This is a genomic window from Aquimarina sp. BL5 (assembly GCF_003443675.1).
GTDB lineage: Bacteria > Bacteroidota > Bacteroidia > Flavobacteriales > Flavobacteriaceae > Aquimarina.
The window spans coordinates 5658260-5715930 of the sequence record NZ_CP031963.1 but is presented as its reverse complement, the minus strand read 5'-3'; the positions used below and the strand labels follow the sequence as shown (position 1 = coordinate 5715930).

Below are 57671 nucleotides of genomic sequence, written 5' to 3'. Positions count from 1 at the left end.
AGTGCTTTATCACCAGTAAAACGTTCTTCTCTAAATCCTCTTAGGCTGTTAATTCCACCTAAGGTAGCTGCTTGGTAAAATTCAAAACCATCGCCAATCATAAACTCTGCTTGCACATCCGTCTTTAAAACCAGTTTCCGGTTTTTAGTGATTGCATTATAAAATCCAAGTTTCGGTTTTATATAACCAAAAGTTCTGTCAGTATCATCCAAATTCATTTTAGAACCTCCCTGGAGTTTAAACAGCATACCTCTAGTAGGATTTGCACTGACATCAAAGCTCTTATATTCATAGTCTAAATCTATTCCAGCAAAGAATTTTCTTTCAAAAAACTCAGGGTCAGAAGTAACCAGACCAAGTCCAGAGGTAATAAATCTACCTTGTGAGTCCTGAACCTCTACTCCTTCATACGATCCAGTAATAGACAACCTGTTTCCATATCTACCGTTCTTCACAAAACCAAGGTTTAAGGACCATATTCCAGTTTTTACTCTATTGTAATCTAAACCAAGAATATCATCAAGATTTACTGTATTGTTTCCAAAACCAAAAAAGTTCTGAGCAAAATTCTCACTTGTATACTTACCTCCTACTAACAAGTTCCAATTACCTACTGCATTTGCAAACTCCCCTCTGTATGATATATCATACCCTTCTGTTGCGAAATAATAGGCTGCTTTCATCGTATGCTTACTTTGAAAAGGTTTATTATTAAACCCCCTTACTGTATATACATCTGTAATGTTAATATTGACTCCGTCATCTGGATTAAACCCAACCAATGGTGTTAGTGTATTTGTTTTATCTATATACTTATTATAGTCATAGGTATTGTGATTATAGTTATTACTAAAGATAAACTTGGCTCCACCTTTTTTCTTAATTGTATTTGGTTTTGATTTATGGTCGTAAACTCTAATTTGTCTTCCATTTTCTATAGTGTATATGTCGTTATTTTGTCCACCGACAATTCTTGTACAGATTGGATTTTTTCCTTTTCCTGTAACTATAAATTGATCATCATCATCTAATCCATAGATCCATATTTCTTTAGTTTCCTTAGAAGACATGGTTCTTTCATAAAATGGTTTTTTAGGAGTCCCATCTTTTATTCTGGAAATTCTTACTGTTGTTTGATTATCCTTTCTTATAATTTCAAAAAGATCATCTTTATCTGTTCCTGTAATAATAACCTGTTTAGAAAGGTATTTATAATATCGTCCTGCGATATCTTCTAAATCATCTCTTCTTTTTCTAAGATATTTCTTAATTCTTTCTGCCGTTTCATCCTGTAATTCTGAAGGTAAATTTCTGAATGCTTTATCAATAGATTCATCACTAAGATTTTCTTTTATATACTTAGCCTGAGCTAACCATATCTCCATATCTGAGCTTTGCGTAAATGTTCTATCTAATCGTATTCCTGATTCATTAATCCATCTAATATTCTTTAATTTTTCATCGTATACCTGAAACTTTCGTGTAATAGGAACTATAAATTTTATCACATCAAGTAGTCCTCCATCGTAATTAGAAAACACTTGATCACGATCTTTAGGTATAGGTCTGTACATTTTTCCTTTATCCGTATCAAAACGAGACCATCTCCACTGATCAGAATGCCTATCCCAATCTCCTAAAATCATATCAAATAGTCGAGTACGTATATAATGAGGCTCATCCATCTGATACTCTTCGTCTTTTCTAAGATTCTTAAGCAAATCATCTGTTCCCTCAATATCATCAGGTTTTCCAAAAGAAGCTACATTCTTATGTTCTTTACCAGGACGCTCCTCTAGGAAATACATTTCATCACCAAAGTCTCTGTTATACATTCCGAGAGCTGGATGTTTTGGTATATAATATACTTTAGAATTGGCGTGATACACATCAATCGCATCCGCTAATCCACCTACCACCAAAAACGCATATGGATAGCTAGAGGTGTAGAAATCTGCAAGTAACTCTTCTGTAAATGTATCGTCGAAACCATTTTCTAAATAAGTATCTACAAATACACCTTTTTGTAAAAACTGTGTTACACTCTTTCTCATCGCGCGTAAACTATAGCGTTTTCCATCCTTATCTATAAGACGTAAGGATCTAGTTACCTGACCTCCTCCTCTTCTATCAATAGTAAATCCCCCCATTAAAGTATCTAATGTAGCAACAGGAATTTTAATATCTGTACTATATATATTTCTATAGTGATCTCCCCATAAAGATTGATAGAAATTAGTTTTCGTAGTTTCTTCTTTATTATAAATAGAAGCGGAAATTTCGTTATCGAACGAATTATTCACATCATCAATTTCATTAGCTTCGGATAGTTTATGAACTTCATCCTGATATACTAATTTAGCCTGACCATTTTCATTACCATAAAAACGTACGTTAGAGGACCCATCCTTATAAACGTCAAGTATAGCAAAGCCTTGTTTAGGGTAAGAAAACAGTCCATCTTTACCCAAAGATGCAGGAGAGGTTTTAGAACCTGATCCAGAAACGATCTGCTTCAAACCCTTGTTGTCTATATACTGTAATGAATGTTCGTGTCCCGAAGCAAAAATCACTTTTTCACTATCTCTGGCTATGGTTGATAATCTTCTCATCAGCTTGTTATAACTTTCGTTATATCTATCTTGAGGAGATACACCACCTTGGGATCTAATTTGAGTAACTAAAGAACCTAGAATAGGTAATGGAATATTTTTTCTCGTAGGAAATATGTGTTTTTTAAAGCTATATCTCCCTCCATGGGGTCCATTGGTAAACATCGGATGATGCATTGCAACAAGAACAGTTTTACTATTATGTTTTTTAAGCTCTCCAGCTACTTCATTTAGGAATTTATCTCTAGTTTTAATTTCGCAATTATCATTAATTGTTGGGTTTTTATTCCAATCAGCAAGGTACCATTGTGTATCAAGAATAATTAATTGAATTTGATCACTTACTTCTATACTCTCTATAGGACATCCTTTAGACGGTAAAAATGCTTTTTTACTATCTATTTTTTTTCTTACATATTTTTCTTGTCGGTTTAAACCTTTTACTCCATCATTATACCAATCATGATTTCCCGGAATAAACACTACGTCTCCTTCAAACGAATCCGCTGCATTTACCTGTGCATCTATTCGATGTTCTGACAAGGCTCTTGTTTCAGATTCTTTATTCGGCATTCCTTTTTGATAAATATTATCGCCTAAATAAATCAGGTAATCTTCCTTTGTATCTTCTTTGTCAATAATCTGTTTTAAAGCTTCAAGTCCTAATGTACTCTCATTCATATTAGCATTACCCGCATCACCAATTAAGTAGAAGCTTTTCTCTATCTCCTTATCAGGTAATGTTTCCGAAAAACTTTCGTCTAAATATTGAGGTGTGTATGTGGCGCAGGAGTTTAATAATAAAATGAAGATTATTAAGAAGGTCTGTATATTTTTATTCATAAAAGGGTGCATTCACTTTTTTTTAATTATTTTGGTTACTGAAAAATTATAATATGGGAACCCTAGTTGAAAAAACTGATAATTTCGTTTCTAATCTTTTTGCAAAAAAGCTTCCTGAAACCTGTATATATCATAATTATACTCATACCAAAAGAGTATTTAAAAGTACAAAAGAAATTATTGACAACACTAATATTTCTGAAGAAGATGCGCAAGCATTATTATTGACGGCTTTACTTCATGATACGGGTTACTCAGAAAGTATTGATAATCACGAGGAACATAGTGTTCGCATTTCTACATCTTTTTTAAAAGAACAAAATGTTTCTGAAGAAATTATAAGTAAAATTTCTTCATTAATAATGGCTACCAAAATGGAACACCAGCCAACTAATTTATTAGAACAAGTAATTAGAGATGCCGATGCTTCACATTTAGCAAAGGAATATTTTGAAGAAACTAGTGAATTCTTACGACAGGAATTTGAACTAAATTGTAAAGAAATCTATAGTAATAGTGATTGGTTAAAAATTAATATTGATTTTTTAAAGAATAAACATAAGTTCTATACCGAATATGCTATTGAAAAATGGCAACCCAAAAAAGAAGAGCATCTCTTGAAAATTTTAAATGAACAAGCAGCTTTAAAGAAAAAAAAGAAAAAAGAAAAGCTTAAAAAATTAGTAAAAGAGGAAAGCCCAGAAAAAGGGATCCAGACTTTATTTAGAGTCACTTTGCGAAACCATTTAAAATTAAGTGATATTGCCGATACAAAAGCCAATATACTTTTATCAGTAAATGCTATTATCATATCACTGGCATTATCCAATTTGATTCCTAAACTCGATAATCCTTCTAACCAGTATCTTATTTACCCAACATTGATATTCATTATTTTCAGTATTGCTTCTATGCTATTATCAGTATTGGCGACAAGACCAAATGTAACAGGTGGCGAATTTACTCGTAAAGAAATCGAGGAGAAAAAAGTTAACCTACTATTCTTTGGTAATTTTCATAAAATGCCCCTAGATGAGTATAAATGGGCCATGCACGAGCTTATGGATGATAAAGATTACATCTATGATACGATGATAAAAGATCTATATTTTTTAGGCAAAGTCCTTCATAGAAAATATAAAATACTTCGTATTACTTACACCGTTTTTATGATTGGTTTTATCACCTCTGCTATTTCTTTTGTAATAGCTTTCAATACCTTGCAGTAAGAGATAAAATTATTTATTTATCTCTTTCATCAGATCATCATAGGTATAATATTCTTGATCTTCCTTATTTTTATTATAAAGAATATTTACTCTCAAAGCCTTAAGACCCGTAACCCCTTGAAGATCATCTAATTCAACAACCTCAATTTCATCTTCAAGATATTTTTTAGATTGCAGGAAGTTGATGTACTTTATATACTCTTTTTCATCAGAACGTTGAGAATATACAACTACCAACTTACCTTTCTCTGTAATACGTTGATCAGTCCCTTTTATTTTTGCTTTATCTACTCTTTTCTTTACTACTTCATACCGTGCATTATAGGTCCCATCTACATCAAACCGTTTTTCATCCATCCTAAATCTAACCGATAAGGAAGCATTGAATACCAAAACCATAGAAGCTACATCAAGCGCTACAGGAAGATCTTTTTTTAGTTGATAATACTCATTCTCCATTTCGCACATTACTTGCAATTGCCACAACCTTAGATTATATAAGTATATTTTATTAAAACTATTCTGCTTGGTAATGGATTCGCCTATATATAGATTATGTTCTACACCGTCAGTCTTGAATCTTTCGAAATAGTGAGGATACATTTTCTGGGCTTCTTCTTGTTTTTTATCCAACAAAGCCGCCATCTTCTTATTAATCAACATTACAGATTCATCATAAGCCTTACGATGTTTATACAATGTTTTACTGCTTTTATCTAGTGAATTATTATATTGATTAATTAAACCTTCTAATTCTACGTTAGTACCCTTAAGGTGTTTAAACAGTGGCTTGATTTCATTCTTAATAAAATCCAAAATCCTTTGTTCACTATCCACCTGAAGGCTATCAGTTACTAAATCTATATAATTATTAATTCTAAATTTAATTTCTTCATATATAGGTAAAGAATCTAATTCTCTAACTTTATTAATGACTTTAGCGATTGCTTTTAGTTGCAATACCAAATCCTTCTGTACAGAGCTGTTTCGCGCATCAGAAGATCCTTTGATATCTATTTGTCCAAACAATGGGTATACATCTTCGAATACTACCTCTCTAAAGGATACTGGATTTCCTTCAACTTTAGCGCGTATAAAACGTTTCGCTTCTTGTCTAAACTTCCAATAAACACTAGGATGTATGGACGTGCATTCTTGCTGAATTACCAATTCTAATTCATCTTCAGCTTTTGCCTTAGATCGTAGGACAGAATCCACCAAATACGGCATGATATCCTGAAGTTTATTAGCGTTAATACTATTTAACTCTTGAATATTTGGTGAAACAATTTCCAACACACCTAACAATTTCCCTTCATTTTCTATGGGAGCAATAATCGCACTTTTTATATTTTGCTTCACCAGATTAGTGTACATAAGCTCCTCAGGATACATCTTATGCATTTTGTCAATATTTGAAATTGCAAAAGGTTCAGACTTTTCGAACATCGATTGATAAGTTCCCTTGCATAGAGCTGTCTCACAACAATCTGAATATTCCTTATACAAAATGTAACTACCAATAGTCTTAAAAGGAACTCTTTCTAAAACACCTTCTTCTTCATTATAGTTAGAAAAACCAACTTTGATTTCGGGAAGATTAAATACACCTCTAAATATACTCTGAAAACTCCCTATAAAATCTCCCTGCGTTTTATCATATTTTAAAAGACTTGTTTTAAAATCAGACAAAGAAACGTCTGTTGTTACATCAAACAGATTAGCGATAACGACCCCCTTAAATATCCAGCTATTTGGCGGAAATTTTTCTTTCCAAATATCAACATTATCAAAATTATCAATTAAAACGGCAACATCGTCATCTGTAATATCTTTAGCCTCATCTGTTTTAATTATCTCTATAAAATCACCATTATACAGAATTCTATAATGACGTATAATACCAGCTGCATCCGGAATATCATAAAAGAAAGGTCTTCTGAAATCAATTTTATACCCATAATATTGACTCAAAATAATACTACAGCCCATGATGAAATAATGATCCTCATCCAGGTTTTTAATCTGAGGCTCAAAGTGATAACCAGCCGCATTTATAATATTCTTATATCGCTGAGTAGATTTTACTACTGTATTATTAAAAGGTATCGTAGCTATTTTTATTTCATTCTTCTGCAAAATCTGGGCAAAAGAATCCTCCAGAACTAATTCTATCTGTGGCAATAATTCCTGAACTCTTTCTTCTGTAGTAATTCCTTCTTCTAACTCAGGATATTCTGCCGCTATCTGTAAAATACTTTCGGCACGATCGCGTAGCAATTTATTATCGCTATTCAAAAACTCTCTATATTGATCAAAAAACAAAGAGAAGCTTATCCTAATATCTAACGGAAAATCATGCTCCAATACCTTCATAACGGTTTATTTATGGTAGTTAAACAAAAATAACACAAAACTTCGACACCCAATTGTAGTATTAACAATTAATTAATGTATTACGTTATAGTACTATTTTTTAGGTTACTTATTATTAAGTCGAATATTTGAAAGGAATTAGGACCGAAAAAATCAAAAATATTGCTTCATTCATAATAAATTCAAACAAAACCCCCATTTTGTATTCATAACACTCTTAATTAGACTCAGAAAGTGTAGGTTTTGTTACACAATAGACAAGGTTTAATTCATTGTATTTTCTACAGACAGTAAAAAATTAACATTTACATATATTTAAAAGTTAATTTTTAGTGTTTAAGGTTCTTATTATATATTTTTACGAATCAAAAAAAATTAAGAATGAAAAAAATAGTACTGCTCGCACTTATATTGTTATCAGTAGCATGTGAAAAAGAAGAGAAAGGATATTCAATTTCTGCGGAAACGGAAGGATTTGAAGATGGAATCACTGTATATGTAAATGCCATAAATCAATCTAACCGACCTACTATTATTGATTCTACTACTATAAAGAATGGTGCATTTAAAATATCACTACCCACTGTAGAAAGTAATGATTTCAATTACTTAACTTTCAATGGAGTTCCTCAAAATGTTTTGTTTTTAGCCGAAAACAATCCTATCCAAATGACTATTTATAAAGATAGCCTGCGATCTTCTATTATTAAAGGTGGTTCTGAAAATCAATTATTCTTTACCTATTTAAAGAAAATGAATGCCTATGGAAAAGAAAGGCAAGAACTTAGTAATCAATTTCAGGTAGCTTCTAAATTAAAAGAAACAGATAAAGCTACACAACTATCTACTCAATTACAGGGACTGCGTGCAAACGAAAATAATTTCAGAAAAGAGATTGCAGAAAATAATCCTAATTCGTTAGTGGCTGTAATGGCACTTACAGATCTTTTAAACCTTAAGGCAACTCCCGCGAAACAAATAAAAAAAATATACGCAACTGTAGAAGATACTCTAAAAACATCGCGCTTAGGTAAAAATCTTGATCGACTAATTACCGCATCAATTGGAAAAATAGACATCGGTAGTGAAGCTGAAGATTTTTCTGCTCCTAATCCAGAAGGACAAGTAGTTTCACTAAAAGAATCAATGGGCAAAATTACAATTATCGATTTTTGGGCATCTTGGTGCAAACCGTGTAGAGCAGAAAACCCAAATGTGGTGAGAGTATATAACAAATATCACGATAAAGGTTTAAATATCATAGGTGTTTCTTTAGATAGAAACAAGGATCACTGGACAAAAGCAATCAGTCAAGATAATTTAGAATGGAATCACGTATCGCACTTAAAATTCTGGCAAGATCCAATTGCTAAAGCATATGGTGTAAGATCGATTCCCGCTACATTTATATTAGATGAAAAAGGAAATGTTATCGCAAAGAACTTAAGAGGACCTGCCTTAGAAACTAAAATTTCGGAATTATTAGGAGAGAAATCTTTATAAGTTTTATCTATAAAAAGTTAAAAACGACCTGATAATCAGGTCGTTTTTTTTTATATCTAAAGTTTTCCTAATCGCTGCATCACGAATAAAACAATAATAGGAATTGCGAGCAAACCTATCATCAACAAATTTTCTTTAAACAAAAAAGGTGCAAGAATTAATGTTACAATGTATCCTCCAGCAGCTCCGCCAAAGTGAGCATCGTGACCAATATTGCCTGTTCTGCTTTTCATTCCATAAATAGAATACAACAAATATCCGATACCAAAAATATAAGCCGGAATCGGAATCGGAATAAACATAAGATATAGTTTCATATTTGGTTGAAATAATATCGCCGAAAAAATAATGCCTGATACCGCTCCACTAGCACCTACTGCACTATAGTGGTATTCATCTTTATGAAAAAATAGGGAAAATAGGTTACCCACAAATAGACTACAAAAATATACCACCAAGAATTTTACATTACCTAAAGAATTAAGTACTACTGGTGCAAAGAAGTATAACGTAAACATGTTAAAAAACAAATGCATCATATCTACATGCAAAAAACCCGAAGCAAGCATACGCAACTGCTCTCCTCTTCTGATTCCTCCAATATTAAATTTATAACGTTCAAAAAAAGAAAAATCATTCAACCCTTTTAATGAAACAAGAACATTTGCCAGTATAATTACAATGACAACAACATCTAGATTTAGCATATACAATTTTTTGTCGTTCAAATATAATACATATTTCAACCTAAAAAAGCGCGATTTTAACCTGAAATAAGCTTGCTCTATATTTTCTTTATACTATATGAAAAAATATTACCTTTAGCCGCTTAAATCGAATTCAATGCAATTAGTAATTTATAGCCTTGTATATCCTTTACTTTGGATGATATCTAAACTACCTTGGCGATTATTTTATATGTTCTCAACCTGTACATATATATTGGTTTATCATATTATCAGGTACAGAAGAAAAACAGTGACAGAAAACTTAAACTTAGCTTTCCCTAATAAAGAAGCAAAAGAAATCAATCGTATCCGAAAAGCCTCATATAAGCATATGTGCGATATGTTTCTGGAAATGATAAAGTCTTTATCTATTAGTGAAAAAGATATAATAGAGCGTTTTCACATAACCAACCTAGATGCTTTGGTAACGTTAGAGAACAAAAACAAAAGTTTCATTACTATGATGGGACATTATAATAGTTATGAATGGACCAATTCTATAGATTTGATTAGTAAATTTAAATGTGTAGGAATCTATAAACCTATCAAGAACAAGTATTTTGATAAATTGGTTCACCGTATCCGAGGAAGATTTAATTCTAGATTGATACCGAGCGCTAAAGTTTTTAGAGAAATGACTATGGATCAAAGAAAAGAAAATCCAGAACTTAGTTTATATGGATTAATCTCGGATCAGTCTCCTAAACTTAATAACGCTACATTCTGGACAGATTTTATGGGAATAAAAGTTCCGGCTTTTGTAGGAGGAGAAGTGCTTTCCAGAAGGTTAGGTCTTAGCATATTTTATCTTCACGTGGAAAAGATAAAAAGAGGGTATTACCAAGCTACTTTGGTTCCTATTTCTGAAGATCCAAAAAATGAAGAAGAATATGCAATTACAAAAAAGTTTACACAATTATTAGAAGGGCAAATAAGACAAAAACCTGAAAACTATTTATGGACACATAAGCGGTGGAAACATCGTAATGCGAAACCTCCAAAGGATGCTGTTATCTCCTAATTTTATTACTTTTTTAAGACTACACTAAGATTTTAGGCCATTTAATAATTCTATATTTGTAGGCTTAAATTATTACAATGCAATTATTGATATATTGCTTGGTATATCCAATTTTGTGGATTATATCAAAATTACCCTGGCGTTTATTCTATATATTTTCCACCTGCGTGTACATTTTTGTATACCATGTGATTAGATACCGAAGAAAATCAGTAACAGAAAACCTTGTTCTTGTTTTTCCGCAAAAGTCGCCACAAGACATCAATAGAATCCGAAAAGCATTTTTTAAACATATGTGCGATATGTTTTTAGAAATGATAAAGTCTATTTCTATAAGTGATAAAGACCTTTTAGATCGTTTCAAAATTATTGATATTGAAACGCTTAAACAATTAGAAGCAAAAAATAAGAGCATTGTAGTTTTGATGACTCATTATGCGAGTTATGAATGGTCCACCGTAACACAATTATTAATTGATTTTCCTACAGTTGGTATTTACAAGCAAATTAAAAACAAATACTTTGATCAACTCGTACATCGGATCAGACAACGATATAATGCACGACTTATTCCTAGTTATAAAGCGATGAAAGAGATTACCAGGGATAAAGTTAATGGTAAGCTTTGTTCATATGCCTTTTTATCAGATCAATCTCCTAGTTTGGATAAAGCTACATACTGGACAGATTTTATGGATATAAAAGTTCCAACGCATGTTGGAGGCGCTGTATTGGCGAAAAGACTAGATATGTCTGTTGTTTATTTACAAGTAGAAAAAGTAAAAAGAGGTTATTATCAAGCGAAATTCATTCCCATCACAGAAAATGCTAAAAACTGCGAAGATTTCTATATTGTAAAAACATATCTACGTATGGTAGAAGAACAAATTCGTAAAGCACCTGAATATTATCTATGGACCCATAAACGCTGGAAACATCGTAATGCAGAAATCCCTAAAGATGCCACTATTGATTAACAAAAATACTCCTGTCAAGAAAATTGACAGGAGTATTTTTGTTTTATTAGATTCCAGCTATTTGTTTTAAGGTTGCAATTGTATCATTCGCTAATTGATCAGCTTTTTCCTGACTTAAAGCTTCCGTATAAATACGAATAATAGGTTCTGTATTACTTTTTCTAAGGTGCACCCAACTATCGCTGAAATCAACTTTTACGCCATCTACCGTACTAACTTCTTCTGAGGCATGTTTGTTATGAAATCCTTCTAAAATCCCATCCACATCTAATCCTGGTGTTAGTTGAATTTTATTTTTACTCATAAAATAAGATGGGTAACTATTACGTAATTCGCTAACACTACATTTTTTTTCTGCTAAATGAGTTAAAAATAATGCTATACCCACCAGAGAGTCTCTTCCGTAATGTAATTCAGGATATATAATCCCTCCATTTCCTTCTCCTCCAATCACTGCTTTGTTAGCTTTCATCAAAGAGACTACGTTCACTTCTCCTACTGCACTGGCCTCATATGTACCATTATGTTTTTCTGTAACATCTCTCAATGCTCTACTAGATGACAAATTAGAAACAGTATTGCCAGGCGTTTTACCAAGTACGTAATCTGCACAGGCAACCAATGTATATTCTTCTCCAAACATTTCTCCATCCTCACTCATAAAAGCAAGACGATCCACATCTGGATCCACGGTAAGACCAAAATGAGCTTTTTCCTTTACTACAAGTTCTGATAAATCAGTTAAGTGTTCTTTAAGGGGTTCTGGATTATGCGGAAAATGACCATTCGGTTCACAATAAAGCTCTACTACCTCAACTCCCATTTTTTTAAGTAGTTTTGGAACAGCTATTCCTCCTGTAGAATTAACAGCATCAACAACCACTTTAAAACCTGCTTCTTTAACAATATCTGAGTTTACTAGAGAAAGATTTAACACCTCATCGATATGCTTATCTATATAAGTATCATTGACACTGATCGAGCCCAAATCGTCAACTTCGGCAAAATTATAATCATCGTTATCTGCGATGTCCAAAATCTTCTTACCATTTTCGGCATTCAGAAATTCTCCTTTCCCATCCAATAATTTTAATGCATTCCATTGCTTTGGATTATGACTAGCTGTTAATATAATTCCTCCATCGGCTTTTTCCATAGGAACGGCTACTTCTACAGTTGGTGTAGTAGATAATCCTAAATCGACTACGTGTATTCCCAATCCTACTAATCCATTCATCACTAGCTGCTGAATCATTGCTCCAGAAATACGCGCATCTCTTCCGACTACTACTGTCGGGGCATTTTTACCTGTTTCTGCTTTTAACCAGCTTCCATAAGCAGATGCAAATTTTACAGCATCAATAGGAGTAAGATTGTCCCCTACTTTTCCGCCAATAGTTCCTCGAATACCTGAAATTGATTTGATTAGTGTCATATACTGATTGATTATTTTTTTTGTTTTGACAAATGTACATGCTACAGGTGATTACCACAACTATGAAATTAAAGTTTATATAAAAACAATGACTACTTTCTAAAAAATTGTAAATTCACCTAATGAATTTCTTAGCCCATATTTACCTTTCCGGAGATGACCAGGAGCTTAAAATAGGCAACTTTATTGCCGACTCAGTCAAAGGGAAAAAGTTCAGTCAATTTCCTGATAGAGTCCAAAAAGGAATTACACTACATCGCAAAATTGATTCGTATACCGACAGTCATCCTACAGTTAGAGAGAGCGTTTTAAGGTTATTTCCTAGATATGGGCACTACAGCACGGTAATTGTGGACATATTATACGATCACTATCTTGCCGCCTACTGGAGTGAATACTCTAAAACTCCATTAGAAATTTATGTTTCGAATTTTTACGATTTACTTCAGGAATATTATGAAGTCTTGCCAAAGCGTGTTCAGGATTTTTTACCATATATGCTTCGTGACAATTGGCTACTTAGTTATGCAACTATTCCCGGTATCGGTAGAATACTATACCAAATGAATCATAGAACCAAAAACAGGTCGAAAATGAACTTTGCTGTTGTTGAACTAGAACAGTATTACGATGATTTCGAAAGAGAGTTTCGTTCTTTCTTTGAGGAACTTGAATTGTTTACAAAAAATGAGATGCGAAAACTATGAGAATTTTGTACCTTTTTTTTGTTTTGTACTTTACTTTTTCCTGCAAGAAAACAGAGAATGATTATAATGGAAAGGATATTTGTAAAGAACAAATTTTAACCTCATCAAAAAATGGGTATACTAAAAACTACTATCCTAACTCTATCAATTTAGAAAGCATCGGCCATTATGAGAAGGGAATCTTACAAGGTTTCTGGAAATACTACTATCGAAATGGAAATATAAAAGCTGAAGGACATTATGAAAAAGGACAAAAACAAGGGTATTGGAAAGCATATCATAAAAATGGAAACATAAAATCCGAAGGTCATATTAACAACTGTAAACCCTCTGGTTATTGGAAATTTTATGATAAAAAGAATAACCTTATCAAAGAAATAAATTACTAACAAAGTCTTAAATACAATGAGATCATTTTTTCTATTACTTTTTATTTTAGTTATCGCTTGCAAAACTACTCCTGAGCCTAAAGTTGACATCAAAACTAAACCGGTTTTTGGAGTTATAGAAAAAAATGCAATGGTAGTTTCCGCAAGAGAAGAAGCTTCTAAAATTGGTAAAGAAATTCTCCAGAAAGGTGGAAATGTATTTGATGCTATGGTAGCTACAGAAATGGCATTAGCGGTTTCATATCCTTATGCAGGAAATCTTGGTGGCGGTGGTTTTATGGTATACAGAAAGGCAAATGGAGAAACAGGAGCCATTGATTATCGTGAGAAAGCACCTGGAGCAGCATTTAAGGATATGTATTTAGATGAAAATGGAGATCCTATTCCAGAAAAAAGCCAATTGGGAGCGATGGCTGTTGGAGTTCCAGGAACAATCGCAGGGATATTCGAAGTGCATAAAAAATTTGGAACATTACCCATAAAAGAACTATTAACTCCGGTTGTTGAACTAGCGAATAATGGATATATAATTACTGAAAAGCAACAAAAACGATTAGACCATTATAGAGCGTTGTTTATTGAAACGAATAGAGATACCATCCTGTATGCTAAAACTTACAAAGCACTGGATACAGTAAAAAATCCAATGCTTGCTAAAACTCTTCAGAGAATTATAGAAAATGGAAGAGATGAATTTTATAAGGGAGAAACCGCTAAGGAAATGGTAAACTATATCCAATCTCTGGGAGGTATCATCACTATGGAAGATCTCAGTAAATATGAAGCTAAATGGCGTGAACCGGTTAAATTTACCTACAAAGATCTTAATATTATATCTATGTCTCCACCTTCTAGCGGTGGAGTATGTCTGGCACAAATCATGAAAATGATAGAACCTTATGAGCTTAGTATCTATGGACATAATTCTTTAAAATCAATTCAGGTAATAACCGAAGCAGAACGAAGAGCCTACGCAGATAGGAGTTTTTATCTTGGTGATCCTGATTTTGTGAAAATTCCGATAGATACCTTAATAAGTGAATCCTATCTATCGGAAAGGATGAAAGATTTTAATCCTAAAAAAGCTACTTTATCTTCGGATTTGAATTATGGAAGTATTCCTGGATACGAAAGTAGCGAAACCACACACTACTCTATCATTGATCAATTTGGAAATGCCATTTCGGTTACGACCACTTTAAATGGCGCTTATGGTTCTAAACTTTATGTTCCTGAGTTAGGATTCTTTTTGAATAATGAAATGGACGATTTTAGCGCTAAACCTGGAACGCCTAATATGTTCGGATTACTTGGTGCTGAAGCGAACTCAATTGCTCCAGAGAAAAGAATGCTAAGTTCAATGACACCTACCCTTGTCGAGAAAGATGGAAAACTATGGATGTCGGTTGGGACTCCTGGTGGATCCACCATTATCACCTCTGTGCTGCAAACTATTTTGAATGTAAAAGAATATGGTATGACTATGCAGGATGCGGTAAATGCTCCTCGTTTTCATCATCAATGGTTGCCTGATGTTGTCGTTTTTGAACCTAATTCATTCGACAAAAAGATACTTGATAGTTTAAGAACTAAAGGCTACAAGACAAATGAAGAAGAAAGTAGGGTTATTGGCAAAGTGGATGGTATTTTGGTATTACCAGATGGTAGTTTAGAAGGAGGTGCTGATAAACGTGGAGATGATACGGCAGTTGGGTTTTAAAATAAAATCTTTAGGTAATAAAACAAAAGACCAACACTACAATATTCATAAGTTATTACCACATAAACCCCTATTCTTCCAATAAAAAACGTTAAAAACTTCTTGTTTTCACAAAAAAAATAACGCAAAAGCTCTTTGTTTTAAAACAATGCAACATAATTATTATTAATTGCAACAATTCTTTCATTGTAGATTTATCCTTAAGAATACTTTAGTGGAAACTAATTAACATTGCCAAAACGTAAACATATTTAAAAAAAAGCAATGTTTAAAATTATGTAATTATGATCAAAACATTATTTTCATTTCTACTATGCTTCTGCGGTATTTATAGCATTTCTGCTCAATATTCGATAAGTTACGATTCTACTGATCCTGTTACCGTTGTTGCCGGTCAGTCAATAACACTAAACTATACGTATACCGCTTCAATGCAAGTGGGTGCTCAATTCCAAATTTTTGAAACTGATGTTTCAGGTATTTTTGGAGGAGCAACCGCCATAGGAACAGCAGTAGCGGAGTTTCCTACTCTTGATGCAGGAACTGATGTAATGGGTACAATCACTCTTAATATACCCGCTAATTTTCCATTAAGCTCGTCTCTTTCTGGAACCGAATATCGTATCTTCGGTAAATTAAGTTCTGCTATGAATTCTGATGCTACGGAAGATGCCACCTGGGATACTGCTGGAGCATACCCACTAATTACAGTTACGGCACCACCATATTCTATAACTTATGATTCTGGCAATCCTGTTTCAGTTGCTGCTGGAGAATCTATTACTCTAAACTATACATATTCCGCTTCTATGGACGTAGATACACAATTTCAAATTTTTGAAGCTGATGTACCAGGGATTTTTGGAGGCGCTACGGCAAATGGTACTGGAGTTATCGTTACTCCAACAGTTACTGCAGGAACAGATGTGTCGACTACAATAACACTGGATATACCTTCAGACTTCCCAACTAGCTCCTCTCTTTCGGGTACTAAATATTATATTTTTGGAAAACTATCTTCCGCTGCAAATTCAGACGCTAGTTCTGATGCAGATTGGAGTGTTGCTGGAGCATATCCAGAGATTACTATAAATGAAAACACGCTTAGCATCAATGATTTTACTTCTTTTGATAGAGATAAATTATATTTTAATAGTACTTCAACCTCTTTAGTAATTAACGACACAAACGAAATAAAATCTCTAAACATTTATAATGTAATTGGGAAAAAAGTATTTGAAATTGAGAATATCAAAAACACAACAAATGTGGATTTATCTGCACTCCCAAAAGGATTATATATTGCCAGATCTGATTCGAAATTTTTAAAGTTTGTGAGATAAGACACTAGTAATTTACAGATTAATTATATCAACTTATACTAAACAGAAAGCCAATACTCATATTGGCTTTCTGTTATATTATTGATGTAAGAATTTTGTATTTAATATCAAGGTTTTATAAAAAATATACATTACGATTTAGAATGATACGTGTTCGTTACTTCTCTTCTTTTTCCTGAAGATAGTAAAGGAATTTCATCTACATACTGTATCTCTATATTAGCATCTTGCCCAAAATATTCTTTATACTCCTCCAACATTTTATTTTCATCCACCTTCTTATCAGTATTCAGTTTAATAAGATAATCTTTTTCTCCATACTGGACTAATTGGAATTGCTTATAATCTCCGTACTTACATAATTTATATGAAACATGAGAAGGTATAATCTCTCCTTTTGTATTATATATAAGATCTAACTTCCTTCCTCCTATGGATGATAAATAAGACACACCGTTTGGATCCATTTCTATTATGCCAACATCGCCCGTATCATATCGAATCATAGGCATGGCGTAATTATGCAAATCAGTTACTATAATTCTTCCTAATTTTCCTGGATGCACAGGAACATCTTTATCTATATCAAAAACCTCTATATAGTAGCTCGCAGTATTGATTATAAATTTAGAAGTAACACCTCTATCCTCCTGCGCTATAATACCATTTTCATTATTAGAATATCGTGAGACTGGAACGACCCCAAAATATTTTTGCATACTGGTCCTTACATAATCATTGAGCGCCTCTGACATTGTGATTATGGAAACTATATTATCAATTGAGCCTGAATTGTTTTTATCTAAGTACTTACAAATCTTTTCGAATCCCGATGTATACCCAAGGAAACTCTTCTTACCAGGATTTTCTTCTAGTCTTTTTATAAGATTAGCGATATTGTTATTATCAAGCCTAAAAACGCTCTGAGGGACTATATTCTGCCACCAAAACTTCGAAAGTATAGTAGTATGTTTATAGTTATCGGGCCAAATTTTTATGTATATCAGTTTTTGACCTATTTCATAACCGGATCTATTAGAGAAATATAAATTATCTCCAGTATTTCTGCATCGTTTGCTCTTGTTTTGCAAAACAGAAAAAGGTGCACCAGTAGAACCGCTAGTGGATATCAAAGTACATTTATTTGCCTTATATTTTGAAGACTTGAATTCTTCAAAACTATCCCGGATCATATTTTTATTAATTACAGGAAAATCTGAGATAGAGTTATAACCAGTATATTTTTGATAGAACCAGGTAGTACTTACGGCATGTTGTAGTATTTTTTCAAGATAATTATCCTTTCTATCTTTGGCAGACTGAGAACTTGGAGTTTCGATCAACTCTTTAATATCCGCATAGTGCTTCCTAATATCGTTTCTGTTTAAGATATCAAAAAACCAAAAGACTTTTCTTCGAAAAACTTGTGACAAATTCATTAGTACATTCCATTATTTAGACCAAACGCAATTAGATCTGATAGTGGTTACCCATATTAAGAATAATGTGTGTGAAATGAGATACAATAATCAGGGGATATTTTAAGCCAAGATAAAAGTAAACTATTTTTATTTAGTTACCTATAATAACAAAAAAAATGCACAGCTTTCACTGTGCATTTTTCATATAGAATAACAATTCTTATTTCACTTCTTCAAAATCTACATCTTCTACATCACTAGCTTCAGAATCTCCTCCTTCAGGTTGTGCTCCAGCTTCTGGTCCAGCTGCACCGCCTTGTGCTTCTGCCTGTGCCTTATACATTTCCTCACTAGCTGCTTTCCAAGCTTCGTTAATCTTATCAAGTGCAGGTTGTATGATAGCAAGATCTTTAGTTTCATAAGCCTTCTTTAATTCTTCTAAAGCTTCTTCTACAGGTTTCTTATTATCATCAGAAATTTTATCTCCAAATTCTTTAAGTTGTTTTTCTGTTTGGAAAATCATTCCATCAGCTTCATTTAACTTATCTGCAGTTTCTTTTGCTGCTTTATCCGCTTCTGCATTTGCTTCAGCTTCTTGCTTCATTTTCGCGATTTCTTCTTCTGTTAATCCAGAAGATGCTTCGATACGAATATCCTGAGACTTATTAGTCGCCTTATCTGTTGCAGAAACTTTGATAATACCATTAGCATCTATATCAAAAGTAACTTCGATCTGAGGTGTTCCTCTTTGTGCTGGAGGAATTCCATCTAGGTGAAAACGACCAATAGTTTTATTATCAGCTGCCATAGGACGTTCTCCTTGCAATACGTGAATCTCTACAGAAGGTTGATTATCCGCTGCAGTAGAAAACACTTGTGATTTCTTAGTAGGAATCGTAGTATTTGCTTCAATCAGCTTCGTCATAACATTACCCATTGTTTCAATACCTAAAGAAAGTGGTGTAACATCTAATAACAATACATCTTTTACATCTCCTGTAAGTACTCCTCCTTGGATGGCAGCTCCAACAGCTACTACCTCATCAGGGTTTACTCCTTTACTTGGTGCTTTCCCAAAGAACTTCTCTACTGCTTCCTGAACTGCAGGAATACGAGTGGATCCTCCTACTAAAATAATTTCATCGATATCACTTGTAGATAATCCTGCTGCTTTAAGAGCAGTACGACAAGGTTCTACAGTACGCTTTACCAAATCATCAATTAATTGATCGAATTTAGCTTTTGTTAATGATCTTACTAAGTGCTTAGGACCACTTGCAGTAGCCGTTACATATGGTAAATTGATCTCTGTCTGAGAAGAAGAAGATAATTCTATCTTTGCTTTCTCTGCTGCTTCTTTAAGACGTTGTAAAGCCATTGGATCTTTACGTAGATCCATATTCTCCTCACTCTTAAACTCTTCTGCTAACCAATCAATAATTTTTTGATCTACATCATCTCCTCCTAAATGTGTATCTCCATCGGTTGATAATACTTCGAATACACCATCTCCTAATTCTAGGATAGATACATCGTGAGTACCTCCACCAAAATCGAATACTACAATCTTCTGATCAGTACCCTTTTTATCAAGACCATATGCTAATGCAGCCGCTGTAGGCTCATTAATAATTCTTTCTACTTTAAGACCTGCAATTTCTCCAGCTTCTTTAGTAGCCTGACGTTGTGCATCATTAAAGTATGCTGGTACAGTAATTACTGCTCTAGTCACATCTTGTCCTAAGTAGTCTTCTGCCGTTTTCTTCATCTTCTGAAGTGTCATAGCAGATAATTCTTGTGGTGTATATAAACGTCCATCGATATCAACTCGAGGTGTATCGTTATCACCTTTTACTACTTTGTAAGCAGCTCTTTCTGCTTCTTTTGCTGATTCAGAGAATTTATTTCCCATAAATCTTTTAATAGAAGAGATTGTTTTAGTTGGGTTTGTAACGGCCTGACGTTTTGCAGGGTCACCAACTTTAATCTCTCCTCCTTCTACAAATGCAATTACAGATGGAGTAGTTCTCTTCCCTTCCGCATTAGGTATAACAACGGGCTCATTACCTTCCATCACAGAAACACAAGAGTTTGTTGTCCCTAAATCTATTCCTATTATCTTACTCATATTAGTATATAAATGTTTTAGTGTTGTTCTAAATTATTTATTCCTCATAAGTCAATGATTATGCCATGACAATTTATCTGACAGGATGTCATTAACACTTATTAATAAATAGAACATTAGTAAAGCTCAATACAAAAGAAAATTTTACTTAAGATTAAGTATTTCCCAAAAAAAAGTGTTCTTTTTTATCAATACCCTATATTTACCCCTACAACTTTACAATGAATTAAGAATTATGGAATGTATCAGTATTTTTGATATGTTAAAGATAGGTGTAGGCCCTTCTAGTTCTCATACTTTTGGGCCCTGGAGAGCAGGAAGAAGATGGATTGCCGAGTTAAAAGAAAATAACCTGTTTAATTCTGTGGAAACAGTTAAAGTGGACCTATTCGGATCCTTATCATTAACAGGAAAAGGGCATGCTACGGATATAGCTTCTATTTTGGGTTTATGTGGATATGACCCTCAAACTATTGATGTAACATCTATTGCTACTATTGTCGAAAATATTAAATCAAATAAGACCCTATTGTTTAATAAGGAGTTCCAAATCAATTTTGATCCAGAAGCTCAAATTATATTTAATAAAGAGTTCAAAGAATTTCATCCAAATGCTATCACTTTTACTGCTGTTCTAAATAACAAAGAAACTATTGCTTCTACATTTTATTCTATAGGAGGTGGTTTCGTTGTGCAAGAAGAGCGAAAAAGAGAACGAAAAAAAATGGAAGCTTTTAGGGAATTTCCGCTTCCTATTCAAAAAGCAACGGACCTCCTAACATATTGCAAAAAAAAGAATAAAAAAATATCCGAAATTGTATTAGAAAATGAGCGTTCTCTTCAGACTGATAACGAAATAGATACAAGAATAGCGGACATCTGGAATGTTATGCTAGAATCCATGTATCTTGGCTGTCATACAGAGGGCAAACTACCTGGAGGATTAAATGTACGAAGACGTGCTTACGATACTCACAAAAAACTAATTGGAACTAAAGAATATGCTAATCCAAACGAGTGGATAGAGTCTATAAGAGATACTGAGGTGAAATTTCGCCAAATACTAAAATGGGTATCTTGTTTTGCACTAGCTGTTAATGAGGTAAACGCTTCTTTAGGAAGAGTTGTTACGGCACCAACAAACGGAAGTGCTGGTGTTATTCCAGCCGTTATGATGTATTATATGGTCATCGAAAATCATGATGCAAACTTCGATGATATCAAACAATTCATGTTGGTTGCGGGAGAAATTGGCAGTTTATTCAAAAAAGGTGCCACTATATCTGCTGCTATGGGCGGTTGTCAAGCAGAAATTGGAGTTTCTTCGGCTATGGCAGCTGGAGCATTAACGGAGTTAATGGGTGGTACACCTGAACAAGTAGTGATGGCAAGTGAAATTGCTATGGAACATCATTTAGGCTTAACTTGTGATCCTATTGGTGGTTTAGTACAGATCCCTTGTATAGAGCGTAATGCTATGGGAGCCATAAAAGCTATAAATGCGTGCGAAATGGCTCTAGATTCTGATGCAGCTAATGCCAAAGTTCCTTTAGATAAAGTAATAGAAACTATGTGGGAAACAGCAAAAGACATGAATACTAAGTATAAAGAGACTAGTGAAGGTGGGTTAGCTATCAAAGTAAGTTTAAGCGATTGTTAAAACATATTAATGGTTAGAGATGTTTTATTAAGTAAAATCAAAAATCTACTTATCTCTTACTTTCGATTATTCGGATTGTACATACTCTTTTTTATTTGTGTAGCATTACTCCAAAGTATATTTCCTTATTTAGATCTACAAAAGTATTCTCAGGATAGCATTTTCGAGATTTTGAAAGATAATAAACTTAAAGCTTTTATAGCTATGGTGGTATTTGCTCCTGTTATAGAAGAATTTATGTTTAGAACCTTATTAAAACCAAAAGTAAAGGGTATTTTATTATTCTTAAGTTCATGGACACTTTTTATTATTGGGCTATTTATTACTTTAGAATTAGAATGGTATGTTCGCTACTTAATTTTGATAGTTTCCATTGGCGGTATATTCTTTATATACGAACAATTAATCTCAAAAAAACAACTTCAAAAACTTAAGAGTTTTCTAGATAACCATCAATTAATAACACTTCAAATTACATCAATAATCTTCGGTTTCCTTCATATTTTTAATTACGTAGATTCTTTTAAGATTGATAGTGTTTTATTCCTTCTTATTGTTCCCAGAATCATTGCAGGTCATATGTTTGGAAAACTCAAAATTGAAAATAGCCATATTATCTGGCCCATCTTACTTCATGCGATTAACAACGGAGTCATTTTTTTAATAATCAGCACTAGACCTTAAATTACTTACAACCTTCTCTTTTTCTAGTATCTGCTATTGCGATAATTTTCCAAGTAGTCCCATCATTAAATAGTTGGAAAATATTAACACCACAATGGCTAAATTGATCATTGACATAAAATTCATAAGGAGTCCATATCTGAGCGATACGATCATCTGCATCAATCCTAAAATCTAATAATTTCTCTAACCATTTTTGATCCTTAGGTCTGTTATGGATTACTCCCAAAAAATTTCCAATATCGGCCTGATCTGTTTTTATTTTACCGTCTTTTCCTTTAGAAATTATTTGCATAGCCATATTAGGGTCTATAGTCTTTCTCATTAAAACAGTATCTCCTTTATGAAAACCCTCAAAGAAATCTAATATCGCTTGTTTTGCATTTTTTTGGTTTACATCCAATTCTTTTTGGGAAAAAACAACATTGCATGAAATAAATAAAAAGAATGCTACCAGGAATTTACACATAACTTCTGAACTTTAATTTACCTAAAATTAAGGTTTTAATTGTTTTATCAAAAATATAAGCATTACTTCTCTTAAATAAATTTAAAGCAAAAATAATATCCTCTTGTTACGATCTTACTAATTGATTACTTTTACGACACTAAATTAACACACAAAATGTCTACAGCAAAAAAAGATTACAAGCGCGTTACGGTAAAATCTCTGGTAGAGATGAAAGCTAATAAGGAAAAGATATCTATGCTTACTGCATATGATTATACAATGGCAAAAATTGTGGATGGCGCGGGAGTTGATGTTATTCTCGTTGGCGACTCTGCATCCAATGTGATGGCAGGTCATGAAACAACTTTACCTATCACCTTGGATCAAATGATATATCACGCATCTTCTGTAATCAGAGCTATTGAGAGAGCATTAATAGTTGTAGATTTACCTTTTGGTAGTTATCAAAGTGATCCTAAAGAGGCGCTACGCTCTGCTATTAGAATCATGAAAGAATCGGGAGGACATGCTGTAAAACTCGAAGGAGGAAAAGAAGTTAAAGAATCCATTAAAAGAATCTTAAATGCGGGAATTCCTGTAATGGGACATTTAGGGTTAACTCCACAATCCATCTATAAATTTGGGACTTACACAGTACGTGCTAAAGAAGAAGCAGAAGCTAAACAACTTAAAGAAGATGCTTTAATGTTACAGAAAGCTGGATGTTTTGCAATCGTTCTAGAAAAAGTTCCTGCCAAACTAGCTAAAGAAGTAGCAGAAAGTTTAACGATCCCTATTATTGGAATTGGAGCTGGAAATGGTGTTGATGGACAGGTATTAGTAACTCACGATATGCTTGGTATGACACACGAATTTAATCCTCGTTTTTTAAGACGTTATTTAGATTTATATACCGAAATGACCAACGCATTCCAACAATATGTCTCTGATGTAAAATCGGTAGACTTTCCTAATGATAATGAACAATACTAATTGTTAGATCATTGGAATAGTTAGATTAGCTGATATAGGAATATGCATCGATTTAAAGATTTGGAAATATAGATTAATCTATACATAGGAAATAAGCTCTTTATTATCTGATTTAAATACTATTGTCAAAATGACTTCAAAATTTAAATGTACATTTAAATAGTTCTAAGAATCTAGCAATCCAATATGCCTCAAAAAATTATCTCGAACAAATCTAACCTTCAGGTTCTTTATGAAGATAATCATCTGATTATTGTTAATAAACGAGCCGGAGATATCGTACAAGGTGATAAGACAGGAGATAAACCACTTAGTGAAATCGTAAAGGAATATATTGCAGAAAAGTACGATAAACCGGGAGCTGTTTATCTAGGTGTTGTACATCGACTAGATCGACCCACAAGCGGAATTGTTGTTTTTGCAAGAACTAGTAAAGCGCTTCCTCGGCTTAATAAACTATTCGCTAATAAAGAAGCTAAAAAAACATATTGGGCTGTTGTAAAAAACACGCCACCAAAAGAAAATGATACACTCATCCATTGGTTAAAACGTAATCCAAAACAAAATAAATCATACGCTCATAAAAACGAAGTTCCAGATAGTAAAAAGGCTATTTTGGATTATCAAATTATAAAAAAACTAGATAATTATTGCATTTTAGAGGTCGATCTGCATACCGGTAGACATCATCAAATAAGATCTCAACTGTCGAGTATTGGATCTGTAATTAAAGGGGATTTAAAATATGGCGCCGACCGAAGTAATAAAGATGGTAGTATTCACTTACATGCTAGAAAACTTAGCTTTATACACCCTGTAAAAAAAGAACCTTTAACCGTCATTGCTCCTCCTCCATCCGATCCTATCTGGAACTGTATTTAAACATTTTTTTCTATTTAAATAAAAGACAAGTTCGGAATTACACTTTTTCATAAGTAACGTTTTACCTCATCAGTATACTAATACATAGGGAAACTCATTTTTTTATTTCATAACAGATTAATAATAAATGGATTATATATCATACTCGTCAGAATTATTTAAAAATATTGATTGGGATTTTATCTGGAGTATTCTTAGAGACATCGTACTTCCTAACTCTGGTGCGCTAATTTTTAATATCATCATATTTCTATTTTTAGGTTTTATAATAGGTATCATATATTGCATTGTACTCTGGCGTAAAGGTATTTTTAAAAGAGCCCCTAAATATTATAACTGGGCAGTAAAATTATACATCCCATTGCTGATTGTAGGAATTCTTTATGTTTTTGGTCAGTGGGGTTTTATAAGAGGTATCTATAAAATACTCGATAATGAAAAAACAATAATTGTTAAAGGCATCTACAATGGTTCTGTGCAGCAAATTTTTGAATCTGAATATGCTAAAAATAAATTTGTTCTTTCTGCTCAAATGTTAGCAATAAAAGCAAAATCAGATTCTCAAGATTATGCCGTATTTTTCAAAAAACATCTTAAAAATTATGACACAGGCAGTTCTTTCCTAAATAAAACTAAAAATAAACTATCAAAATTTATTGTCAACAATTATAGTGATGATCTGTACAAATTAACAATGTATGCACTTATAACTTCTGCTGGTAAAGGTCATATCGATTTTTCCGAAGCGCTACCTTATGAAGAATTTAACGCCGCTATGGATTTATTATTAGAAGTAGGATATCAGGATATAGAAAAAGTAGTTTTAGAGAAATTAAGCCAATGGTTTTCGATGGGTATTACCGCTCAATATCATGGAATGGTAAAATCACTACTAATTTTGTTGTTTCTAATTCTAATTGTTCCTCTATTAGAGTATTTTATATACAAAAAATGGATTGCTCCAAAATACATTCCTAAAACCACGTAGCAATAGATAGTCAACTACCTCAGGGTAAGCTCACTATATATTAAAACGAACTGATTTTTAATTTCGAGGCAAGCCTCAGAGTATTAAACCCTTTGGCGGTGCCAATAAAAAATTATACAATTCTTAAATACCTCATAAGTTGGGTTATTAATTATCACATTACTTATAAGATCTTACACTTTCTATTACTACAGATGTTAAGATGAGTGTTCCTCCGATAACCGTAGTTAGAAGAGGTATTTCTTTTAAAAAGATGATTCCGATAATAATTCCATAAACCGGTTGTACACTACTTATGATACTTGCTGTAGTTGCAGAAAACCGTTTTAAACTAAATAAAAACAATGTATGTCCAATTGCCGTAGTCAATATTGCTAATACTAAAGTCCAAGGCCATTGACTTACAAACCCAGAGCTATCCATTATAAATAGTGTTGGTAAAAGCATCATACTAATGACAACAAGTTGATACCACATTAGCATAGAGCCATGATAATTACTCACTTTAGTCTTCATAATCAAATTACGAAGTGCATAACATAATGCTGAAACAACTCCAAAACCAACAGCTTTTGCATAAGAGTTTTCTAAACTAAAATCAGGTACCAAAAAATAGATTCCTAATAAAACCAGGGCTCCTAAAACCAAATGCATTTTCTGAAATTTTGTTTTCAGAAGTATGGGTTCTAAAAAAGAAGTAATTACCGGATACGTAAACAAGGACAGCACTCCTATCGCTACATTAGACATCTTTAGTGCGTAGAAATAGGTAATCCAATGTAATCCCATTAATATTCCTCCAACAATGATCGTAAATCGATCTTTGGACGCTATTCTAAAAGATATTTTTTTCCATTTACAAAATAAGAACAATATAATTCCTGCTAAAATAGCTCTAAAAGCAATCGTTACAGGCACCGGCATATCAATATATCTACCTAATGCTCCAGAAGTACTAATGAAAAGCATGGCTAAATTTAATTCAAGAATATTACGCAGGTGCTGGGTACTTTTTGGCATATAATAGAATGGTTATCGAACCAGTTTTTTTGATTTTTCTTTAATAATATCTGCTACCGGTCTACCTTCTATATTACTTTCTAACCAAGAGAGAATATCAAGATATAAAAATGCTCTTTTTTCATATGGATGATCCTCGTACTGTTTCAAGGTTTTATGTAGTTTTCTAAACTCATCTTTAATCTGATGAGGAAATATGTCTCCTAGGTTTTTAAGAAACTTAATCATTTCTTTCTGCACCGCATGCAAGTCATCCATTTTTATCAAAAATCGATACGTCTCCTTCAATTGAGTTTCTAAATGATAATCCATTCCAGCTTCATAATGCGCTACTAAACTAAGCACTCTGGCAAAACACATTAAATCTTCTCGCATTTTCAGCGATTTATTATTGATAATCTTACTTAGATATTCTATACATTTACGATGATTGGACATACCGAAATACAAACAACCAATCTTATAATACAATACCATGATATGATGATCATCTAAACGGTTTTTATACTCAGTAATTCCCTTTAAAATTTCGGTAACCAAATATTCTCCTTCATCAAAAGTTCCCTCTAAAAAATGAACATTTAGTCTATTATTGTATATAAACTGAAACGAAAGTACCTCGATATTATCATCAACAGGAAAATCATCGGATTTAATAGTCTTTTCGAACTTGTTCAGTGTTAACTTAAGCTGTGTTTTACCTTGAATCAAATATAACGACTCTAATAAATAATGATTTCCTCTTAGGAAAAATACTGGATTAAGAATGATCATTTTAGGGGTTGAATAAAACAGATCTACCCATTTTTTAGAATACTTATAGCAGGATAAAAAATCCTGAACCATAAAGCTATACCATAAATGTGCTTTGTATAACCATAATTTCTCTCTAAACCCAAGGATGCTCCAATCATACTTCGGTAATTTACTTTCGAAATAGTTAGTGATTATCTTATGTTCCTTATCATTTCTAACATACCCACTTTTTATCATCAACCCATATAACTGAAGCGAAAGGTTAGACAATCGACTGGTCAACACATTTTTCATGCTCAGCATTTTAGCTTCAATCGTCAATTCATCCGCTCGACTATTAATACTTCTAGTTATATATTGGGTTTCAATGACCTTTTCTAATTCTACAATTTCATAAGCAATATTATTTTCTTCATTTTCTTTGGCTACAGTCTTTGCCTTATCAAGAATCTTAAGACTTTGTTTATACAGTCCTTTATGATATAAAATGGTAGCAAAATCCAGTTGTTCTCTTATCTGCGATCTAACGTTTTGATGTAATGGACTTAGTCTAAGACTAATCAAAATTTGTTTGTATAAATGTGCCTTAAGATTAGAAAGTTGTTGCTTTTTGACAATTCCTTTAGATACAATAAGCTCTTCATCAAGAGATTCGCTTTTATCTAAATGGTTAAAAAGTGCTAAGAATTTGGAATCAGTATTTACACCTAATCTCCCAACGTACACCTTAAATTGTCGTTTTTCAGACTTAGAAAGTGACTTCACTAAGACAAACAAAGGATCTTTTTGATCATTAGTCATTGTAAGAAAATATATTGTAATTAATTGATTAAAAGAAAGTTAAACCGTAATCAAAACACTTCAACATTGTAAAACACGTAGCTAAATCCCTTCTTTTTGAATAACCAAAATATAAATTCGTAAGAGAATACTAAAACATCTTAGAATAATATTTTAAAAAAGATATCATTTAAAGAGATTATCAAAAATACTAATTCACATAATTCCTATGAGCGATAATAAAGTCCAAATTTTTGACACCACCTTAAGAGATGGAGAACAGGTCCCTGGTTGTAAGTTAAATACAAAACAAAAATTAGTGATTGCTGAGCGACTAGACCTTCTAGGGGTTGATGTAATAGAAGCTGGATTCCCAGTATCGAGTCCTGGAGATTTTGCTTCAGTTAGTGAAATTGCAAAAATTGTAAAAAATGCAACGGTTTGTGGATTAACCAGAGCTGTCGAAAATGATATTAAAGTTGCTGCAGAAGCTCTTAAATATGCTAGAAAACCAAGAATCCACACAGGAATAGGAACATCAGAATCTCATATAAAATATAAGTTTAACTCTACCCAAGAGAAAGTAATCGAACGTGGAATTGCCGCTGTAAAATACGCAAAATCTTTTGTAGAGGATGTAGAGTTTTATGCTGAAGATGCCGGGCGTACAGATAATGAGTTTTTAGCACGAGTTTGTGAAGCAATGATCAAAGCGGGAGCAACTGTTCTAAATATACCTGATACTACAGGGTACTGTTTACCAGAAGAATATGGAGCTAAAATAAAATATTTAAAGGAAAACGTAAAAGGCATTGATAACGTTATCATCTCGTGTCACTGTCATAACGATTTAGGATTAGCAACTGCTAATTCTATTGTGGGAGCCATAAACGGAGCAAGACAGATAGAATGTACTATTAACGGAATAGGAGAACGTGCCGGAAATACTGCCTTAGAAGAAGTAGTTATGATTATGAAACAACATCCGTATCTAAACCTTAATACAGACATCAATTCTAAGTTATTATATGATACCAGTCTTATGGTTTCTGAAAGTATGGGTATGATGGTACAACCAAACAAAGCGATTGTTGGTGCTAATGCCTTTGCACATAGCTCAGGAATACACCAGGATGGAGTTATCAAAAATAGAGAGACATACGAAATTATAGATCCAGCTGAAGTTGGAGTAACAGAATCAGCCATCGTACTCACAGCAAGAAGTGGTAGAGCTGCTCTGGCTTATAGAGCCAAAAAAATTGGGTATGAATTAACTAAACTTCAGCTGGATGAAGTATATAAAGAATTCTTAAACTACGCTGACAGAAAGAAAGAAGTAGTTAATGAGGATATCCACCAGATTATGAAAACTGTTGAGGTCGAAATGGCAGTAGTTGCTTAAACACTTTATCATTTCTTTTTTATTAAAGAATACGTAGGAATTTACAAAACATATGAAGAAGACATTATTTGATAAAGTTTGGGACGCGCACGTCGTCAAAGAGGTAGAAAATGGTCCTCAGGTACTTTATATAGATCAACATTTAATCCACGAAGTGACAAGTCCGCAAGCATTTAATGAACTTGAACAACGTGGAATTCCTATTTTTAGACCGAATCGAATAGTAGCCACGGCCGATCATAATACGCCAACGATTGATCAGCATCTACCGGTAAAAGATCTTTTATCTAGAAATCAATTAGCTCAGTTAACAGAGAACTGTAATAAAAATAACATCACTTTATATGGATTGGGTCATAAGTACAATGGTATTGTACACGTAATGGCTCCAGAATTAGGTATTACTCAACCCGGAATGACAATGGTTTGTGGGGATAGTCATACTTCTACTCATGGTGCATTCGGTTCTATTGCTTTTGGTATTGGAACCAGTCAGGTTGCACAAGTTTTTGCAAGTCAATGTTTATTACTTCAGAAACCTAAAAGTCTTCGTGTAAATGTAAACGGTAAATTAAAACCAGGCGTTTTACCTAAAGATGTAATTCTTTATGTGATCGCTAAACTTGGAACCAATGCCGGTACAGGATATTTTTGTGAATATGCAGGTAATGTATTCGAAGAAATGTCTATGGAGGGTCGCATGACTGTCTGTAATATGAGTATTGAAATGGGAGCTCGCGGAGGTATGATTGCTCCTGATGAAACTACTTTCGAATATGTAAAAGGACGAGAGTTTGCTCCAAAAGGAGAGATTTTTGACAAAAAAGTAGCCTATTGGAAAACCTTGCCAACTGATGAAGATGCTGTTTTTGATAAAGAATATCACTTTGACGCAGCAGATATCTCACCTATGATAACCTATGGAACTAATCCAGGTATGGGAATCAAAGTCACAGAAAACATACCAACGGAAAACAATACTTCTTTCGAAAAATCATTAGCCTATATGAATTTCGAAAAAGGACAATCCTTAATCGATCAGAAAATTAATTATGTCTTTATTGGAAGTTGTACCAATAGTAGAATTGAAGATTTTAGAGTTGCAGCAAGTTATATCAAAGGAAAGAGAAAAGCAGATAGCGTTACAGCCTGGCTAGTACCCGGATCACAGCAAGTAGCGTCGCAAATAGTTAATGAAGGACTGAATGAAATTTTTGAAGAAGCTGGGTTTCAACTAAGACAACCAGGATGTTCTGCTTGTCTGGCTATGAATGATGATAAAATTCCGGAAAGAGAATACTGCGTTTCTACTTCTAATAGAAATTTTGAAGGTCGACAAGGACAGGGCTCTAGAACGATTCTTGCAAGTCCACTTGTAGCAGCAGCTACTGCAATTGAAGGGAAAATTGTAGATATCACTAAACATTTGAATTAAAAAATTATGGATAAGTTTGTTAAACTCACCTCCACCGCTATACCCTTACCTATAGAAAATGTAGATACGGATCAGATTATTCCAGCTCGTTTTCTAAAAGCTACGGATCGCGAAGGTTTTGGAGAAAATTTGTTTAGAGATTGGCGTTTCGATAAAGATGGAAGTGCAAACAAAGATTTTTCTTTAAACAATCCCGATTACTCAGGAAGTATTTTAGTAGCAGGAGACAATTTTGGCTGTGGTTCTAGTAGAGAACACGCTGCTTGGGCGATTCATGATTATGGATTTAAAGTAGTGGTTTCGAGCTTTTTTGCAGACATTTTTAAAGGAAATTCACTGAATAATGGGTTACTACCTGTGCAAGTATCACCAGAATATCTTCAAGAGCTATTTACAGAAATCGAAAAAGATCCTAAAACTACAATTGAAGTTGATCTAGAAGCACAGAAAATCACAATTAAATCAACCGGATCTGAAGCTCATTTTGAAATAAACAATTACAAAAAGATGTGTATGATAAATGGATATGATGATATTGATTTCCTTCTAAGCAGTAAAGAAGAAATTGAAGCATATGAAAACGCAAGAGTATAAAAATAAGAAAAACAAAATACAGAGCTAAGAAAACACTTCTACCAGCTCAGTGTGACATAATAAACTATTTATGAAACTAGAAATCGCTGTATTATCAGGAGACGGAATAGGACCAGAAGTAACTACTCAAGCCATAAAAGCACTGGATGCAATTGCTCATGCTTTTGATCATACTTTTATTTTTAAAGAAGCATTGGTAGGTGCTATCGCTATTGACAAAACTGGTAACCCACTACCCGACGATACTTTACAACTTTGTGCAAATACAGATGCTGTTCTTTTTGGTGCCATCGGTGATCCCAAATATGATAATGATCCAAGTGCAAAAGTACGTCCAGAACAAGGATTACTGCGTTTACGTAAAGAGTTAGGATTATATGCTAACATAAGGCCTGTAAAAGCTTATGAAACTTTATTGGATAAATCTCCACTAAAAAGAGAAATCATAACAGGAACTGATATCTCAATATATCGCGAACTTACTGGTGGTATCTATTTTGGAAAAAAACATCTAAACGAGGAAGGAACTATAGCCTCTGACTTATGTGAATATTCTAAAGAAGAAATTGAGCGCATATCACATCTTGCTTTTAAAGCGGCACAAAACCGAAGAAAAAAGCTAACCTTAATAGACAAAGCGAACGTTTTAGAATCTTCTCGTTTATGGAGAAAAGTGGTTACTGAAATTGCTAAAGCGTATGAAGATGTAGAATTGGACTTCTTATTTGTTGATAATGCTGCTATGCAAATGATTCTTAATCCAAGCCAGTTTGATGTGATCCTCACAGAAAACATGTTTGGAGATATTATTTCTGATGAAGCCAGTGTTATTGGTGGATCCATAGGATTATTAGCTTCCGCTTCTGTTGGAGATACCTGCTGTATGTTCGAACCTATTCACGGTTCCTATCCACAAGCAACTGGAAAGGGAATTGCCAATCCAATTGCTGCTATTTTATCTGCAGCGATGTTATTAGAACATTTTGATCTTATTGATGAAGCAAATGCTATAAAAAATGCTGTAGAAAAGGCATTAGAATTAAATCTTACAACACCAGATCTTAATATTACAAATCCATTAACTACAGAAAAAGTAGGAGATTTCATTTATGATTATATCCTTAATCCAGAAGATTCTAACATGAATTTTGAAAACATACACGTAGGACAATCTACGATTATATAGTATTACAAAGTATTAGTTATATATTTTTTATCAAAAAGCAATCAGGTTTTATAATCTGGTTGCTTTTTTGTTGTCAGTTGTTTTAGGTTATTTCAACTTAGTAAATCTACGAAGGGTGAGGCTCTCGAACTCTGAGTTTATCGGACTTCGAGAACCTCAGCCCTCGCTTGGTATTACGGTATAGCTATTATATGTTTCCGAAAGGTGAGGCTCTCGAACCTAGAGTTTACGGTGTTTCGCTTACGCCCAACCCTCTTCATGTTTCAACTCCTGAATGCAGTCAAAGGGTGAATTCTCAAATTATTTTAAAAAAATTGATTTTTGATAGTAACATAAGTAGATCTTATGACACTATCTAGTATAAAATAGAACGTAATAGAAATATTAGAAGCGTTTTATTACAACTTTTAATTATATGAATTTTACAATTATGAGAAAAGTATTGTTATTTCTATGTGTTTTAGTGTCTGGTTTTAGTGTTTTTGGTCAAACAACAACTTTTGACAACCTTAACGCCAATCCATTTACGGGAAAATCCATTTCTTGGACATCATCTAATTACGGTTCAGGATTTGGCCATAGAATAATAAATTCAGATCCTGGAGGGCAAACTTTATTAAACTTTCAAGGTAGACATAACTCTACTTCTTGGAGTGATATTTTAACGTTAACATCTAATGGTAATGTAGGTATTGGAACAACAAGTCCTACTAAAAAACTTGATGTTAATGGCTCAATAGCGGGTCAAAGTTTTATAAATGTTCAAAAAGGAGGAAGTTATGTAATCTCATTAAATGGTAACGAGCACGGATATATTACGGGAAGAAATTCTTCATTTGAAAATAAATTTCAGATTGCATCTAATGGCAATACTTATTTTAATGGTGGCAATGTTGGAATTGGAACAACAAATCCAGATGCTAAACTCCAAGTAGAAGGACAAGCCAAAGTTGGAAAATGGGGTGTCCTAACTTTAGACTGGACCAATGAGACCAATTGGGGAGGAAGCTCCAATAAATGGGCTGGGTATATAGGGTTCAATTCGTCTAGAAATAATGAAGATCCTAAAGATTATTATAAAGGAACTAATAAATATACTTCTAAAGGTGTTTTTGAAGGTTCTAATTATGGGTTCAGATGGCTATATAGAAATCATATCAATTATGATTCTGATACACAACATCAACTTTCTGAATACATGCGTCTGACAAATGATGGTAATCTGGGAATCGGCACCACAAACCCAGATGCCAAACTAGCCGTAAACGGTAATATCCATACCAAAGAAGTAAAAGTAGACTTAATCGGTTGGGCGGATTATGTGTTTAAAGAAGATTACAACCTCCCTACGCTACAACAAGTAGAAGATCATATCAATCAAAATGGACATCTTATCAACATCCCATCGGCGGCAGAAGTAGCAGAAAATGGTATCCAATTAGGTGAGATGAATGCGAAACTCCTAGAGAAAATTGAGGAATTGACGCTTTACGCAATTTCACAGGAGAAACAATTAAAATATTTTAAAAGTGAAACCAAATCGTCTAAAGAAGTCATTGAAAACTTAAAATTAAAAAATATCAATTTAGAAGATAGACTATCAAAATTAGAAGCTCTGTTGACAACTTTAGAAAGGTAACTTATTTCTTATCTTTTAAAAAAATGCTAAGTATTTCCATTCAATATTATTTCTTAATTAAACTGTTATATCAATGAAAAAATCATCTAGCCTATTAATTACATTAGCACTACTACTAATTAGTAGTCTATTATTTTCACAAGACCCAAACGATATTCCCAAAATTTTTCCTGCTTCTCCCGAAGCATCTAATTTAGGCCGATTCGGTGAAATACCAGTTAATTTATCAGTAGGAATGGCTAACTTTTCTGTTCCCATATATACTATTGAAGAAGTTGGCTTTCAACTGCCCGTTTCTGTAAATTATCAGCATAATGGTTTAGTTGTAGATCAAATACCTGGGCATTTAGGAATGGGATGGAATTTAAATGCTGGAGGAATGATCACTAGACAAATGAAAGGACGTCCAGATGAAGATCCTGCTGGATATATAGGGAGTCAAATGACAGGAAAAAACATAGTAATCCCCTACATTAATAATCAATTAACTCCGCAAAGAAAAAGTGATGTTAATCAGCTAGCATCAGAAAATCTTATTGATTTACAACCTGATAAATTTATTGCAAATGTTGGAAGTATGAGTGTTACCTTTTATTTTGATGAAAATAGAAAACCTGTAATAAAGCCCTATAAACCATATAAAATTGAACTTATAAATAATGATTTTTCATTTAATCAAGGTATAAAAATTACAGATGATAATGGTATTCAATATTTTTTCCAGGAAAAAGAAACCACCACACGTACGCAACCTATTTCTTTAAATGAAATTGCGGGCTCAATGCATAATGGCTATACATCTGGTTGGAAATTATCCAAAGTAATATTGATTAATAATGAAGAGTTAAGATTTAATTACGATGCTACCGTGCATTATCAAAGCACAAAATCACAAAGTTTTAGACAATGGGTTTCTGGAGACACTAATTGTTCGAGTAGCCCATTAACAACTTCAACACGTAATTATCAAATAACTTCTAAAATCATAAAGAACATTCTGTTTCCGAAAGGAAAAATAGAATTTGATAATACAATTATAACCCTTTCAGATAATAATAGTAATAAAAATAAGTATTTATCACATCTTGATATAATACGTGTTCTTAACCAAAACAACGAAGTTATAAATACATACGATTTATATTTTGATAACCTTGATAAAACCAGAAAACTTTTAACTGAGGTTAGAATTAATAACGACAATAAGAATTTTTACAGTTTCGATTATTATACATCTCCTCCAGATGTCATACCTTTTTATGAGCAGGATTTTTGGGGCTATTATAATTCAAACCCTAATAATTTTTTAATTAACTCTTATAATACCTATGATGTATTTGGTGGCAGAAAACCAGACTTTGAGAAAACAAGAATGGGAGCTCTTAAAAAAATCACCTACCCTACAAAAGGCTCTTCAGAAATTGAATATCAGCTTAATTCGGTAGATGCTATTTCTAACCCTATTCCGTATACCTGTCAAAATGCTGAATTACAATTTGTTGGGTCAAGAAATGTTAGTTTAAATTGGCAAGAACAAAATCAAGGCACCAATTATAAGACGGACAAATTGACTTTTACCATAGAGGAAGGCCTTCAACATATTTCAGTTAATTTGAATGTAAGAAAGATTGGTGATGATGGTGGCATATTGGGAAATTCTATACCAGGAATAGCAAGGGCTTCGTTAAGTAAGATTAATGGTTCTAATGTAGGTTGTGCTGATACTGAATGTTATAGCGGTCCGCCTGGTGACGATAGAGGGTGCGATACATTATATCGTTCTATTGGTAGTCCAACACACTTTTCGCCAGGACAAAAAACGTTAAACAGACGATATAAATTAAGACCAGGAACATATGAACTTAAAGTAGAGGTAGAAAATTATGGAGTTGCCTATACAACTGGAGATATTATAATTGCATCTGCTTCGGTGTCTAAGGAAGTAGCTCCCCCCGTAATAACAGAAACTGCCGGAATTAGAATTTCTAAAATTAAGAACTGTCCAAATAATAACAGTTCAGAATGTACAGAAAAGGAATTCATTTATGAAGATACAAATGGCAAGAGTTATGGTAAGTTGTTTAGAAAACGTAACATTACGGAATATAGAATGTCTTCAGTAAATGGTGCGATAGGAAATGGCATTTGCAGTGCTGTTTATGATGTGTATTCTAGCAGTAGTAATGTGCCACTAGGATATTTTATGGGCTCGCATATTTTTTATGATACAGTCGTTGAAAGAATTAAAGGGAATAGCAACAACTATTTAGGATATACTAAAAAAACATTCGTATGCAGTCCTGTCGAGCAAAACTTAACGTTTCCTTTTTTGGATGTAGATAACAAAGAATTTAAAAATGGAAAACCATTAACAGAAGAAGTTTATAATAATTCGTCTTCAAATCCTATTTCTGCAAAAGAATACACCTATGACTTTGATGGTAATGGAACCTCTCTTACTGGAATAAATCAACGTGTCTATGCTCTTAGTATTGGTATTATTGCTGCCAATAATACTTCTGGTCCCAATGGATATACCAGTAACAGTACCGTCTTTAGAAACAATATAGATCGTGAATGGTTAACTACCGAAAAGAACACAGAATTTTTAAACAATTCTAACCTTATCAGTATTAAAAACTATGACTATATGAACCCTCAAGGGCATATAAAAGAAAAAGAAGTAATCGATAGTAGGAATGAATCCTATATAACTAGTTATGAATATCCTTATACATTAAATAGCACTATAAATAATGATTTGATAATTAAAAACAGATTGGCTACACCATTGGAGATAACGGTTACTAAAAGTGATTTTCAGTTATCTAAACAACAAACAACTTATCGTAACTGGAGCAATGATATTATAAGTACAGAATATATAAAATCTTCTAAAAATGAAGATGGATTAGAAGATCGCTTACAGTATTTTAAATACGATTCAAAAGGCAATCCATTAGAAGTCTCAAAATCAAATGGAGTTCATATTAGTTACATCTGGGGGTATGACAAACAATACCCTGTTGCTAAGATAGAAAATGCTACTAGACTACAAATAGAAGCGTTATCTGGATTTGGAGCTGATTTCCACACTGGAGAAGGAGGACTATCTAGCACTCAGGAAAACACCTTGCGAACTAGCTTACCCAATACCATGATTTCCACTTACGAATACAAACCTTTAATCGGAGTTACAAAAATGACAGATCCGCGAGGATATACAATGACCTATCATTATGATGCCTTTAATCGTCTCGAGTATGTAAAAGATGCAGCAGACAACTTGATCTCAGAAAATCAGTATAACTATAAAAACTAAGTAACGGATGAAAAATATTGTAAGACAAATAACTACAGCCTTACTAGTTTTAGTAAGCATAACCGCAACTGCTCAAATAGCAGATACAGTGATTATAGAAAATGAAACCATTAATGTATCTAGCGATCCGGCATTACTTAATGTAAGCGCAGGTCAAAAAATTATCATTAAACCAACTACCTGGATACAACCAGGAACTGTATTTTCTGCAACGATTTCTGGAGATCCATATATCAGTCTCGTGTTAAATACTGATGAAAATTATGTGTTTACCAGATCCTTTCAAGCTCCTATTACCGAAACTGAATTAAACGATCCTACTATTGGAATTAAGAACAACAGCGATGTGATAGAAAGCATTACCTATTTTGATGGACTAGGTCGTGCAAAACAGCAAATTGGAATTAAAGCCTCTCCGGATAAAAGAGATATTGTTAATCATATCGAGTATGATTCTTTAGGAAGATCAGCCAAGCAATACTTGGCCTTTGAAAGGCAAACCGGAGCATTAGGAAGTTATAATGCAGTAGATATAACTAACAACATTAATAGTTATTATAAAAATAAATATGAGGATGACTTTACAGGAATGGCATTAACTGATGTTAACGCATACTCAGAAAGTGTTTTTGAAGCTTCACCTCTAAACCGAGTTCTGGAACAAGGAGCACCAGGAAAAGATTGGAAAGCAAATAAGGATGTAGATACTGATCATACCATTAAGTTCGATTGGGGTACTAATATAGCCGATGAAGTAATGTATTTTAAAGTGAATTTTCACGAAAACAATACCGAAGTACCAATTTTGGTGAAAGACGGATATTATAACCCTAACGAACTTTATGTAACCATTACTAAAGATGAAAACTGGCAACCTGGTCAGACAAATCCAGAGGATCATACTACCAGAGAGTATAAAGATAAATTAGGACGAGTAATCCTAAAAAGAACCTATGCTTCGGCAGGCTCAGCAAACTCTGTGGTACACGATACCTTTTATGTATACGATGATTTTGGGAATCTCACCTATGTGATTCCTCCAAAAGTAACATTAAGCGCTACAGATGGGGTATCTACAGAAGAGCTTGCCGAACTGTGTTATCAATACATCTACGATTATCGTAATAGACTAGTAGAAAAGAAAATACCAGGCAAAGGTTGGGAGTATATTGTATATAACAAATTGGATCAACCTATAATGACTCAGGATGCAAATCAGAAAACAAAAAGTGAATGGTTGTTTACCACGTATGATGCATTTGGTAGAGTAATTTATACCGGAAAAGATAGAAATAATACCAAAACCAGAAGTCAAATACAAATAGAAGCTGATGAAAGAACTTCTCAATTTGTGAATAGGACAACAGTACCCAATATATACGTTGGTACAAACATATATTATAATAAAGGGAGTGTTTATCCTAATAGCTTTGATGAAATATTAACCATTAATTACTATGATGATTATGAAGTTGGAAATCTTGTAACTTTTAATCCAGCTAATGGCTCCGGAACCTGGGAAGGTATGACAGCAACCGCTGAAGTAAAAGGCTTACCAACGGTATCCCAAGTTAGAGTGTTAGGAACTGATCAATGGATTACAACAGCTACTTATTACGATAATAAAGGAAGAGCTTGGGAAACCCATATAAAAAATGATTATCTCGGTACTGAAGATTGGATTTTAAATAAACTTGATTTTGCAGGAAAAGTATTAGAAACTAAAACAACCCATACCAAAGGAAGTAATGCTGCGATAGCGACTGTTGATACCTTTACCTACGATCATATGGGGAGATTGTTAGATCAAAAGCAAACAATCAACAATCAAGCAGAAGAGCGAATTGTAACCAATACCTATGATGCATTAGGGCAATTGGAGTCTAAAGAAGTAGGTGGTGGATTACAAGATGTAGATTATACCTATAATGTGAGAGGTTGGTTAAAAGAAATAAATGAAGGTACTACCGATAATGGAGATTTATTTGGTTTTGCAATTAATTACAATACCACTAGCGAAAACTTAGGTGCTGATCCATTATTTAATGGAAACATTAGTGAAACCATCTGGAAAACTGCCAATGACAATATCAAGCGTGCTTATGGATATCAGTATGATGCATTAAATCGTATCACAGCAGGATTGGACGATACTACAGATAAAAGATACAGTTTAAGTAGTATTGAGTATGATAAAAACGGAAATATAGAAACCTTACTTAGAAACGGTCATACTAATATCAATGCAAATAGTTTTGGTGTGATGGACAACCTTACCTATGTATACGATGATGGTAATAAACTAAACAAAGTAACTGATAGTGGTAATAAAAACGAAGGTTTTATTGACGGAAATAATACAGATAATGATTATCTTTATGATGATAATGGAAATATGATTGCTGACAAAAATAAAGATATAAGCTCGATAACGTATAATCACTTAAACTTACCAGAAAGGATTGAGTTTGTTTCTCTCATACCCAGCCAACAGAAACGTATCGATTATATATATGATGCTACTGGAGTGAAATTGAGAAAAGTAGTCACAAATTATCCTTCTAGTAATACTACCGAATATGCAGGAAATTATATCTACGAAAGTAATTATTCCATAGGATTACCTCCGGGACCTAATAATTCTGATGAAAAAGTATTAAAATTCATGAACCATCCAGAAGGATATATAGAACCTAATGGAACAGGTGGATTTGATTATATCTACCAGTATAAAGATCATCTAGGCAATATACGTCTTAGTTTTTCTGATAAAGACAAGGATGGTAAGATCGATGTACTGAGAAATGATATTGATGTTGATGGAGATGGTGATTATGCTCACGAAATACTAGAAGAAAAGAATTATTATCCTTTTGGACTACAACACAAGGGGTACAATAATACTATCACAGGACGTGAACATCCTTATAAGTTTCAAGGAGTTCAGTTTAATGAAGATTTAGGATTAAATCTCTATGAAATGGATTGGAGACAATACGATCCTGCAATTGCAAGGTTTACTTCCATTGATCCACTAGCAGAAGAAAGAGATTGGTTAAACCCTTACAATTTTGTACAAAATAACCCTATTTCAAGAATAGATCCTCTTGGGTTATTAGATACTTATGGAGTAGATGACAATGGGAATATAACCCATCTGGATAATAAGAAATATTATGATGATGACGGTAATGAAATAGATAGACTTTATAAAGTAGATGGAAAAGGAAATAAAACAGATACTAATAGTGATAAAAAAGTGGATGAGGATGATTCTGTAGCTGTTGATAAGAATACTCTTAATAATGTTGAATCAGATAAGTCAGGAAATAGAAAATATGATTATTTCTATCATAAAGATGGAGATCGAGCGGATAAATTATTTGAATTTTTAGCAGACAATACAGATGTAGAATGGAGTAAGGTAACTGAAGACCGCACTCATAGTTGGATTACTACTAGCCATCATACTGGAGTGGAATGGGGAGGAACACATTTACTTTCGGATTTACTTCAAGATAGTCCAGATGCATTTTTTGAACATATACATAGTCATCCAAAAGAGGGTGGTATCTTAGGTTATTCAGGTCCTTCAGGGTTTATAAAAAAAGACAAAAAATATGGTCAAGGGGATAAAAAAGTAGCACGTAATTTTAGAAAAGAGTATCCAAAATCTATAATAGAATTTTCAGTTTATGACGCAAAAAATCAATCTTACATCAGATATACACCTACAACACGTGGTGTGCCTATTAAGAAAAAGAACTAAATATTATTTAGTTTTATTGTTAACCTTAGTGAGTTGTTCAAAAAAAGTATATACAATTGAACAAGTTAAAAATTTAGATTCAACTCATTTTATAGAAAATAATTTAGTTATTGATATAATAAAAGATTTTGATACCAAGAGTAAGATATACGATGATGATGCTAATTTATATGTTTTATATGTTGATGAAATTAATGCCTCAGAATATAAAATAAGCATCTCTAAGACTGATTTTGATCTTTTTAGAGTGGAAAAATCTAAACATTACTTTAGAAAAGTAAAAGGTTATACAAAGTATAAAGAAACATTAGTTGTTTTATACGGAGATATACACCCCTCGCTTTTTAAAGAGAATCAAAACGAAACAAAACAAATAATGAATTATAGTAAATTAGAAAAAGATAAAAATAAGTTCATTATTTATGAGCCTAATTTTGTTGACTATCGAATTAAAGACAACCTTATTGTTAAATTAGAATAGTTAACTATAACAAAACGATTGTTAATTAAGCCACTCAATATGAGTGGTTTTTTTATGTATATGCTTTTTTAATTTTATAATCTCTCAATATAGTTCAATAAAAAACCACATTTTATTTTGAGTATCGGAGTCAAGTTGCTGTATCCCAGCTCTTCGAAGACTGATGCTCTGCGATAGTTTTTAACTTCGCAGCGGTATGAGTAAGAAAATAAATAGTAAAGACCAGTTACATTAATTTGTAGCTGGTTTTATAAAATTACAATTATGATTAGAATACTATTGATTACATTTTTATATACATCCGTGGTATTTGGACAAAAAGATATTGTATTAGATGCTAATACCATTCAATGGAAAAAGGGAGTGTTTTTAAAGCCAGAAGATTTTAAATTGGTTAAGGAAATAGATTCCTTTAAAGTTGAAAACGCTTTAACTACCTATAGGATAGAGATTTTACCCAAAGAAGTAATTGTAGATGAAAAAGATAATATTGTTAATTATCTAAAAATGAACCTTGCTACCTACTTTTATAAAGATAAGTCTTGGCTAGGAGATAAGAAAGATGCAAAGAGTCTAGCTCACGAACAATTACACTTTGATATTGCAGAATTGTTTGCAAGAAAAATGCGTAAAGCTTTTGAGGAGCTTAAAGAAAAAAAGATTCAAAATTTTGATAGATATCAAGAAGTTTACAGCATCTATTGGAAACAATGTAAAGCATATCAAAAAAGTTATGAAAGAGAAACCTTTAATGGTGCTATGCCTGTACCAAGTAGTGATTGGTTATTAAAAGTGGATGAAGAACTTTATAAATTAGAGCAGTATACTTACATTAAAGTAAAAAGTCGATGGAGAGAGAAACTTAAGAAGTCATAAACCCGATCGCTCGGATATGATAGTGCGGAAATGTTCCTTAAATCCTCACTATCGAGATTACACGTATGATAAACTAAGTCAAACTCAGTTTTGGCTTTCATAAAAAAATAGACTGCGAAGTTACGAACTTCGCAGAATCCAGAATAACCTCAATAATGAAGTTTCAATCTAAGAATAGATTTTTCACCTAAATACTAAATCTATTAGTCGCAAGTTATTTTACATACATATGGACTTACAGATGTTATACCAGCACCAGGACATCCATTTTCTCGTAAAGTGTTCGTATAGTCACCACCTTTAATACCATTGGCAATTTTCGAAAGATTTGAAATTATGTTCTTTTCTAATTTCAAATTTTTAAGACATGCTTTTTTCATAAGATAATTTTAAGAGTTGAAATGATTACCTTAAATTTATGTATTAGAAGGTTTTAACGAAAGGTTTTTAACTTAACTATAACAAAGGATCGCTCGGATATGATAGCGCGGAAATGTTTTCCGTACCACGCAAGAGTAAGCGATAAGAGTAAGAAATAGTATAAAAATAGTTAAGTCAGGTCTTTTAAAAATGATATGGCTGTTTTTTTATAATAATGTTTCATATGTTAATAATGATTTACCGCACAGATTGCAAATCTGCGCTATCGGGTTTTATAATTTTTTGAACGACGATGACAGCGATGATGATAACGACAATTAATACTTATGAAAAATATTATTATTAAAATAACACTATCAGTTTTGCTACTCTCTTTCTTTTCTTGTGCTAAAAAAGTTTATTTTAATGAACAAGAACTTGAAAAGTTTAATGTTTATGAAAGGGGAGATGCACTTGTGTTTAAAAATATAAATACGAAACAAATAGATACAAGTATAATAATTAGTAAGGATATTACTTACGACTGGCAATTGTTTGCTAATAGTAAATACAAGACACCTATTGCAATATTAAAATATAGTAACAAAACATTACCTGGTGTTAGTGTAGAAAATCAAGATGATATGATTGCTATGTCTAAATCTAAACCAACATCTGAAAGGATTTATTCGGTTAGTTATTTAAAATCACATTTTTTATTTAAAGAAGACATTACATTGCAGAGTGAGGATTTGTGTTTGATAGATAAGTCTTTTGATAATGTTTACAAGCTACCATATGACAAAAAAAATACTCGTGGTAGAAATAAATTTAACAATAATCCAGAGTTTTTATATTGGGATGTTGATTACGGTATAATCAAGTATATCACTTTTAATGGAGACATTTGGGAGCGAATAAATTGGTAAACTATTTACTTGTTTTGCCCTAAATCTTTCATAATTATTGTTGCGCGGATTGGAAATCCTAGCAATCCGGCTAAGCGATAAGAGTAAGAAATGGTTCAAAAACAGTTAAGTCAGGTATTTTAAAATGATATGGCTGTTTTTTATATAATAATGTTTCATATGTTAATAATGATTTATCGCACAGATTGCAAATCTGCGCTATCTGGATCAGCTAAGAACATCGGACTTCGAGAGCACTTCGACACTTATCCACCTGCAGCGGAAGCTCAGTGTCACACCTAAGTCCTCGCTTGGTATTACGGTATAGCTATTATATGTTTCCGAAAGGTGAGGCTCTCGAACCTTGAGTTTACGGGGTTTCGACTACGCTCAACCCTCTTCTTATTTCAACCTTCAAATCCTAATTCACTTCGAACCCTGAGCGGGGCCGAAGGGTAAGTATATGAAATTGAAATTCTTAATCACTTGATTTTTTTGTATCTTATTTCAATGAAAATTTGGATATTCTTTTTAATGATTCTCCCGATAGTATCTTTCTCTCAAGATCTTAATCAACACCAATGGAAAGATCGTGTGATTTTGGTATTAGCAGATTCATATAAAAACTCCCAACTAACAAAACAACTCAGTGAATTCAGCACTAAGGTTAATGACTTACAAGAGAGAAAACTAGTCGTATATAGGATAGTACCTAGCTCCTATCAAAAAGGAATTAAAAAAAGTGATATTATTAAAAATAATACGCTTTATACAAAGTACAATTCATCCAACGAAGACTTCAAAATTATTCTTATAGGATTGGATGGAGGTGCCAAATTAGAGTCTAACAAGGTCATATCATCTTCTCAAATTTTTGACCAAATCGATCAAATGCCAATGCGTAGACAAGAATTGAGAACCAAAAATTAAGAAGCCCTAGTATACTATTTTTTGTGGATTCCAGATCAAGTCTGGAATGACATCATACAATACGAAATCTTATCATTTCTAATAGATTCCGGATCAAGTCCGGAATGACATAACTTATTTATATTAAACCATTGTCATTCCAACCCTTCGACTTTCGCTCAGGATAGACTTTGGCTGGAATCCAACAATCTTGAATATTAATTTATAAATAACAAAAGTAATTTTATTTAGCGCTTCAGATACTCCAACACATTCTCATTTATCCTACTATCAATATCAGAAACATCTGCTTTCCCAAAAGAGGTACCAGTAATATTTTCGAATAATTCGATATATCGATCGGATACAGAACTGATATACTCCTCATTCATATCAGGGATTTGCTGCCCTTCTTTACCTTGGAAACCATTACTGATTAGCCACTGTCTTACAAATTCTTTGGATAATTGCTTTTGTGCTTCGCCTTTTTGTTGTCTTTCTTCATAGCCATCTGCATAGAAATAACGAGAAGAATCTGGTGTATGGATTTCATCAATCAGCACAATTTTTCCATCTTTCGTTTTTCCGAATTCGTATTTAGTATCCACCAAAATCAATCCTCGCTCTGCAGCAATCTCTGTTCCTCTATGGAATAGTTTTCTGGTATAATCTTCTAACACTACATAATCAGCTTCAGAAACAATTCCCTTTGCTAAAATTTCTTCTCTAGAGATATCCTCATCGTGTTCTCCATTATCTGCTTTGGTAGAAGGAGTGATAATAGGTTCAGGAAATTTATCGTTTTCCTTCATTCCTTCTGGCATTGGCACACCACATAATATTCTTTTACCAGCTTTATACTCTCTAGCAGCATGACCTGATTGATATCCTCTGATCACCATTTCTACTTTAAAGGGATCACAAAGATGACCAACCGCTACATTAGGATCTGGAGTAGCTATTAACCAATTAGGAACTAAATCTTCGGTGGCTTTCATCATTTGTGTAGCAATCTGATTTAGGATTTGCCCTTTAAACGGAATTCCTTTTGGCATAACCACATCAAAGGCCGATAAACGATCTGTAGCAATCATGACTAATAATTCGTCATTGATATTATATACTTCTCTAACTTTTCCTTTATAAACAGATTTCTGTCCTGGAAAATTGTAATTGGTGTCAACTATGGTACTCATTTTTTTTAAAGTTGCAAAGTATCTAAGAATCTAAGTCGCAAAGAGAAAAGTATATCCTATTTAAACTTAATTCTATTATTCTTAATTCTTAATTAAAATTAATCGTTTCTATTTTCTATTTCTTTATAGGCCGCAATCACCTTTTTCACTAGTTTATGACGGATCACATCCTTATCATCTAGGTGTATGACTCCGATTCCAGAAACTCCTTTTAATACTAATAGCGCTTCTTTTAGACCAGAGGTTACCCTACGTGGTAAATCAATCTGTCCCGGATCACCAGTAATCATAAATTTGGCATTTTTACCCATACGTGTCAGGAACATCTTCATTTGCGCATGCGTTGTATTCTGTGCTTCATCAAGAATTACAAAGGCATTATCTAATGTACGACCACGCATAAAAGCCATAGGCGCAATTTGTATCACTCCTTTTTCTATAAAACTTTCTAGTTTTTCTGCAGGAATCATATCTCGTAATGCATCGTATAATGGTTGCATATACGGATCCAATTTTTCTTTTAAATCTCCTGGTAAAAATCCAAGATTCTCTCCTGCTTCTACAGCGGGACGTGTAAGGATTATTCTTCTTACTTGTTTTTCTTTTAGTGCTTTTACTGCTAATGCTACTCCAGTATATGTTTTACCAGTTCCCGCTGGTCCAATAGCAAAAACCATATCATTTTTGTAGGTCAACTCTACCAGTTTACGCTGATTTGCCGTCTGCGCTTTAATGGCTTTACCTCCTACTCCGTGAACCAAGGTTTCTCCACTAACTGCAGATGTTTCATAATCCGCTTTGCTATCACTGGTAAGTACACGCTCGATCACATTCTCATCCAATTTATTATACTTTCCAAAATGCTCTAAAAGCATATTTAAGCGCATATCAAATTCTTCGAGCATATCTTCATCACCATATACCTTTAGTTTACTTCCTCTGGCTACAATTTTAAGTTTTGGGAAATATTTTTTCAGTAATTGAATATTACTATTCTGAAGTCCGAAAAACTCCCGTGGATTGATTTCTGTCAGTTCAATAATAAGTTCGTTCAAAAGCTATAGAAATTTTAGTATGAATTGTTTTTTGGATTGACTAAGTTTGTTCTCCCAATAGCTATCGGGATTGTTTGAAGTTTTTGCCGGGGAATCAAAAATGAAAAACGTACTAACGTTGAAACTTTTTTTAAGATCATAAAAGATATTAAGTGGTCGAAAATGATAAACTCGTATGTTTTTATTACAAATTCCTGGATTCAAAAAAACTTTGAATAACTTCATAGCAAATTTACATATTTTTAAGCGCTTATAATTAAAAGATATTAACAATTCTTATAGATGCCAATAATAACTTTAACTACTGATTTCGGAATCAAAGATCACTTTGTGTCTGCGGTTAAAGGTGCTATCTATACCGAACTACCACAGGCTACAGTTGTAGACATTTCTCATGAAATTTCGCCATTCCACATTATAGAGGCAGCCTACATTATCCAAAATGCTTATAAGAGTTTTCCGAAAGGAAGTATCCATATCATTGGGATTGACAGTGAACTGAATCCAGAAAACAAACACATTGCCGTAAAGCTTGATGATCACTACTTTATCTGTGCTAATAATGGATTGATTTCTTTAATTGCTTCAGAATTTAGACCAGAAAAAATTGTAGAAATTAATATACATGATGCGATTGGCACAAATTTTCCCGTACTAGATGTTTTTGTAACAGTAGCCTGCCACATTGCTCGTGGAGGAACACTAGAAGTTATTGGGAAATCAATTACAGATATCAAATTAATAAAAGGAATTACTCCAATTGTCAATGTTGGAGATAAACAAATTGTAGGAAGTATTATCTATATTGATAACTACGGAAATCTAATTACCAATATTACCCGTAAACTTTTTGAAGATGTAGGAAAAGGACGTGAATTTAAAATTACCGCCAGAAGTGCAGTTTTCAGTACTATTTATGAGCGATATAGTGATGCTATAAATTTTAATATTGAAAAAAGTAAGCGTGAAGAAGATGGAAAGAAACTAGCAGTCTTCAATTCATCTGGATATTTAGAACTAGCCATTTATAAAAGTAATCCAAAAACTGTTGGTGGGGCTTCTAGTTTATTCGGATTGCATTATCGTGATACGGTGAGTATTACTTTTGAGTGAATTAGTTTTTGAGTATGGGAGTTTTTGAGTTGGTAAGATTTCTATAGCTTTGGATAGTTAGATCTTTAGAAAATACTCCAATGCTAATAAACTAAAAAACTTTACAGAACTTTGTAGCTTTGAAAATTTAAAACAAAAAATTGACAGAACTTTCCAAACATAATATTTTCATTAAACTTTTTCTTCCTGTGATATTGGGAATTCTGGGAGTTGTAATCTCAATTGTACTTCTTAAACATCTATCAATTTGGTTAGTTACTGCAATAAGTATCATTACACTTGTTGTATATCTAATCACGATAAAGACTGTTAAAGATTCGGAAAAACTAATATATGACAGACAATTTCTTTACATAAATTCTAAAAGAGGAAACAGTAAAATATCATTAGAACACATTAGAAAGTTTACTGTCCAAAAATCGAACATCAGATTATTAGGCTTCAACATTGTTACATGCACTATAGAGTTTTTAATAGAGGATAAAAGAATAAAATCAACAATATTTTGGGCTTTTGAAAGTAGTTTTGAAATTAATGATTTTGAAAACATCATAAATAATAATAAAAGTTATTAAGGAACTTTATAGCTTTGTCATCACCTAAAAAACTAAAATGATCATACGGATTGTAAAATTGGGGTTCATTCCTGAACAAATAGATGCTTTTTTGGAGAATTTCGATCAGAATAAAGATAAAATTCGAAATTTTGAAGGATGCTTGCACCTAAAATTGATACGAGATATCCATCAAACCAACCAGTTTTTTACCTATAGTCATTGGGAATCTGAAGAGCATCTCAATAACTACAGAAACTCTTCGTTATTTAAAGGTGTTTGGGCAAACACAAAAAATAAGTTTAACCAAAAACCAGAAGCCTGGAGTGTAGAACAAGTTTGGGGTTCAGAATAAAGAGGTATGCATTTTATTTTTCTAAACTCTACAACTCATAACTCATAATTTTGTAAAGAATGCTAGCAATAATAAGAAAAGAAATAAATACATTTTTTGCCTCGGCTGTAGGGTATTTGGTGATAGGACTATTCCTAGTACTTAACGGACTCTTTTTATGGGTATTCAAAGGACAGTTTAATGTTCTTGACAGTGGCTTTGCTGATCTTTCTCCATTCTTTTTAATCGCTCCATGGATCTTGTTATTTTTGATTCCAGCAATAACTATGCGTAGCATTGCCGAGGAGAGAAAACAAGGCACTCTAGAACTTTTATTAACCAAACCCATAAGACATTGGCAATTAGTCTCGGGAAAATATATAGGAAGTCTTTTCCTTATCGTGATTGCATTAATTCCCAGTTTATTATATATAATCACTGTTCATCAATTAGGAAATCCGATAGGAAATCTGGATGTAGGCAGTACGACTGGATCTTACATCGCTCTCTTCCTTCTTAGTGCTTCTTATACGGCCATTGGAACGTTTTCATCATCAATAACAAACAATCAGATAGTAGCTTTTCTGATCGGTATATTTCTTTGTTTTTTATTCTATTTTGGATTTAGTGGATTAGCCAATTATCAACTATTAGGCGCTACGGATTACACTATAGAACAAATAGGAATTCAGTTGCATTATGAACGTATTAGTCAGGGAGTTTTAGATACTAGAGATATCATTTATTTCGCAAGCATTATTACATTGTTTGTGTTTTTAACGACCATTGTACTAAAGAAATATTCCAGAAAAAACATCCTGAAACTTGCTTCTTTCGGTGCTATTGCAGTTATATTGATTAATCTTGGAGGAAGCAGCCTGTACAGTCGTTTTGATCTTACTGCTGATCATCGTTTTACACTTTCTGAAGCTACAGAAAACTTACTAGCTGAAGCAGAAGTTCCTATTTCTATCGATGTTTTGTTAGAAGGTGACTTCCCTTCAGAATTTAGACGATTACAAGCAGAAACGAAACAGATATTAGAAGAATTCAATGCTATAAATCCAAAAATACAGTATGTCTTTACCAATCCAATTGAAGAAGAAGAATTTAGAAAAGAAACGTTAGAGGAACTACAAAGACTCGGACTTACTCCCATGGAAGTGAGTGTTCAGGAAAATGGAAAAACGGCAATAGAAACCGTTGTTCCATGGGCGATTATGAATTATCAGAACAGAAGTGTTAAAGTAGCTTTGGTAAAAAACACTATTGGCGCAACTACCGAAGAAAGAGTTAATAATTCTATCCAACAATTAGAATATGTTTTTGCTGATGCTTTAAAAAAATTGATTCACCCTAAAAAACATAAAATAGCAGTCATTAAAGGAAATGGACAATTACCTGATGTGAAAATAGCGGATTTTATAAAAACACTACAAGAATATTATTTCGTTGGAGCTTTTACATTGGACTCTGTTTCTTCGAACCCAGAAAAAACATTGCAAGATTTACAAAAATTCGATCTTGTTATTAATGCTAAACCCACACAGCCATTTTCTGAAAATGAAAAATATGTATTAGATCAATTTATCATGGAAGGCGGTAAATCTCTTTGGTTAGTAGAGTCGGTCGCTATGGAAATTGATAGTTTATTTACTCAGAAATCACAAGGAACAGCAGTAGCATTTATGCAAGATCTTAGATTAGGAGATGCTTTATTTTCTTACGGAGTGCGAATAAATCCTGTTTTAGTTAATGACCTCTACTCTGCTCCATTAATGCTTGCTTCTGGTCAAGGAAATGATACTCAATTCACACCGCACCCTTGGTTTTATTCTTCATTAACGAAAAGCTCTAGTAAACATCCTATTGTTAAGAATATAGAATCTGTAAAATTCGAATTTTCGAATCAGATTGATACTTTAAAAAACGGAGTTCAAAAAACCATTTTATTAACCAGTTCTGAAAGATCTAAATTAGAAGGAATTCCCGCAGAAATAAGGTTAGATAATATTATAGGGCAAAAACCAGATATTGCGAGTTATATAGATGGTAATCATAATCTGGCCGTTTTATTAGAAGGTAGTTTTAAATCTGCCTACAAAGATCGCGTAAAACCTTTTAAGCTTACTAATGCTAAAAATGAAAGCGCAGCAACTAAAATGGTAGTAATTGCAGATGGGGATGTAATGAAAAATGGAATTAGAAAAGGAAGACCTATTACATTGGGATATGATCCTTATCTAAACCTACAATACGGAAACAAGGAATTTTTATTAAATACGGTAAATTATTTACTAGATGATTCTGGTTTAACAGAAGTAAGAGGGAAAGAAATAAACATTGCTTTTCTTGACATCGAAAAAGTAGTAGAAAACCGAACCTTCTGGCAAGTGATCAATATTATTATTCCGTTATTGATTCTTGGGTTGTTTGGTTTTGCTTTCTCATTTATTAGAAAGAAGAAATATCAAAAATAAATTTATAATATTTAATCAATAAGAAAACTCTTTTGATAGAGTTTTCTTATCGTTAAAAGTGATTGGTTATACACAACATATTCCGTTTTCTACAATACCAAAACATGCTTCGCCACTAACAGAAGGAATCACACAGGCATTACCAGGACCTCCTATGTAAAAAACACAACATCCCCCTATAGCACAAGAGGCAACAGGGCGGCTACCGCCATTTATCTTTTGTTGGTAAGACTTTGATAATGTTTTAATTCCGGAAATTGAATTCATCATTTTTTTCATAATAAAGGTTTTAAGAATTTAAATTGAATAAATTGATTTATGTTAACCAAAGAACCATTAACACAAATATTCCCTTTAAAATTACAACTATAATATCGTTAAAATGTTACAATTCTGTTATTTAACTAATCCTATCTTCAAAAAAATAAATCAAAATTCCCTGAACAAAGTTGTATCAATTTATTGTGTCATAAATGATGATCTGTTAAAATAAATGAATCCTAAAGAACATAACAACCGTAGATTTAAAATAGTCAAATACTGACTATTGTTATAGTTCCTGTACTTTATTTTCAAGGAAATCAAGTCTTCATATTATTCTATATGAAAAGCCAGATGAAACATATCATTTAGAATAGGAAATTGGGATTAATTAATAAAAAATTAAGACGAGTTTTCATTCTATGAACATTTGTGGTATTTAAAAATACAACAGAAGCTACTTTTGACCAGTCATGAATTACTTTTATAAAGAAATTATATCCTTTATAATGATGCAAAAAAACACACTTATAATATTCCTTACAAGCCTTATCACTTCCTTAGTTACGCAGGCACAAGATTTAACAATTCCACCAAAAAATTATGTAGATTCGGTTGACATCACAACACGAGTAAAAAGAACTACAGATCTGTTTCCACTTTCTGATCAAAATAACAAAGAAAGATGGAAACTTCTTAAAGCGTATTCTGATGAATTTGATGGAAGTTCTATAAATTCTGATAAATGGTATGACTATAACCCAAAATGGAAAGGAAGACAACCTACATTTTTCCATAAATCCAATGTTGCCTTGGAAAATGGTGAATTGGTGATGAGAGTTAATAAACATGGCAAGGATAAATTACCAGATGATTATACCCATACTTCAGGATTTGTTCAAAGTAAAAACAAGTTTTTATATGGATATTTCGAAGCAGAACTGAAGTTGATGAATGCACCTTGGGTATCGGGATTTTGGATGGCTAATGCTACTAAAGATTGGTGGACTGAAATTGACATTTGTGAAAATGCACCAGGCCTTGATTATAATCGCAACGATCTTAACTCCAATATCCACGTGTTTAGAGCTCCAAAAGATAAAGGAGATGTGAAAAAACATTTTTCTAGAACCAAGAAATTTTATTTCCCAGAAGAACTTCAAAAAGACTATCATGTTTGGGGATTAGAATGGACCAAAGAATATATTCGTTTTTATATAGACGGAATCTTATTTCGCGAAGCAAAAAACACACACTGGCATCAACCTCTTGAAATAAATATTAACAACGAATCCAATAAATGGTTTGGTGCTTTACCTGATAATGATCGTTTGGATGGAGAATATCATATAAAATATTTTAGAACTTGGAAATCTAATAAAACCAGATAAGCATGAATTTCACTACTAAATTTTGGTTATTGTTATCGATGCTTCCGCTTTCAATAATTTCTCAAACTTCTTCTCTATTGCCAGAGGGATACCCAAAAACAGATAGAACTAAAACCAATATTAATATCGGATGGAAATTTCATTTGGGAGATGTCTCTGGTAGCCCAGAATCCTTTGATTTTGATGATTCCGCTTGGAAAAACGTTTCAGTTCCTCATACGCTACAACTTGTTTCTTATGAAATGGATAGTATTACAGAAAATTGGGAGCAAAAAAAGTACTTAAGAGATGTTGGTTGGTATCGCAAAAAGATAAAAATACCTACTATAGCCACCGATAAAGTTTTTCTAGAATTTGAAGGTGTACATAATGCCACCGAATTATGGGTGAATGGAAAAAAAGTAGGTGAGCATAGAATCAATGGGTATATTCCTTTTCATTTTGATATTAGTAAATATATTAAAGTAGGAAAAGAAAATCTGATTGTGGTTAAGGCGGATAATCGTTTTGATGAAACTATCTCCCCAGATCCTCATAGAACAGATTTTATAAAGTACGGTGGAATCTATCGGGATGTCTACTTGGTAACAACAAATAGGTTACATATAACGTATAATTGGGAAAAGTTTGATGCAGGAGTCCATATAACCACTCCCACAGTAAATAAAAATAACGGTACTGTCTCTATAAAAACAACTGTGGCCAATGAACATACTAAAACAACTTCCTGCAAAATTGTAACTAGTATTATTGATGCAAAGGGATATGTAATCAAAAAAATAACTCAAACGGCATCGATACCTTCTAATACAGAACATACGTTTAGACAAACTACTTCTATTGTGGATGAAGATTTTAATGCCTGGTCACCAGATTCTCCTTATTTGTATCGCGCAAATACAATAGTGTATGATGAAAACGATATTCCTGTAGATTTTGTTGAAAATACTTTTGGTTTTAGGACCTTTAAACTAGTTGAAGGAAAAGGATTTGTGCTCAATGGAGAACCGATTTTTCTTGTTGGAGTAAACCGACATCAAAATTACCCAAATATTGGTGATGCCGTTCCTAATTCATTTCATTATAATGAAGCCTTGCAGTACAAAAAAGCAGGGATGAATATTATTAGGCTTTCCCACTATACTCAGGATGATGCCTTTATTAAGGCATGTGATGCTTTAGGAATGCTCGTGTATGAAGAACCATCTACATGGATAGAATGGGGTGATGAAGCTTGGTTTTCTAAGTTGGATACAGCTACCAGAGTCATGATTAGAAACCATAGAAACCACCCGTCAATTGTTTTTTGGGGTGCAGGCATCAATCATAGAGGCCCTGTACCTAGAATGCAACACGTAACTAAAGAAGAAGACCCGTTTCGATTAACCGCCTCTTCCTCTAGTCCTTGGAACGGCATTGTAAATGCCGGAATTACGGATGTATATGCAACTATGGACTACCGAAGAACAGAATTTACAGAAAGTGATTTTGAAATGGTTATGGAACATGGTAGTTCTCCCGATGCAGAAGTCAATCAATTTCATATCTCCAGATATAAAGGTCGTAAAGAAAATATAGCCGCAATATCTTGGCTAGGCGCAGATTACAATCATTTGATGAGACGTGACGACCGCAGAGACAGAGATTATATGACTACGTATGCAGTTTTAAGCGCATATCGAGTACCCAAACCTGTATATTATTGGTATCAATCCGAGTTAACAACTCTACCTGTAGTCCATATCGCCAATGAAACTGCTTCTAAAGAGGGGAAAGTAAGAGTGTATAGTAATTGCCAGGAAGTATGGTTGTATCATAACGGAAAACTTATAGCCAAACAAAGACCGGATACGGATAATACTAAAGCAAATCTCGATCACCCATCCTTTACCTTTATGTTTAATTGGAAAGAAGGAACTCTTAAAGCAGAAGGCTATACAAATGGAAGCAAGGTACTAGAGCATGTGCGCAAAAAGGAAGAAAAACCTTATCAGATAAAAATAAATTTTAATATTGAAAATCAGCCATTTTATGCAGGTGGCTCCGATATGAGATTGGTGCACGCATCAATCGTAGATAAAAATGGTGAGATAGTAACTTCGGCAACCAATAAAATTCAATTTGACATTTCCGGAGAAGGTGAAATTGTGGATAACGGAAAAATAAATGCAAATCCAGCTAGGGTGTTTGACGGGGTAGCCTCCGTCTATATTAGAGGAAAAGACAATCCTGGTACGATTACCATAAAAGCTAGCGCAATAGGTTTAAAGTCAGGAAAAGTTACAATTAATACAAATCAATTTATTTCTGATGAAATACAAAAGAACGCACTTCCTATTTTTGATTACCCTATTTTAAAATTAGATATCGGTGGCGAAGGACAATTAGTGGAACATGATTGGATAAGATGGTCAGGAACTTCAAATAAAGAATTAATATATAAGAATGCTTCTTATGGGGGTGAAATGACAATCCAGATCAGTACCAAAGATTCTATAAAATGGCATCGTAATAGCTCTATCATCGGGGACTTGGGGTTTGTATCTGCAGATGGCATATATACAACCGATAAGGAAATTAAACTAATGATAACGAATCTAGAAAAGGGAAAATATTACTTAGAAACATACCATCAAGAAACCAGAAAAAATAATAAACCCGTCAATGACATAAAGGTTACTATTGAAGATCAAGAGGGTACATTTTCTAAGAAAGCAGACGATCATGTTGTAAAACATTATGACCCTACCTCTACAGGAGAAAGAAAACCATTCCATATCAAGTCTGTTTTTAATTCTTCTGGATCAACTCCGGTTACTATTACCTTTAAGAATCTTGAAGATAACGGTGATATGTGGCTTAATGGAATTGTACTTAGAAAAAAGAAGTAAGCATAATAAATAATTATATGGAGAATCAGATGTCCAAGTCATAAAGTTATTTTTGTTCCCTTATTCGTAGCATATAAATCTCTATCATAAGAAAGGTGCAAATTACTTCAATGTCATTATTGATAATCAAACTATCGTGTTTTAAAACTAAAAAAGAAAAGCACGAAAACCACATTTTAAACTTTTTCCCGGTTTTTTTAGATTCCGGCCTACGCCGGAATGACAAGTTTTTATGTTTTTTGTCATTTTCTAAATGCAATTGCTCAGGTAGTTCTTCCTAAATATTCCAAATCCTTAAGAAATTGCTTATATTATTAAGCTAAATGAAAAACAATGAATGCAACTACTTATTTAGAAGGAATAAAGAAGCAGTTTCTTTATTATAAATCTTTAGGAGAAAAAACAATAGATCAGATCGTTGACTATGATCGTTTATTCTGGCAGTATAATAAAGATTGTAATAGTATCTCTACAATTGTAAAACATCTTTGGGGTAATATGAAATCTCGCTGGACAGATTTTCTTACATCGGACGGAGAAAAAGAATGGCGAGCACGTGATGCAGAATTCGAAAATGATATCAAAACAAAAGAGGAATTATTGGCTAAATGGAACGAAGGTTGGCAATGTCTGTTTGAAGCTCTGGATAGTGTAAATGAAACGAATTTTGATCAACCTATTTATATCCGAAATATTGAGCATAGCATCACCGAAGCGATCAATCGACAATTAGCACATTACTCGTATCACGTAGGACAAATCGTATTTCTTGGAAAAATGATCTGCGATGAAGATTGGCAATCATTATCCATTGCTAAAGGAGCCTCTAAATCCTTTAATGAAAAACGTTTTGCGCAACCTAAACACAA

The 57671-nt window shown here is 33.0% G+C and carries 44 protein-coding genes (2 of these 44 running past the window's edge); 31 read left to right on the top strand and 13 right to left on the bottom strand.

The window, feature by feature from the left end:
- A protein-coding gene (locus D1818_RS23950; RefSeq protein WP_118464081.1) for a metallophosphoesterase crosses the window boundary here: on the bottom strand, window positions 1-3455 show its 5' portion. It extends 250 nt beyond the left edge of the window; only the first 3455 of its 3705 coding nucleotides appear in the window; its start codon is at window positions 3453-3455; its stop codon lies beyond the left edge, outside the window.
- A gap of 53 nt (window positions 3456-3508) precedes the next feature.
- On the opposite strand from D1818_RS23950, the gene D1818_RS23945 reads away from it, so the two are divergent.
- A complete protein-coding gene (locus D1818_RS23945; protein ID WP_118462680.1) occupies window positions 3509-4684 on the top strand; it encodes a Pycsar system effector family protein in 1176 nt (391 codons plus the stop codon).
- 9 nt (window positions 4685-4693) lie between these two features.
- Here D1818_RS23945 and D1818_RS23940 read toward each other — a convergent pair whose 3' ends face one another.
- A complete protein-coding gene (locus tag D1818_RS23940; protein ID WP_118462677.1) occupies window positions 4694-7060 on the bottom strand; it encodes a GAF domain-containing protein in 2367 nt (788 codons plus the stop codon).
- A 381-nt stretch (window positions 7061-7441) separates the two neighbouring features.
- Here D1818_RS23940 and D1818_RS23935 point away from each other — a divergent pair, with 381 nt between their 5' ends.
- Window positions 7442-8563: a TlpA disulfide reductase family protein gene (locus D1818_RS23935; protein WP_118462674.1), complete on the top strand. Its 1122-nt coding sequence runs from the start codon at window positions 7442-7444 to the stop codon at window positions 8561-8563.
- A 56-nt stretch (window positions 8564-8619) separates the two neighbouring features.
- Here the strand turns inward: D1818_RS23935 and D1818_RS23930 are convergent, their stop codons facing one another.
- A complete protein-coding gene (locus tag D1818_RS23930) occupies window positions 8620-9270 on the bottom strand; it encodes a rhomboid family intramembrane serine protease (RefSeq protein ID WP_118462671.1) in 651 nt (216 codons plus the stop codon).
- A 136-nt stretch (window positions 9271-9406) separates the two neighbouring features.
- Between D1818_RS23930 and D1818_RS23925 the strand changes: the two genes are divergently transcribed.
- Both D1818_RS23925 and D1818_RS23920 read left to right on the top strand, forming a co-directional pair.
- Window positions 9407-10312: a lysophospholipid acyltransferase family protein gene (locus D1818_RS23925; protein WP_118462668.1), complete on the top strand. Its 906-nt coding sequence runs from the start codon at window positions 9407-9409 to the stop codon at window positions 10310-10312.
- Window positions 10313-10389: 77 nt separating this feature from the next.
- Window positions 10390-11289: a lysophospholipid acyltransferase family protein gene (locus D1818_RS23920; protein ID WP_118462665.1), complete on the top strand. Its 900-nt coding sequence runs from the start codon at window positions 10390-10392 to the stop codon at window positions 11287-11289.
- A 46-nt stretch (window positions 11290-11335) separates the two neighbouring features.
- Here D1818_RS23920 and glmM read toward each other — a convergent pair whose 3' ends face one another.
- Window positions 11336-12724, bottom strand: a complete 1389-nt coding sequence (glmM, locus tag D1818_RS23915) for a phosphoglucosamine mutase (RefSeq protein ID WP_118462662.1) — start codon at window positions 12722-12724, stop codon at window positions 11336-11338.
- Between the two features lie 122 nt (window positions 12725-12846).
- On the opposite strand from glmM, the gene D1818_RS23910 reads away from it, so the two are divergent.
- The 4 genes from D1818_RS23910 to D1818_RS23895 all read left to right on the top strand — a co-directional run bounded on the left by D1818_RS23910 (window position 12847) and on the right by D1818_RS23895 (window position 16883).
- Window positions 12847-13431, top strand: a complete 585-nt coding sequence (locus D1818_RS23910; protein ID WP_118462659.1) for an ACP phosphodiesterase — start codon at window positions 12847-12849, stop codon at window positions 13429-13431.
- Window positions 13428-13820 carry a toxin-antitoxin system YwqK family antitoxin gene (locus tag D1818_RS23905; protein ID WP_118462656.1) on the top strand — a complete coding sequence of 131 codons (393 nt, stop codon included), beginning with the start codon at window positions 13428-13430 and terminating at the stop codon, window positions 13818-13820. The genes D1818_RS23910 and D1818_RS23905 overlap by 4 nt, the downstream gene beginning before the upstream one ends.
- Window positions 13821-13836: 16 nt before the next feature.
- On the top strand, window positions 13837-15540 hold the full coding sequence (gene ggt / locus D1818_RS23900; RefSeq protein ID WP_118462653.1) for a gamma-glutamyltransferase: 1704 nt from the start codon (window positions 13837-13839) through the stop codon (window positions 15538-15540).
- 284 nt (window positions 15541-15824) lie between these two features.
- Window positions 15825-16883 (top strand): T9SS type A sorting domain-containing protein, encoded by a 1059-nt coding sequence (locus D1818_RS23895; RefSeq protein WP_118462650.1) that lies wholly within the window; start codon window positions 15825-15827, stop codon window positions 16881-16883.
- Window positions 16884-17014: 131 nt separating this feature from the next.
- On the opposite strand, the gene D1818_RS23890 is transcribed toward D1818_RS23895, so the two are convergent.
- Both D1818_RS23890 and dnaK read right to left on the bottom strand, forming a co-directional pair.
- Window positions 17015-18322, bottom strand: a complete 1308-nt coding sequence (locus D1818_RS23890; protein ID WP_118462647.1) for a CoF synthetase — start codon at window positions 18320-18322, stop codon at window positions 17015-17017.
- Window positions 18323-18524: 202 nt separating this feature from the next.
- Complete coding sequence (gene dnaK, locus D1818_RS23885) at window positions 18525-20432, bottom strand: molecular chaperone DnaK (protein ID WP_118462644.1); 1908 nt, start codon at window positions 20430-20432, stop codon at window positions 18525-18527.
- Window positions 20433-20667: 235 nt separating this feature from the next.
- On the opposite strand from dnaK, the gene D1818_RS23880 reads away from it, so the two are divergent.
- Both D1818_RS23880 and D1818_RS23875 read left to right on the top strand, forming a co-directional pair.
- Complete coding sequence (locus D1818_RS23880) at window positions 20668-22092, top strand: L-serine ammonia-lyase (protein ID WP_118462641.1); 1425 nt, start codon at window positions 20668-20670, stop codon at window positions 22090-22092.
- 9 nt (window positions 22093-22101) lie between these two features.
- Entirely contained in the window at window positions 22102-22776 is a 675-nt protein-coding gene (locus D1818_RS23875; protein WP_118462638.1) for a type II CAAX prenyl endopeptidase Rce1 family protein, read from the top strand.
- 1 nt (window position 22777) lies between these two features.
- On the opposite strand, the gene D1818_RS23870 is transcribed toward D1818_RS23875, so the two are convergent.
- Window positions 22778-23245 carry a nuclear transport factor 2 family protein gene (locus tag D1818_RS23870; protein WP_118462634.1) on the bottom strand — a complete coding sequence of 156 codons (468 nt, stop codon included), beginning with the start codon at window positions 23243-23245 and terminating at the stop codon, window positions 22778-22780.
- Window positions 23246-23401: 156 nt separating this feature from the next.
- On the opposite strand from D1818_RS23870, the gene panB reads away from it, so the two are divergent.
- From panB to D1818_RS23855, 3 genes are all read left to right on the top strand, one after another.
- On the top strand, window positions 23402-24220 hold the full coding sequence (gene panB / locus D1818_RS23865) for a 3-methyl-2-oxobutanoate hydroxymethyltransferase (RefSeq protein WP_118462631.1): 819 nt from the start codon (window positions 23402-23404) through the stop codon (window positions 24218-24220).
- Window positions 24221-24406: 186 nt separating this feature from the next.
- A complete protein-coding gene (locus D1818_RS23860; protein ID WP_118462628.1) occupies window positions 24407-25102 on the top strand; it encodes an RluA family pseudouridine synthase in 696 nt (231 codons plus the stop codon).
- A gap of 127 nt (window positions 25103-25229) precedes the next feature.
- A complete protein-coding gene (locus D1818_RS23855) occupies window positions 25230-26090 on the top strand; it encodes a hypothetical protein (protein WP_118462625.1) in 861 nt (286 codons plus the stop codon).
- Between the two features lie 159 nt (window positions 26091-26249).
- Here the strand turns inward: D1818_RS23855 and D1818_RS23850 are convergent, their stop codons facing one another.
- Window positions 26250-27110: a DMT family transporter gene (locus D1818_RS23850; protein ID WP_118462622.1), complete on the bottom strand. Its 861-nt coding sequence runs from the start codon at window positions 27108-27110 to the stop codon at window positions 26250-26252.
- Window positions 27111-27122: 12 nt separating this feature from the next.
- Window positions 27123-28667, bottom strand: a complete 1545-nt coding sequence (locus D1818_RS23845; protein WP_118462619.1) for a hypothetical protein — start codon at window positions 28665-28667, stop codon at window positions 27123-27125.
- A gap of 208 nt (window positions 28668-28875) precedes the next feature.
- Here D1818_RS23845 and D1818_RS23840 point away from each other — a divergent pair, with 208 nt between their 5' ends.
- From D1818_RS23840 to D1818_RS23800, 9 genes are all read left to right on the top strand, one after another.
- Window positions 28876-30048: a 2-isopropylmalate synthase gene (locus tag D1818_RS23840; RefSeq protein WP_118462614.1), complete on the top strand. Its 1173-nt coding sequence runs from the start codon at window positions 28876-28878 to the stop codon at window positions 30046-30048.
- Window positions 30049-30100: 52 nt separating this feature from the next.
- Complete coding sequence (leuC, locus tag D1818_RS23835; protein ID WP_118462611.1) at window positions 30101-31483, top strand: 3-isopropylmalate dehydratase large subunit; 1383 nt, start codon at window positions 30101-30103, stop codon at window positions 31481-31483.
- Between the two features lie 6 nt (window positions 31484-31489).
- Complete coding sequence (gene leuD, locus D1818_RS23830; protein ID WP_118462608.1) at window positions 31490-32077, top strand: 3-isopropylmalate dehydratase small subunit; 588 nt, start codon at window positions 31490-31492, stop codon at window positions 32075-32077.
- A gap of 70 nt (window positions 32078-32147) precedes the next feature.
- Window positions 32148-33263 carry a 3-isopropylmalate dehydrogenase gene (leuB, locus tag D1818_RS23825; RefSeq protein ID WP_118462605.1) on the top strand — a complete coding sequence of 372 codons (1116 nt, stop codon included), beginning with the start codon at window positions 32148-32150 and terminating at the stop codon, window positions 33261-33263.
- Between the two features lie 415 nt (window positions 33264-33678).
- Complete coding sequence (locus D1818_RS23820; RefSeq protein WP_118462602.1) at window positions 33679-34902, top strand: hypothetical protein; 1224 nt, start codon at window positions 33679-33681, stop codon at window positions 34900-34902.
- A gap of 73 nt (window positions 34903-34975) precedes the next feature.
- Entirely contained in the window at window positions 34976-38224 is a 3249-nt protein-coding gene (locus D1818_RS23815) for an RHS repeat domain-containing protein (RefSeq protein ID WP_118462599.1), read from the top strand.
- Between the two features lie 7 nt (window positions 38225-38231).
- Entirely contained in the window at window positions 38232-41993 is a 3762-nt protein-coding gene (locus tag D1818_RS23810) for a DUF6443 domain-containing protein (RefSeq protein ID WP_118462596.1), read from the top strand.
- A gap of 28 nt (window positions 41994-42021) precedes the next feature.
- A complete protein-coding gene (locus D1818_RS23805) occupies window positions 42022-42474 on the top strand; it encodes a hypothetical protein (RefSeq protein WP_120752532.1) in 453 nt (150 codons plus the stop codon).
- Between the two features lie 264 nt (window positions 42475-42738).
- Window positions 42739-43350 carry a hypothetical protein gene (locus tag D1818_RS23800; protein ID WP_118462590.1) on the top strand — a complete coding sequence of 204 codons (612 nt, stop codon included), beginning with the start codon at window positions 42739-42741 and terminating at the stop codon, window positions 43348-43350.
- A gap of 203 nt (window positions 43351-43553) precedes the next feature.
- On the opposite strand, the gene D1818_RS25560 is transcribed toward D1818_RS23800, so the two are convergent.
- Window positions 43554-43730: a hypothetical protein gene (locus D1818_RS25560; protein WP_158596995.1), complete on the bottom strand. Its 177-nt coding sequence runs from the start codon at window positions 43728-43730 to the stop codon at window positions 43554-43556.
- A 327-nt stretch (window positions 43731-44057) separates the two neighbouring features.
- Here D1818_RS25560 and D1818_RS23795 point away from each other — a divergent pair, with 327 nt between their 5' ends.
- Together D1818_RS23795 and D1818_RS23790 are read left to right on the top strand one after the other, a co-directional pair.
- Complete coding sequence (locus D1818_RS23795; RefSeq protein WP_118462587.1) at window positions 44058-44639, top strand: hypothetical protein; 582 nt, start codon at window positions 44058-44060, stop codon at window positions 44637-44639.
- Between the two features lie 489 nt (window positions 44640-45128).
- Window positions 45129-45548 carry a DUF4174 domain-containing protein gene (locus tag D1818_RS23790; protein WP_118462584.1) on the top strand — a complete coding sequence of 140 codons (420 nt, stop codon included), beginning with the start codon at window positions 45129-45131 and terminating at the stop codon, window positions 45546-45548.
- Window positions 45549-45775: 227 nt separating this feature from the next.
- On the opposite strand, the gene D1818_RS23785 is transcribed toward D1818_RS23790, so the two are convergent.
- Entirely contained in the window at window positions 45776-46723 is a 948-nt protein-coding gene (locus D1818_RS23785) for a phosphoribosylaminoimidazolesuccinocarboxamide synthase (protein ID WP_118462581.1), read from the bottom strand.
- Window positions 46724-46821: 98 nt separating this feature from the next.
- Complete coding sequence (locus D1818_RS23780; protein WP_118462576.1) at window positions 46822-47778, bottom strand: PhoH family protein; 957 nt, start codon at window positions 47776-47778, stop codon at window positions 46822-46824.
- A 282-nt stretch (window positions 47779-48060) separates the two neighbouring features.
- Between D1818_RS23780 and D1818_RS23770 the strand changes: the two genes are divergently transcribed.
- From D1818_RS23770 to gldG, 4 genes are all read left to right on the top strand, one after another.
- The gene (locus tag D1818_RS23770) at window positions 48061-48891 is read left to right on the top strand and encodes an S-adenosyl-l-methionine hydroxide adenosyltransferase family protein (RefSeq protein WP_118462570.1); all 831 of its coding nucleotides are present in this window, start codon (window positions 48061-48063) and stop codon (window positions 48889-48891) included.
- 140 nt (window positions 48892-49031) lie between these two features.
- On the top strand, window positions 49032-49466 hold the full coding sequence (locus tag D1818_RS23765) for a hypothetical protein (protein WP_118462567.1): 435 nt from the start codon (window positions 49032-49034) through the stop codon (window positions 49464-49466).
- A 37-nt stretch (window positions 49467-49503) separates the two neighbouring features.
- Window positions 49504-49800 carry a putative quinol monooxygenase gene (locus D1818_RS23760; RefSeq protein ID WP_118462565.1) on the top strand — a complete coding sequence of 99 codons (297 nt, stop codon included), beginning with the start codon at window positions 49504-49506 and terminating at the stop codon, window positions 49798-49800.
- 59 nt (window positions 49801-49859) lie between these two features.
- Window positions 49860-52259: a gliding motility-associated ABC transporter substrate-binding protein GldG gene (gldG, locus tag D1818_RS23755; protein WP_118462563.1), complete on the top strand. Its 2400-nt coding sequence runs from the start codon at window positions 49860-49862 to the stop codon at window positions 52257-52259.
- A 66-nt stretch (window positions 52260-52325) separates the two neighbouring features.
- On the opposite strand, the gene D1818_RS23750 is transcribed toward gldG, so the two are convergent.
- The gene (locus tag D1818_RS23750; protein WP_118462561.1) at window positions 52326-52538 is read right to left on the bottom strand and encodes a hypothetical protein; all 213 of its coding nucleotides are present in this window, start codon (window positions 52536-52538) and stop codon (window positions 52326-52328) included.
- A gap of 491 nt (window positions 52539-53029) precedes the next feature.
- Between D1818_RS23750 and D1818_RS23745 the strand changes: the two genes are divergently transcribed.
- From D1818_RS23745 to D1818_RS23735, 3 genes are all read left to right on the top strand, one after another.
- Complete coding sequence (locus D1818_RS23745) at window positions 53030-53911, top strand: family 16 glycosylhydrolase (protein ID WP_162897304.1); 882 nt, start codon at window positions 53030-53032, stop codon at window positions 53909-53911.
- A gap of 2 nt (window positions 53912-53913) precedes the next feature.
- Window positions 53914-56802, top strand: coding sequence for a sugar-binding domain-containing protein (locus tag D1818_RS23740; RefSeq protein WP_118462559.1), 2889 nt, complete (start codon window positions 53914-53916; stop codon window positions 56800-56802).
- Between the two features lie 333 nt (window positions 56803-57135).
- A protein-coding gene (locus D1818_RS23735; protein WP_118462557.1) for a DUF1572 family protein crosses the window boundary here: on the top strand, window positions 57136-57671 show its 5' portion. Its footprint extends 37 nt past the window's final position; 536 of the gene's 573 nt are visible here — the first part of the coding sequence; the start codon lies at window positions 57136-57138; its stop codon lies off the right edge, out of view.

Coding starts and splice junctions, on each gene's coding strand:
- D1818_RS23945 (WP_118462680.1), top strand. CDS start 3,509: ATGGGAACCCTAGTTGAAAAAACTGATAATTTCGTTTCTAATCTTTTT.
- D1818_RS23940 (WP_118462677.1), bottom strand. CDS start 7,060: ATGAAGGTATTGGAGCATGATTTTCCGTTAGATATTAGGATAAGCTTC.
- D1818_RS23935 (WP_118462674.1), top strand. CDS start 7,442: ATGAAAAAAATAGTACTGCTCGCACTTATATTGTTATCAGTAGCATGT.
- D1818_RS23930 (WP_118462671.1), bottom strand. CDS start 9,270: ATGCTAAATCTAGATGTTGTTGTCATTGTAATTATACTGGCAAATGTT.
- D1818_RS23925 (WP_118462668.1), top strand. CDS start 9,407: ATGCAATTAGTAATTTATAGCCTTGTATATCCTTTACTTTGGATGATA.
- D1818_RS23920 (WP_118462665.1), top strand. CDS start 10,390: ATGCAATTATTGATATATTGCTTGGTATATCCAATTTTGTGGATTATA.
- glmM (WP_118462662.1), bottom strand. CDS start 12,724: ATGACACTAATCAAATCAATTTCAGGTATTCGAGGAACTATTGGCGGA.
- D1818_RS23910 (WP_118462659.1), top strand. CDS start 12,847: ATGAATTTCTTAGCCCATATTTACCTTTCCGGAGATGACCAGGAGCTT.
- D1818_RS23905 (WP_118462656.1), top strand. CDS start 13,428: ATGAGAATTTTGTACCTTTTTTTTGTTTTGTACTTTACTTTTTCCTGC.
- ggt (WP_118462653.1), top strand. CDS start 13,837: ATGAGATCATTTTTTCTATTACTTTTTATTTTAGTTATCGCTTGCAAA.
- D1818_RS23895 (WP_118462650.1), top strand. CDS start 15,825: ATGATCAAAACATTATTTTCATTTCTACTATGCTTCTGCGGTATTTAT.
- D1818_RS23890 (WP_118462647.1), bottom strand. CDS start 18,322: ATGAATTTGTCACAAGTTTTTCGAAGAAAAGTCTTTTGGTTTTTTGAT.
- dnaK (WP_118462644.1), bottom strand. CDS start 20,432: ATGAGTAAGATAATAGGAATAGATTTAGGGACAACAAACTCTTGTGTT.
- D1818_RS23880 (WP_118462641.1), top strand. CDS start 20,668: ATGGAATGTATCAGTATTTTTGATATGTTAAAGATAGGTGTAGGCCCT.
- D1818_RS23875 (WP_118462638.1), top strand. CDS start 22,102: ATGGTTAGAGATGTTTTATTAAGTAAAATCAAAAATCTACTTATCTCT.
- D1818_RS23870 (WP_118462634.1), bottom strand. CDS start 23,245: ATGTGTAAATTCCTGGTAGCATTCTTTTTATTTATTTCATGCAATGTT.
- panB (WP_118462631.1), top strand. CDS start 23,402: ATGTCTACAGCAAAAAAAGATTACAAGCGCGTTACGGTAAAATCTCTG.
- D1818_RS23860 (WP_118462628.1), top strand. CDS start 24,407: ATGCCTCAAAAAATTATCTCGAACAAATCTAACCTTCAGGTTCTTTAT.
- D1818_RS23855 (WP_118462625.1), top strand. CDS start 25,230: ATGGATTATATATCATACTCGTCAGAATTATTTAAAAATATTGATTGG.
- D1818_RS23850 (WP_118462622.1), bottom strand. CDS start 27,110: ATGCCAAAAAGTACCCAGCACCTGCGTAATATTCTTGAATTAAATTTA.
- D1818_RS23845 (WP_118462619.1), bottom strand. CDS start 28,667: ATGACTAATGATCAAAAAGATCCTTTGTTTGTCTTAGTGAAGTCACTT.
- D1818_RS23840 (WP_118462614.1), top strand. CDS start 28,876: ATGAGCGATAATAAAGTCCAAATTTTTGACACCACCTTAAGAGATGGA.
- leuC (WP_118462611.1), top strand. CDS start 30,101: ATGAAGAAGACATTATTTGATAAAGTTTGGGACGCGCACGTCGTCAAA.
- leuD (WP_118462608.1), top strand. CDS start 31,490: ATGGATAAGTTTGTTAAACTCACCTCCACCGCTATACCCTTACCTATA.
- leuB (WP_118462605.1), top strand. CDS start 32,148: ATGAAACTAGAAATCGCTGTATTATCAGGAGACGGAATAGGACCAGAA.
- D1818_RS23820 (WP_118462602.1), top strand. CDS start 33,679: ATGAATTTTACAATTATGAGAAAAGTATTGTTATTTCTATGTGTTTTA.
- D1818_RS23815 (WP_118462599.1), top strand. CDS start 34,976: ATGAAAAAATCATCTAGCCTATTAATTACATTAGCACTACTACTAATT.
- D1818_RS23810 (WP_118462596.1), top strand. CDS start 38,232: ATGAAAAATATTGTAAGACAAATAACTACAGCCTTACTAGTTTTAGTA.
- D1818_RS23800 (WP_118462590.1), top strand. CDS start 42,739: ATGATTAGAATACTATTGATTACATTTTTATATACATCCGTGGTATTT.
- D1818_RS25560 (WP_158596995.1), bottom strand. CDS start 43,730: ATGAAAAAAGCATGTCTTAAAAATTTGAAATTAGAAAAGAACATAATT.
- D1818_RS23795 (WP_118462587.1), top strand. CDS start 44,058: ATGAAAAATATTATTATTAAAATAACACTATCAGTTTTGCTACTCTCT.
- D1818_RS23790 (WP_118462584.1), top strand. CDS start 45,129: ATGAAAATTTGGATATTCTTTTTAATGATTCTCCCGATAGTATCTTTC.
- D1818_RS23785 (WP_118462581.1), bottom strand. CDS start 46,723: ATGAGTACCATAGTTGACACCAATTACAATTTTCCAGGACAGAAATCT.
- D1818_RS23770 (WP_118462570.1), top strand. CDS start 48,061: ATGCCAATAATAACTTTAACTACTGATTTCGGAATCAAAGATCACTTT.
- D1818_RS23760 (WP_118462565.1), top strand. CDS start 49,504: ATGATCATACGGATTGTAAAATTGGGGTTCATTCCTGAACAAATAGAT.
- gldG (WP_118462563.1), top strand. CDS start 49,860: ATGCTAGCAATAATAAGAAAAGAAATAAATACATTTTTTGCCTCGGCT.
- D1818_RS23750 (WP_118462561.1), bottom strand. CDS start 52,538: ATGAAAAAAATGATGAATTCAATTTCCGGAATTAAAACATTATCAAAG.
- D1818_RS23745 (WP_162897304.1), top strand. CDS start 53,030: ATGATGCAAAAAAACACACTTATAATATTCCTTACAAGCCTTATCACT.
- D1818_RS23740 (WP_118462559.1), top strand. CDS start 53,914: ATGAATTTCACTACTAAATTTTGGTTATTGTTATCGATGCTTCCGCTT.